At 72.5% G+C, this 55785-nt stretch carries 53 protein-coding genes, 1 other RNA gene and 1 pseudogene (2 of these 55 running past the window's edge); 24 read left to right on the top strand and 31 right to left on the bottom strand.

What is annotated here, in order from left to right; all coding sequences use genetic code 11:
* Together APR03_RS16950 and APR03_RS16945 are read right to left on the bottom strand one after the other, a co-directional pair.
* Window positions 1-1148: the 5' portion of an MFS transporter gene (locus tag APR03_RS16950; protein ID WP_253837463.1), read on the bottom strand. The gene continues 49 nt to the left of window position 1, outside the view; the window shows 1148 of its 1197 coding nt (coding positions 1-1148); it begins with the start codon at window positions 1146-1148; its stop codon lies beyond the left edge, outside the window.
* Between the two features lie 81 nt (window positions 1149-1229).
* Complete coding sequence (locus APR03_RS16945; protein WP_253837462.1) at window positions 1230-2057, bottom strand: YaaA family protein; 828 nt, start codon at window positions 2055-2057, stop codon at window positions 1230-1232.
* 175 nt (window positions 2058-2232) lie between these two features.
* Between APR03_RS16945 and rnpB the strand changes: the two genes are divergently transcribed.
* Window positions 2233-2630: RNase P RNA component class A (gene rnpB, locus APR03_RS16940), an RNA gene on the top strand.
* Window positions 2631-2863: 233 nt separating this feature from the next.
* On the opposite strand, the gene APR03_RS25300 is transcribed toward rnpB, so the two are convergent.
* Together APR03_RS25300 and APR03_RS16930 are read right to left on the bottom strand one after the other, a co-directional pair.
* Window positions 2864-4951 (bottom strand): cytochrome P450, encoded by a 2088-nt coding sequence (locus APR03_RS25300; RefSeq protein ID WP_253837461.1) that lies wholly within the window; start codon window positions 4949-4951, stop codon window positions 2864-2866.
* Window positions 4952-5545: 594 nt separating this feature from the next.
* The gene (locus APR03_RS16930; RefSeq protein ID WP_253837460.1) at window positions 5546-6778 is read right to left on the bottom strand and encodes a cytochrome P450 family protein; all 1233 of its coding nucleotides are present in this window, start codon (window positions 6776-6778) and stop codon (window positions 5546-5548) included.
* A gap of 798 nt (window positions 6779-7576) precedes the next feature.
* Between APR03_RS16930 and APR03_RS25505 the strand changes: the two genes are divergently transcribed.
* Window positions 7577-8521: a DUF7878 domain-containing protein gene (locus APR03_RS25505; protein ID WP_443703136.1), complete on the top strand. Its 945-nt coding sequence runs from the start codon at window positions 7577-7579 to the stop codon at window positions 8519-8521.
* A gap of 66 nt (window positions 8522-8587) precedes the next feature.
* Here the strand turns inward: APR03_RS25505 and APR03_RS16925 are convergent, their stop codons facing one another.
* The 6 genes from APR03_RS16925 to APR03_RS16900 form a co-directional block, all read right to left on the bottom strand.
* Window positions 8588-9469, bottom strand: coding sequence for a YwqG family protein (locus APR03_RS16925; protein ID WP_253837459.1), 882 nt, complete (start codon window positions 9467-9469; stop codon window positions 8588-8590).
* 261 nt (window positions 9470-9730) lie between these two features.
* On the bottom strand, window positions 9731-10669 hold the full coding sequence (locus tag APR03_RS16920) for a MerR family transcriptional regulator (RefSeq protein WP_253837457.1): 939 nt from the start codon (window positions 10667-10669) through the stop codon (window positions 9731-9733).
* A gap of 88 nt (window positions 10670-10757) precedes the next feature.
* A complete protein-coding gene (locus APR03_RS16915) occupies window positions 10758-11702 on the bottom strand; it encodes a phosphotransferase (RefSeq protein WP_253837455.1) in 945 nt (314 codons plus the stop codon).
* Window positions 11703-11782: 80 nt separating this feature from the next.
* The gene (locus APR03_RS16910) at window positions 11783-12046 is read right to left on the bottom strand and encodes a hypothetical protein (RefSeq protein ID WP_253837453.1); all 264 of its coding nucleotides are present in this window, start codon (window positions 12044-12046) and stop codon (window positions 11783-11785) included.
* A 142-nt stretch (window positions 12047-12188) separates the two neighbouring features.
* Window positions 12189-12752: a dihydrofolate reductase family protein gene (locus APR03_RS16905; RefSeq protein WP_253837451.1), complete on the bottom strand. Its 564-nt coding sequence runs from the start codon at window positions 12750-12752 to the stop codon at window positions 12189-12191.
* 83 nt (window positions 12753-12835) lie between these two features.
* On the bottom strand, window positions 12836-13480 hold the full coding sequence (locus APR03_RS16900) for a DUF6226 family protein (RefSeq protein WP_253837449.1): 645 nt from the start codon (window positions 13478-13480) through the stop codon (window positions 12836-12838).
* A gap of 82 nt (window positions 13481-13562) precedes the next feature.
* On the opposite strand from APR03_RS16900, the gene APR03_RS16895 reads away from it, so the two are divergent.
* Entirely contained in the window at window positions 13563-13853 is a 291-nt protein-coding gene (locus tag APR03_RS16895) for a hypothetical protein (RefSeq protein WP_253837447.1), read from the top strand.
* Between the two features lie 12 nt (window positions 13854-13865).
* Here APR03_RS16895 and APR03_RS16890 read toward each other — a convergent pair whose 3' ends face one another.
* Window positions 13866-14756, bottom strand: a complete 891-nt coding sequence (locus tag APR03_RS16890; protein ID WP_253837446.1) for an EamA family transporter — start codon at window positions 14754-14756, stop codon at window positions 13866-13868.
* On the bottom strand, window positions 14756-15640 hold the full coding sequence (locus APR03_RS16885; protein WP_253837445.1) for a MurR/RpiR family transcriptional regulator: 885 nt from the start codon (window positions 15638-15640) through the stop codon (window positions 14756-14758). The genes APR03_RS16890 and APR03_RS16885 overlap by 1 nt, the downstream gene beginning before the upstream one ends.
* A 24-nt stretch (window positions 15641-15664) precedes the next feature.
* Here APR03_RS16885 and APR03_RS16880 point away from each other — a divergent pair, with 24 nt between their 5' ends.
* The gene (locus tag APR03_RS16880; protein WP_253837444.1) at window positions 15665-16570 is read left to right on the top strand and encodes an oxidoreductase; all 906 of its coding nucleotides are present in this window, start codon (window positions 15665-15667) and stop codon (window positions 16568-16570) included.
* Here the strand turns inward: APR03_RS16880 and APR03_RS16875 are convergent.
* The gene (locus tag APR03_RS16875) at window positions 16567-16731 is read right to left on the bottom strand and encodes a winged helix-turn-helix transcriptional regulator (protein WP_253837443.1); all 165 of its coding nucleotides are present in this window, start codon (window positions 16729-16731) and stop codon (window positions 16567-16569) included. The two genes, APR03_RS16880 and APR03_RS16875, sit on opposite strands and share 4 nt — an antisense overlap.
* Before the next feature lie 126 nt (window positions 16732-16857).
* On the opposite strand from APR03_RS16875, the gene APR03_RS16870 reads away from it, so the two are divergent.
* Window positions 16858-17343, top strand: a complete 486-nt coding sequence (locus APR03_RS16870) for a hypothetical protein (RefSeq protein ID WP_253837442.1) — start codon at window positions 16858-16860, stop codon at window positions 17341-17343.
* A 55-nt stretch (window positions 17344-17398) separates the two neighbouring features.
* Here the strand turns inward: APR03_RS16870 and APR03_RS16865 are convergent, their stop codons facing one another.
* The gene (locus APR03_RS16865) at window positions 17399-18214 is read right to left on the bottom strand and encodes an SDR family oxidoreductase (RefSeq protein WP_253837441.1); all 816 of its coding nucleotides are present in this window, start codon (window positions 18212-18214) and stop codon (window positions 17399-17401) included.
* 107 nt (window positions 18215-18321) lie between these two features.
* Here APR03_RS16865 and APR03_RS16860 point away from each other — a divergent pair, with 107 nt between their 5' ends.
* Window positions 18322-19131: a helix-turn-helix transcriptional regulator gene (locus APR03_RS16860; RefSeq protein ID WP_253837439.1), complete on the top strand. Its 810-nt coding sequence runs from the start codon at window positions 18322-18324 to the stop codon at window positions 19129-19131.
* Between the two features lie 10 nt (window positions 19132-19141).
* On the opposite strand, the gene APR03_RS16855 is transcribed toward APR03_RS16860, so the two are convergent.
* A complete protein-coding gene (locus APR03_RS16855; protein ID WP_253837437.1) occupies window positions 19142-20632 on the bottom strand; it encodes an aldehyde dehydrogenase family protein in 1491 nt (496 codons plus the stop codon).
* Window positions 20633-20757: 125 nt separating this feature from the next.
* Here APR03_RS16855 and APR03_RS16850 point away from each other — a divergent pair, with 125 nt between their 5' ends.
* The 3 genes from APR03_RS16850 (at window position 20758) to APR03_RS16840 (ending at window position 22943) form a co-directional block, all read left to right on the top strand.
* Window positions 20758-21162, top strand: coding sequence for a pilus assembly protein CpaE (locus APR03_RS16850; protein WP_253837435.1), 405 nt, complete (start codon window positions 20758-20760; stop codon window positions 21160-21162).
* A 17-nt stretch (window positions 21163-21179) separates the two neighbouring features.
* The gene (locus APR03_RS16845; protein WP_253837433.1) at window positions 21180-22046 is read left to right on the top strand and encodes a PHP domain-containing protein; all 867 of its coding nucleotides are present in this window, start codon (window positions 21180-21182) and stop codon (window positions 22044-22046) included.
* 249 nt (window positions 22047-22295) lie between these two features.
* The gene (locus APR03_RS16840) at window positions 22296-22943 is read left to right on the top strand and encodes an Atu4866 domain-containing protein (protein WP_253837431.1); all 648 of its coding nucleotides are present in this window, start codon (window positions 22296-22298) and stop codon (window positions 22941-22943) included.
* Window positions 22944-22949: 6 nt separating this feature from the next.
* Here APR03_RS16840 and APR03_RS16835 read toward each other — a convergent pair whose 3' ends face one another.
* Window positions 22950-23522, bottom strand: coding sequence for a dihydrofolate reductase family protein (locus APR03_RS16835; protein ID WP_253837430.1), 573 nt, complete (start codon window positions 23520-23522; stop codon window positions 22950-22952).
* 103 nt (window positions 23523-23625) lie between these two features.
* A complete protein-coding gene (locus APR03_RS16830; protein ID WP_253837429.1) occupies window positions 23626-24393 on the bottom strand; it encodes a C40 family peptidase in 768 nt (255 codons plus the stop codon).
* A 181-nt stretch (window positions 24394-24574) separates the two neighbouring features.
* Between APR03_RS16830 and APR03_RS16825 the strand changes: the two genes are divergently transcribed.
* The gene (locus APR03_RS16825) at window positions 24575-25237 is read left to right on the top strand and encodes a histidine phosphatase family protein (protein WP_253837428.1); all 663 of its coding nucleotides are present in this window, start codon (window positions 24575-24577) and stop codon (window positions 25235-25237) included.
* A 19-nt stretch (window positions 25238-25256) separates the two neighbouring features.
* Here APR03_RS16825 and APR03_RS16820 read toward each other — a convergent pair whose 3' ends face one another.
* Window positions 25257-27371, bottom strand: coding sequence for a HelD family protein (locus tag APR03_RS16820; protein WP_253837427.1), 2115 nt, complete (start codon window positions 27369-27371; stop codon window positions 25257-25259).
* A gap of 190 nt (window positions 27372-27561) precedes the next feature.
* On the opposite strand from APR03_RS16820, the gene APR03_RS16815 reads away from it, so the two are divergent.
* The gene (locus APR03_RS16815) at window positions 27562-27918 is read left to right on the top strand and encodes a DUF3467 domain-containing protein (protein WP_119143876.1); all 357 of its coding nucleotides are present in this window, start codon (window positions 27562-27564) and stop codon (window positions 27916-27918) included.
* Window positions 27919-28237: 319 nt separating this feature from the next.
* On the top strand, window positions 28238-28555 hold the full coding sequence (locus APR03_RS16810; RefSeq protein ID WP_253837426.1) for an STAS domain-containing protein: 318 nt from the start codon (window positions 28238-28240) through the stop codon (window positions 28553-28555).
* A gap of 8 nt (window positions 28556-28563) precedes the next feature.
* Here the strand turns inward: APR03_RS16810 and ppgK are convergent, their stop codons facing one another.
* Window positions 28564-29310 (bottom strand): polyphosphate--glucose phosphotransferase, encoded by a 747-nt coding sequence (gene ppgK, locus APR03_RS16805; protein WP_253837425.1) that lies wholly within the window; start codon window positions 29308-29310, stop codon window positions 28564-28566.
* Window positions 29311-29324: 14 nt separating this feature from the next.
* Between ppgK and APR03_RS16800 the strand changes: the two genes are divergently transcribed.
* Complete coding sequence (locus APR03_RS16800; RefSeq protein WP_253837423.1) at window positions 29325-29513, top strand: SPOR domain-containing protein; 189 nt, start codon at window positions 29325-29327, stop codon at window positions 29511-29513.
* Here APR03_RS16800 and panB read toward each other — a convergent pair whose 3' ends face one another.
* Complete coding sequence (panB, locus tag APR03_RS16795; protein WP_253837421.1) at window positions 29514-30344, bottom strand: 3-methyl-2-oxobutanoate hydroxymethyltransferase; 831 nt, start codon at window positions 30342-30344, stop codon at window positions 29514-29516. It abuts the gene before it with no gap.
* A 105-nt stretch (window positions 30345-30449) separates the two neighbouring features.
* Between panB and APR03_RS16790 the strand changes: the two genes are divergently transcribed.
* Window positions 30450-31784 carry a glutamine synthetase family protein gene (locus APR03_RS16790; RefSeq protein ID WP_253837419.1) on the top strand — a complete coding sequence of 445 codons (1335 nt, stop codon included), beginning with the start codon at window positions 30450-30452 and terminating at the stop codon, window positions 31782-31784.
* A gap of 41 nt (window positions 31785-31825) precedes the next feature.
* The gene (locus tag APR03_RS16785; RefSeq protein WP_253837417.1) at window positions 31826-35188 is read left to right on the top strand and encodes a bifunctional [glutamine synthetase] adenylyltransferase/[glutamine synthetase]-adenylyl-L-tyrosine phosphorylase; all 3363 of its coding nucleotides are present in this window, start codon (window positions 31826-31828) and stop codon (window positions 35186-35188) included.
* Between the two features lie 16 nt (window positions 35189-35204).
* On the opposite strand, the gene APR03_RS16780 is transcribed toward APR03_RS16785, so the two are convergent.
* Entirely contained in the window at window positions 35205-35762 is a 558-nt protein-coding gene (locus tag APR03_RS16780) for an AAA family ATPase (RefSeq protein ID WP_253837415.1), read from the bottom strand.
* Between the two features lie 308 nt (window positions 35763-36070).
* On the opposite strand from APR03_RS16780, the pseudogene APR03_RS25500 reads away from it, so the two are divergent.
* Window positions 36071-36961, top strand: a pseudogene (locus APR03_RS25500) (GTP-binding protein); the annotation flags it as partial.
* Window positions 36950-37906, top strand: a complete 957-nt coding sequence (locus tag APR03_RS25495) for a hypothetical protein (RefSeq protein WP_443703138.1) — start codon at window positions 36950-36952, stop codon at window positions 37904-37906. The pseudogene APR03_RS25500 and the gene APR03_RS25495, both read left to right, overlap by 12 nt.
* Window positions 37907-38024: 118 nt before the next feature.
* Here the strand turns inward: APR03_RS25495 and APR03_RS16770 are convergent, their stop codons facing one another.
* Window positions 38025-38885 carry an endonuclease/exonuclease/phosphatase family protein gene (locus APR03_RS16770; RefSeq protein ID WP_253837411.1) on the bottom strand — a complete coding sequence of 287 codons (861 nt, stop codon included), beginning with the start codon at window positions 38883-38885 and terminating at the stop codon, window positions 38025-38027.
* Between the two features lie 110 nt (window positions 38886-38995).
* Here APR03_RS16770 and APR03_RS16765 point away from each other — a divergent pair, with 110 nt between their 5' ends.
* Window positions 38996-39427, top strand: coding sequence for an HIT family protein (locus tag APR03_RS16765; RefSeq protein ID WP_253837409.1), 432 nt, complete (start codon window positions 38996-38998; stop codon window positions 39425-39427).
* A gap of 304 nt (window positions 39428-39731) precedes the next feature.
* Here the strand turns inward: APR03_RS16765 and glnA are convergent, their stop codons facing one another.
* The 5 genes from glnA to APR03_RS16740 form a co-directional block, all read right to left on the bottom strand.
* Window positions 39732-41156, bottom strand: a complete 1425-nt coding sequence (gene glnA / locus APR03_RS16760; protein ID WP_253837407.1) for a type I glutamate--ammonia ligase — start codon at window positions 41154-41156, stop codon at window positions 39732-39734.
* A gap of 330 nt (window positions 41157-41486) precedes the next feature.
* Complete coding sequence (locus tag APR03_RS16755; RefSeq protein WP_253837405.1) at window positions 41487-42224, bottom strand: DUF4191 domain-containing protein; 738 nt, start codon at window positions 42222-42224, stop codon at window positions 41487-41489.
* Between the two features lie 42 nt (window positions 42225-42266).
* Complete coding sequence (gene lipA, locus APR03_RS16750) at window positions 42267-43268, bottom strand: lipoyl synthase (protein WP_253837404.1); 1002 nt, start codon at window positions 43266-43268, stop codon at window positions 42267-42269.
* Window positions 43269-43361: 93 nt separating this feature from the next.
* The gene (gene lipB / locus APR03_RS16745; RefSeq protein WP_253837402.1) at window positions 43362-44045 is read right to left on the bottom strand and encodes a lipoyl(octanoyl) transferase LipB; all 684 of its coding nucleotides are present in this window, start codon (window positions 44043-44045) and stop codon (window positions 43362-43364) included.
* Window positions 44046-44109: 64 nt separating this feature from the next.
* Entirely contained in the window at window positions 44110-44826 is a 717-nt protein-coding gene (locus APR03_RS16740) for an HNH endonuclease family protein (protein WP_253837400.1), read from the bottom strand.
* A gap of 191 nt (window positions 44827-45017) precedes the next feature.
* Between APR03_RS16740 and APR03_RS16735 the strand changes: the two genes are divergently transcribed.
* Together APR03_RS16735 and APR03_RS16730 are read left to right on the top strand one after the other, a co-directional pair.
* The gene (locus tag APR03_RS16735) at window positions 45018-46118 is read left to right on the top strand and encodes a Gfo/Idh/MocA family protein (protein ID WP_372494919.1); all 1101 of its coding nucleotides are present in this window, start codon (window positions 45018-45020) and stop codon (window positions 46116-46118) included.
* Between the two features lie 138 nt (window positions 46119-46256).
* Window positions 46257-47723 carry a serine/threonine-protein kinase gene (locus tag APR03_RS16730; RefSeq protein WP_253837396.1) on the top strand — a complete coding sequence of 489 codons (1467 nt, stop codon included), beginning with the start codon at window positions 46257-46259 and terminating at the stop codon, window positions 47721-47723.
* Here APR03_RS16730 and APR03_RS16725 read toward each other — a convergent pair.
* The 3 genes from APR03_RS16725 to lpdA all read right to left on the bottom strand — a co-directional run bounded on the left by APR03_RS16725 (window position 47707) and on the right by lpdA (window position 52074).
* Window positions 47707-48633 carry a TIGR01777 family oxidoreductase gene (locus APR03_RS16725; protein WP_253837394.1) on the bottom strand — a complete coding sequence of 309 codons (927 nt, stop codon included), beginning with the start codon at window positions 48631-48633 and terminating at the stop codon, window positions 47707-47709. The two genes, APR03_RS16730 and APR03_RS16725, sit on opposite strands and share 17 nt — an antisense overlap.
* Window positions 48634-48733: 100 nt before the next feature.
* Window positions 48734-50584 carry a 2-oxoglutarate dehydrogenase, E2 component, dihydrolipoamide succinyltransferase gene (gene sucB, locus APR03_RS16720; protein ID WP_253837392.1) on the bottom strand — a complete coding sequence of 617 codons (1851 nt, stop codon included), beginning with the start codon at window positions 50582-50584 and terminating at the stop codon, window positions 48734-48736.
* Between the two features lie 29 nt (window positions 50585-50613).
* On the bottom strand, window positions 50614-52074 hold the full coding sequence (gene lpdA / locus APR03_RS16715) for a dihydrolipoyl dehydrogenase (protein ID WP_253837595.1): 1461 nt from the start codon (window positions 52072-52074) through the stop codon (window positions 50614-50616).
* A 186-nt stretch (window positions 52075-52260) separates the two neighbouring features.
* On the opposite strand from lpdA, the gene APR03_RS16710 reads away from it, so the two are divergent.
* A complete protein-coding gene (locus tag APR03_RS16710; RefSeq protein WP_253837390.1) occupies window positions 52261-52617 on the top strand; it encodes an oxidoreductase in 357 nt (118 codons plus the stop codon).
* Here the strand turns inward: APR03_RS16710 and APR03_RS16705 are convergent, their stop codons facing one another.
* On the bottom strand, window positions 52618-54153 hold the full coding sequence (locus APR03_RS16705; RefSeq protein WP_253837388.1) for a leucyl aminopeptidase: 1536 nt from the start codon (window positions 54151-54153) through the stop codon (window positions 52618-52620). It lies immediately after the preceding gene.
* A 110-nt stretch (window positions 54154-54263) separates the two neighbouring features.
* On the opposite strand from APR03_RS16705, the gene APR03_RS16700 reads away from it, so the two are divergent.
* The 3 genes in view from APR03_RS16700 to APR03_RS16690 are tightly spaced (each overlapping or abutting the next) and all read left to right on the top strand, a layout consistent with a single transcriptional unit that may run on beyond the window.
* A complete protein-coding gene (locus APR03_RS16700) occupies window positions 54264-54623 on the top strand; it encodes a hypothetical protein (protein WP_253837386.1) in 360 nt (119 codons plus the stop codon).
* Window positions 54623-55078 (top strand): hypothetical protein, encoded by a 456-nt coding sequence (locus APR03_RS16695; RefSeq protein WP_253837385.1) that lies wholly within the window; start codon window positions 54623-54625, stop codon window positions 55076-55078. Before APR03_RS16700 ends, APR03_RS16695 begins: the two co-directional genes overlap by 1 nt.
* A protein-coding gene (locus APR03_RS16690; protein ID WP_253837384.1) for a quinone-dependent dihydroorotate dehydrogenase crosses the window boundary here: on the top strand, window positions 55075-55785 show its 5' portion. The gene runs 387 nt beyond the window's last position; the window shows 711 of its 1098 coding nt (coding positions 1-711); its start codon is at window positions 55075-55077; the stop codon falls past the right edge of the window. Before APR03_RS16695 ends, APR03_RS16690 begins: the two co-directional genes overlap by 4 nt.

Below are 55785 nucleotides of genomic sequence, written 5' to 3'. Positions count from 1 at the left end.
AGCGCGAGCACCAGGACGGCGGGCAGGGCGAAGCCGAGGCGTAGGTCGTCGGCGCCGACGAACCCGGTGAGTACCGCCCCGAGCAGCGCGCCGACGTAGTTGAACTGGTTGAACCGGGCGATCACGGCGTCGCACCGCGCGCGGACGGCGGCGGTGTCGGCGGGGTCGCCGGCACCGCCGCCGCCCGCAGCCGCCGCGATGCGTCCCGCCGCCGAGAAGCTGAGCGGTGCCACGAGGGCCACCGCCGCGCCGAGCACCGTGAAGCCGGCCACGGCCGCCTGCCACGTCGGCGCGAGCACCACCAGCGCCAGCGAGCCGCACGCGACCACCGCGCCGATCCGCAGCAGCACGACGGCGCCGAACCGGGTCACCAGGGCGCCGCCCGCCAGCCGGACCACGATCGAGGTCACGAGATACGGGAACGTCGCGAGCGCGACGAGGTTGCCGGGCGCGTCGAACGCCCGCGCCAGGTAGACCGGGCCCCAGGCCGACGCGGCGGTGTCGACCATGTAGAACACCACCAGCCCCAGGCCGACCAGCCAGATGGGCCGCCAGGGCACGGCCACGTCCGGCTCGGCGCCGGCCCGCGTACCGCCGTCCGGCACGACGCCGACCAGCGGGAGGAACGGCGCGAACGCCACCGCGAACGGGACCACGGCCACGAGCGCGCCGGTGGCGGGGGAGAGGTGGCCGGTCGCCAGCGCGGCGACGGCCGCGGTGATGCCGCCGGTGGTCCACCAGCCGTGCGACGACGGGAGGATGGGGCGGCCGTAGCGGTCCTCGAGGTCGACGGCCTGCATGTTCGAGGTGGCGTCGACGAGGCCGAGCCCGAGCCCGTAGACGGCCACGCCGCCCACGAAGAAGGCGAGCGCGGGCGCGAGCATCACGGTCGGCACGGCGACCACCATCAGGACGAACGCCACCCGGAGCAGCGCGCCGCTGCCCACGTGCCGCGCGGCGCGCTCGGCGACCAGCGAGCCCACGCCGGCGAGCAGCACCATCATGAGCAGGAGCAGCGACAGGGTCACCTCGTCCAGCCCCCAGCGCTCGAGGAAGCGCGGCAGTCGCGTGGTGAGGCTGATGAAGACGAATCCCTGCGCGAAGAACGCCGCGGCCACAGCGACGCGGGCGCCCGTCAGGCTTGTCATGAGGGCACATCCAACAGGGTGGTTGCCCGCGGCGCCAGAGGGCGGCGGGATTGTCACCCCGCCGACCGGTGCCGGCCGACCTCAGGCCAGCACGAGCTCCAGCGTGCGCGGGCCGCGCGGCCTGCCGTCCAGCAGGTTGGCCTCGATCAGGGTCTGGTCCTTGCCCGAGCCGATCTCGGTGAGCATCACCGACCCCACCAGCTCCTGTGCCGCCTTGAGCACGTCCTCGCTGGTGCGGGCCTCGTCCTGACGGCGCAGCAGGTGCCCGGCCAGCACGCCGCGCGTGTGCTTCGCGTTGTGCGACACCACCGTCCGCTTGCCGTCCGTCTCGCGCAGCACGCGCACCTCGACCCACTCCGCGGCGCCGTCACCCGTGGTCCGGGGCTTCCAGGCCGCCACATAGGTGGCGGACCGGCAGTCCACGACGACGTCGCCCGCGGCCCGCGCGTCGAGCACCTCGCCGAGGGCGGGCTTCCAGAACGAGGCGAGCCGGCCGACGTCGGGCAGGCTCACGCCCATGCCGAGCCGGTAGGCGGGGATGCGGTCGCCCGGGGCGACGACACCCCACAGCCCGGAGAAGGTGAGGACGCTCGCATGGGCGCGCCGGGCGGCGTCGTCGGGTAGGCCGGCCAGACCGGCGGCCGCGTACAGGACGCCCGTGTAGACCTCGGCGGCGGGCGCCGCGGGCGCCTCGAGCAGGGCCGTGTTCCGTGCGACCTCGTCGGCCAGGCCGGCGCCGACGCCGAGCACCGACGGCGCGTCCGGCCGCTCGCTGACCCGCGCCAGGTGGGCCAGCATCTCCTCGCGCCGCGCGTAGAGCTCCGGGTGGGCGAGGGCGGCCAGGTCGAGCGGGGCGGCGCCGTCGGGCGCGGGCGTCTTGCCCTCGGAGGGCGGAAGGAGCAGGAGCACCCGACAAGCCTAGGCGGCCCGCCAGGGTGCGCCGCGCCGCGCCGCCCCGCCGCCGCCGGCGGCACGGCCGTCGAACGTAGGAGTCGTCGGTGTCTGAGGGTGCATGAGCCGACTGTTCCTACGTTCGGCGCGGGCGTGCGGCGGGCGTCGGCTCGGGTACGCTTCCGTCTGCGGACGAGTCGGTCGGACGGTCGCGTCAGGCGCCTTCGGGTGTCTGCCGAGGAACGTCCGGGCTCCACAGGGCAAGGTGGTGGCCAACAGCCACCCGGGGTGACCCGCGGGACAGTGCCACAGAGAACAGACCGCCCTCGGCCCCGGCCGGGGGTAAGGGTGAAACGGTGGTGTAAGAGACCACCAGCGCTGCCGGTGACGGCAGCGGCTCGGTAAACCCCACCTGGAGCAAGGTCAGACAGGCTGTGCTTGAGGGCTGCCCGCCCGATTCTCCTCGCGAGAAGCACAGCCGGGTAGACCGCTCGAGCCCTGCGGCAACGCAGGGCCTAGATGGATGACCGTCGCCCGCGCGGGGGCAACCGCGCGCGGGAACAGAACCCGGCGTACAGACCGGCTCGTCCGCTCTTAAGGCCCTGACCTGCATCGGAGCATCAGCCGGAGGCTTCCAGGCGCGAGATCACGTTCGCATGTGCGCCATGGTCGCCTGGCCTGAAGGCCATGGTCATACCAGTAGGTGTCCACGGTCTCACTCCGCACCTCGCTCGGGCCGACAGGAGTGCTGACGATCGTCTCGGGCGCGCTTTGCGGGGCCAGCACTGGCGCTGGCCCCGCCGCCTTTCGTCGACGAGGAGTCGCTACCTCGCGTTGCCAAGGGTGATCCGGCGCCGCAGGGCCTGGGCCAGCGGTGCTTCCCACACGTCGGTGCCCTCCGTCGGATCGGGGCCGTCGTGCGGAAGCCGGGCCATCGTCTGCTTGGTGACGCGGATGGCCTCCCGGTCGCGCCGGGCGATCCGCCGGGCCAGGCGCTTAGCCTCGGCCCACACGTTCTCGGTCGGGACGACGGATTGCACGAGCCCGCCCTCCAGCGCCTCCTGGGCGTTGATGGCATCGCCGAGCAGCAGCATCGCGCGGGTCCAGCCGGAACCGATCTCGGCGACCAGGCGGTCCAGCACCTCGCTCGGACCCACCGGGATGCTGACGACCGTCTCGGGCGCGCGGAACCGTGCGTCCTCGGCGGCCACGCGCAGGTCGCTCGCGACCGCCAGCCCGAGCCCTGTTCCGGCGACGTTGCCGTGCAGCGCCGCGACCGTCACCGCCGGGCAGGTGCGCCAGGCGCGCAGCACCTCGTCGCTGAGCTCGACGAGCTTCCGGTAGCCGTCGGGGTCGTTGGTGGCGAGCTGGGCGAGCTCGTCCAGGTCGCCACCTATGCAGAAGTGGTGCCCTTCGGCGCGTAGCACGATGGCGGCGATGTCGTCGGGCAGCGTCGTGAGCACGTCGCCCAGGGCGGTCAGCGTCGCTCGGTCGAGCCGGTTGTGGCCGTCCGGCCGCGTGAGGGTCACCACCAGCACGGCGTCCTCGCGGTTGACCACGACGGGTCCGGCGGCGGACGCGCTCTCACCAGCGGCCACCGCCGCACCAGCACCCGCGGTCGCGGCTGGACGGGGTCGCCGCCGTACCGGCACCGAACGTGTTCCGCGGAAGGCGAGGGTCTCGTCGTAGCCCACTGGCCCGGCGAGCTCGAGATCGAACCGCTGCAGCACCTCGGGGAACAGCGTCGTCGCTTCCAGACGGGCCAGCGGTGCACCCAGGCAGTAGTGCATGCCCACACCGAAGGCGAGGTTGCGGCGAGGCGGGCGCGAGAGGTTTAGGTCGTGCGGCGAGTCGTAGGCGTCGGGGTCGTGGTTGGCCGCGGCGACCACGGCGTGCACGATCTGCCCGGCTGCCACCGGGATGCCGCCCGGCAGCTCCGTGTCCTGCGCTGCGTACCGGGTCATGAGCTGTACGGGCGACACGAAGCGGACCAGCTCCTCGACGGCGCCGTGCACGGCTTCCGGGTGCTCGAGCATCCACGTGGCCTGCTCGGGCCGGCGCAGGAGCTGCACCACGCCGTCGGACAGCAGGGACGTCGTCGTCTCGAGGCCCGCCTCGATCATGACGTTGAGCTGCGAGCCGGCCACCGCGCGCACCGCGGGGTCGGTCTCCGTGTCGAGCCACTCTCCCAGCGGGGAGTCCTCCGGGAGCCGGGGCCTGGGCTGGGCCACGAGCTGTTCCCAGTACGCGTTCCACAGCTTGCCCGCGCGGTCGGCCTGCGCCATCCGCGCCTTGCTCGGCGCGAGGTCGTGCACGTTCGAGAGCATGCGGCTCATCTCGCACAGCAGCGGGATGTCCTCGCGCGGCAGCCCGAGAACGATGCAGAGCACCGCCATGGGCAGCCGGTCGCCGACCAGGGCCCCGAAGTCCGCCTCGCCGTCGGCGCGCAGCACCGCATCGAACCGGTCGAGGTACTCGTGGACGGTCTGGACGATCTGCGGTGTGAGGTCAGCGACCGACCGCGGCGAGACGAACGAGCCAAGGCTGCGGCGCAGCCCGGCGTGCCCGGGCGGGTTGGTGCCGAGCGCGGAGTCGTGCAGGAACTTCAGGCCCGGGTGCCGCACCCACGTCGGCTGGCGCGCGGTGCGCCAGGCGGCGTCCACGGTGCGCCAGCCGGATCCGCTGAGCACCTCGTGGTTCGCGTCGTGCGAGGTGACCATCCAGGCTCCCCACGGCATGCGTACCGCCGGGCCCATGGCCCGCAGCTCGTCGTAGACGGCGTGGGGGTCGGCGCGCCCTTCGGGCGTGCTCAGGTGCCGGATCAGCGTGGTGACGCGGCGGCGGAACTCGCGGTCCGAACTGGCCGCGGCGGCGTCTGTCGTCTTCCGGGATCTACCGGTGTGGTCAGGCACTGGGGCTCCTTCTTCAGCCAAGACACCATCTCGTCTGCCGATGGACAACGTTAAACATAACGCGCATACCGGGCAGGACGGGCGGCTCTTGCGGGTCCCCGTGTGACCATTACGTAAACAAGTGACCATGAGGCAGGCATGTGACTATGTAGGTAGTCTTATGCGTCGTTGGCGCGTCCTGGCAGCCTCGGCAACCGCCTTCCAGGCCGACCCCGGTGTCGAGGACCCCTGTCGGTTCGTCACGAACGACACCGTCATTGCCGGCTCGGTCGGCGAAGAGGTGCGACGCCTCGGGAGGCCGCGGTGGACGAGGTCGAGCCCTGGGTGCGCACCGGGACGTTCCGTACGCCGGTGCCCCCGGAGACCCTCGCCATCACGGCCTGAGTCCCCAGCCGCTGGTGCTCGCCCCGAGCACCGCTAGATCGAGTCGCTACCGTCCTCGACGAGGCACGCTGGAACCTCGAGGTCATGCGGCACGATGCAGGTCCCGGCGGCGAACGCCGCACGGGCACGGCGCACGAAGACCTGCGTGAACGGCACGGCGCACGTCGATGCCGTCGGCCGCTCGATGCCGTCCGACGCTCCAGGGGCAGGTCAGACGCGGGCAGGTGTGCGGGCGGTCTGGCGCTCGGGAGTGAACGTCACCGGCAGCGTGGACGGGTAGCGCGACCACGGCGACGGCGCCCACTTCACCACCGGGTCGGTGAGCCTCAGGTCGAGCCGCTCCATGAGGCTCTCCACCGCGATCTTGACCACGAGCCGCCCGGGGCGCTTGGCGGGGCACGCGTGCGGCCCGACGCCGAAGGACAGGTGCGACCGGTTGCCCGCCTCGAAGAGGTCGTCGCTGGTGCGTACCCGCGGGTCGTTGTTCGCGGCGGCCACGCCCATCACTATCGCGTCACCGGCGCGGATCCGGGCGGTGCCGAGAGTGCAGTCGGTCACGGCGTACCGGGCGGGCAGGTTCGCCACGGGCGGCTCGTTCCACAGGGTCTCGTCGAGCGCGTCGTCCAGACCGCGGCGCACGCCGGTGACGCGGCCGGTGTACCGGGGGTCGGTGAGCATGCGGCGCAGCGTCGCGGCGATCCAGGTCACGAGCATCTCGTTCGCGGCGCAGATCGCCACCACCATCGAGTGCACGATCTCGGTGTCGTCCTCGAAGCTCGGGTGCTTGATGAAGCTGCTGGTCAGGTTCGGGCCTGGCTCCGCCCGGGTTGCGATGACGTGGTCCATCACGATCTGGTCCATCCGGACCAGGGCTGACACGGGATCGCCGCCGTGCCCGAAGATCTCGCTCGCGCAGCGCAACAGGTCGACGCCCTGCCGCTCGTCGAAGCCGAACATGCCCGACACCGCCAGGAACGACACCGCCGCCGCATACTCGCCCATCAGGTCCGCACTGCCCCTGGCGGCGAACGAGTCGATGAGCCGGGCGCAGACGACGCGCACGAGCGCTGCCGTCCGGACCTCGTCCATGTTGGCGAACGCCTCGTCCACCGGGAGCCGCAGCCGCCGGTGCTCCGCGCCGTCCGCGAAGTACAGGTTCCGCCGTCCGGTCGGAGACAGGATGGCGTGCAGGGTCGACTGCGGTGGTAGCTGCTCTCTCCAGTGCCGTGGGTTCCGGGCGAAGACGCTCTCCGTGCGCATCACCTCCATGACCTCGGCGTGCCCCAGCACGAGCCAGCCCGGTACGCCTGGCTCCAGGTCCACGGGGGCCACCGGCCCCCACTGGTCCTGCAGCTTGCGCAGTGCCGCAGTCATGTCCTCCGCACCGGTCAGGTCCACCAGCGCGACCCTGCCCCCGCTCCGCTGCGGTTCCAGGTCAGGCATGCCCCTCCACCCGTCGACATCCATCTAGATAATCCATCGAAATCTGGGGCGACCTGCGTAGACGCCCGATCAGGCGTTTCTATCACGGGCAGCAGAGAACACGAAACACGCGGCGTTCTTCCCCGCGGCGGCCAGGTCTGGTCTCACTCTGTGGTGACCTGCTGTCCGCTCCGGTAGAACGATCGCTATGAGCTGGTTGGCGAACGTGATGATCTCGGTCGGCGTGGACGACAACGAGAACGCGGAGGCGCTGAGCGAGTGGCGACGGACAGACGCCCCCGCCGGATCGAGTCCTGAGCGTGGCGGAGCGGGGTACCTGAGGTTGCTCACCAGTGCGGAGGACAGCCAATGGGGAGGGTGGAAGGCTCCCGAGTGCGAGGTGTGGGCGGGTGCCCTGAACCATGCTGATCTCGGTGCTCTCGGGCAGCGCTTCTTCGAGATGCCGTGGCGCGAGCCGAACGCTGCGCAACTGTTCGTGATGGACCAAGAAGAGGGCGCCCTGGCCGCTTGTCAGCGTCGTCCGAACCGGCCACGCCTTCGTCGTCGCCCGTTCGCGTCGAACCGGGTCCATGCGCCGCCTATGTGTGTGCGGGTGGCGTGCTCGCCGGGCTCGAGGTTCAGTACCTTGATCAGGGTGGCGTCGAGTTCGACGACGCGGTGGAGGTGGCCGATCCTTCCGGACGCCTGGTCCTCCGACCGGTGGTTCCGCACGGGTGCGCCGAACCTCCATCCACGCAGCGGTGTTTCCCCACGACGGCGACATCGCCTATGCCTTGACCGCCGTCGAGGCCAAGGTGCATGAGGATCTTCCGTTCATCTGGGCAGAACTCCTGCTCTACGTCGAGGCCGGCCTCCAGTTGCGCGAGGGGCGGCACGATCCTGTTCGAGGAACAGCGCTTCGAGGTCGCCGAGCTAGCTGTTGCCCTGACTCAGTGGGCGGGCGACGGCACCGAGCCGGATCACGACTTCGTGCACGATCCGTCGTCATACGAGGAGACGGGCGTCGTCCGTATCCTCCGGACCGACGACGGCTGGGCGGCCGGCTCGTGCTTCATCACGGGGACCACCGCGCCGCAACCGTGGCCGGCTGTCCGGGAGTCGATCGACACCTTCGTCGCGGACGCACACGAACTCGCGGCTAGATCCCTGCTCGAAGCCGGGTGGTCGATCATCGAGACGACGGCTGCCCTGCGCCGCGGGCTCGGCGCGCCACTGCGAGAAGCCAAACCCCTGGTTGTTCGGGTGAGTGGCCGCGCGCCCGAGGTTTACGCCTTCCAGGACGAGTCCCGGTCCGCCTTGAAGGCCCTCGCGGCGGACGATGACGCACTGGAGTTTCGCGAACAAGCCCCGACTGCCAGACAGCGCCATTCCTTCTCCCACCTGCTCCCACCTGCAGCGCAGGACGCCTTGTTGCCACGACGGCTTGCCTGCTCCCGCGCAGATCGCAGGCCCGTGCCAGTCCGCGGACAGTCCGCAAGAAGTCCGCACGAGCCCGTCGGACCCCAACACGGCCGTTGCTGCTCCCACCACACCGTGCCAGATGTCCGAACTGCGATCCACGAACTACTGCATCCGGGAATCGCCGGAATGGGCCGGCGGGATGACGTCGGCGCCCGCCATGGTGGAGGCCCTGCAAACTGCTTCGAGACCGCGCACCACCGCTGCCGACCTGCGCAGGCTAGTGCACGGCTGGGACAGCCGGATCGTCGGCGATGCCCATCGGGGCACGTCCTGGTGGCGTGATCCGTGGCTCTGGTACCGATGACGAGCGAGAACACAGGTGTTCTTACCGAGCAGGGGAGAAGCGTCTCAGCAGCACTGCATGACGAAGCGGATGTTGGTGAGATCGCCGCGGGCAAGGTCTTCGGGACGGGCGAGCCAGTACAGGGTTCCGGCGTCGCCCCACATGATGTCGTTGTCCGAGTCGACCTGGAACACCAGCACCCATTGGTCGGTCTCTGCGGCGATCGTGTGCTGATCGGGGCGGTGTGGGCCGGTCAGGCCGTTGTCCGCCGAGCGTCGGCGTCGAACCTCGTCGTGAGCGGCTTCGAGTTCGACGGGTCCTTGGACTGCGATGGCCCATCCGCCGACCTGGTGGCGAGGCGAGTCTCCACGCAGCCGCCCCATGGCGTCGATGAAATCTGCGCTGTTGACGGGATGGTCGAGCCACGCCAGGTAGTCCGCGTGGGCGTCCACGCCGAAAGTGCCTGGCAGGATGGGATGGAAGGAGTCCGGCGCGGTAAGCGTGGCCCGCCCGGCCAGTTCCCGCTCTGCATAGGTCTGGGTGCCCGCAGGTGCGGCGACGGGAAGCCCATCGGCGGATAGGTACAGGACGCGGTAGCTGTCCAGGTGGGCGGCGTCGGCGAAGCCGTAGACGCCTGGATCGTCCAGGACGAAGAACGCCAGCCGACCCGCCGCCGGTAGCGCGACACCAGGGTCATGGCCTGTGGCCGAGAGTGCCGCAAGATCAACCTCACCGACGAACGACAGCGGTCCGACACCGTCCCACACCGGCCAGGGCGTCCCAGCCGGCAGTCGCGGTTGCCCACCCAGGCGGGCGACCACGACTTCACCAGGATCAGCCTCGCCCAGCGCGACGGCCGGGCGAACCAGGTCGAGCCACGCCGCTGCGGACCGCGGATCGAGGTGCTCGTTCGCGATGGTGGCAGCTTGGGCCAGAAGTTCGGACATGTTGTACAACGTAACGGGACTCTCTGACGTTGCCGCGGCCCTACGGTGTGACGACTTGCTGACGATCCCGTGGGTACTCGCATCGGCGCCGTGCCAGAGAGAGCAGCCCGTATACATTCCGTACACACGAGCACCGTCTGAGCCCGTCGGGCACCGGAGTCACCAACGTTCTCGCGGTGCCCCACCAACCCGTCGGACACCGCGAGACGTACCGGCACGCCCTCCGGGAGAACCCGGCGTACAGAACGGCTCGTCCGCTCCTCACTCGCTCGACGGACGATCGCCAGGCACAGCGCCAGTCTGTTCGGCCTCCCAGTCGGCCTGTGCGAGCTCTGCAGCGAGCTCGATGCACCGCAGGCGGGCCGGCGAGTAGTCGTAGGGCATCTTTCCGGTGGCCTCGAACGCGCTCATCGCCTTGTGTTCCCCGTCGGAGCTTCGGCCGGCCTCGTCGGCACCCTCATCAGCGGTCACGGGGTGCAAGGCGTCCCAGGAGTCGAAGAGGGCCTCGTCCTCCTGAGCCAGACCAGATTCCTCGATGACGGCGTCGAGCGCCTTCTCGAAGGCGTGCCGTCGGGCAGCCACCTGGGCCACGCGGGGGTCATCGACAGCGACCGTGTCATCGAGCGACTCCTCGGCGGCATCGACCCGGTCGGACTCCTCCCGGAGATCCGGGTGGGTGGCCAGGGCGATGTAACGGGTGGCGTTGACGGCCGCACCGAGCGGACCGAAGATCCGCTCGATCACCAGCAGGTTGTCCAGGTCCGCCTGGCGCAGGGAACCGTCGGGCAGCCTCTTGAGGCGGCTGGTGACGAAGTCGGAGAGCAGGCCCATCCGGCTGCCCTCGGTGCGCATGCGCTGCACGGCGGTCCGCTGCCGCCGCAGCTCCGCTTCCTGGGCGGCGAGAGTGTCCTCCACCTGCTCCAGGATCCCCGCGATGTCACCGCCGCCGTCACCGGAGGCCGTGTCGGCGAAGGCGTCGCGGATGTCGTCCAGGGCGATCCCGGCGTCGGCCATCTTGCGGATCCACAGGAGCCGGATCATGTCGCCGTAGCCGTAGCGGCGCCGGTCGTCGCTTCCCCGCTCGGGCTCGGGCAGGAGGCCGATCTCGTGGTAGTGCCGGATCGCCCGCGGGGTGGTGCCGACGAAGGCCGCCGCGTCGCCGATCTTGACCTGGCGGGGCGGGATGAAGGACGAGTACATGTGCGGAGCCTTCCTCAGCGGGGTGGGTGATGAGTCCACGGGACCACATGCCGTTACGGAAGATGCAAGTCCAGACATCGCCCCACGACTAGCGATGCGCGTTCAGCTCGTCGAGAGCACGGTGGCCACGTTCGACCACCTCTCGGACCGCGTCGAGCCGCCCGTCGCGGACCGGTATCTCGAGCATGTGCAGAATGTGGGACGCGGCGAGCACCGTCGCCTTCTGTCGCCCGACGAGATCGATGATCTTCGCCCACAACTCCCTTCGGACGCCGTCCAGGAGCGGGTCCCGGAACGAGTACCAGACGAGCGCCGTGAGATCGATCGCTCGCGTGCCGCTGCCCGCGTTCCCGATGTCCACGACCGCCACCACCACTCCGTCGCGGACCAGGACGTTGCCGGGAGTCGCGAGGTCGGCATGGACCATGTCGGGCGCTGCTGGTGGTGCGGGGACGTCGGCGCACGCGAGCCGCAGGCGCTCGACCAGGACCGACACCTCGGGTGAGTACTCCGAGAGTCCAGCGATGGATCGCCGCAGCCGCGACTGCTCCGGCGTCTCGTTCGGGTCCTGTCCGGCGGCACCCGGTTCCTGACCGGTGGCGACCCGCCAGGCGTACGACCAGTGGTCGTACGGCTCGGAGGCCTGGCCGGCCTGGAGCTCGACGATCTCCATCAGCTGCCCGACGAGGGACGGCGTCAGCTCCGACGCCGGAGCCGCGTCGACGAAGTCCATCACCTGCCAGACATGGGTGGCAGTAGCCCCCACCCCCAACCACACCGGGGTGGGATAGCCGCGCCCCCGCATGTGCTCGACCACTCTCCGAGCGCGCAGCGTCTCGTCCAGGTGGCGAGGGTGCGCCCGAGGCGCCACCTTGAGCACTGCGTCCGCCCGGCCGGCCAGCTGGACGCGGACGGCACCCCCGTTGATGCCTCCGGGGAGGCGACCGAGGAGGGTGGCCTCTGCCCCGACCGTCCTGGCCACGTCGTCCAGGACGTTGGCCGGCGGTTCATCGGGATGGGTGCCCTGGTTCATCGGCACTCATCGGCACGCGGCAGCGACGGCGGGAGCAGGGCACATGCTCGACACCTTACGGGCGCTCGCGACCGACGGTCTTACGTGTCGCGCGCATCGACCCCGCGCTCCGCCCTCGGGCGGGTCGCGGTCAGACGAGTTCGCTCTAGGGCGATGTAGTCGCGACGCACAGCCGGCGGCAACGCGGCGAGACGGTCGAGCGTCTGCAGGTTGTGCTTGTGGTCGACGTGCTTCCGGACGACGTACGTGACGCACCGGAGGATGGCGACGACGACCGCGCCGATCGCGGCGACGGGCCAGAACTGTGCAACCGTCGTCACGACGGCGAAGCCTTCATCGGTCACGGTGACCTCACCCCTTCTTGCGCGCGCCAGTCCCACCCTCTGGGGCGGTCGCGTCAAGCTGGAGCGAGGTCTTCAGTGGTGTCATGGCACTACTTACCGCATCGCGAGCTCCCGCATGCCTCGAGCCCGAGGTGCCGGGCCCTCACCGCCGCGTCGCGTACCTGTTCAGCACCACCCCGGCGGGAAACGTCCGCGTCTCTACGAGGTCCAGGTTCACCCAGCCGTCGAGTCCTGCGAAGAACGGCGCACCGCCACCCAGCAGCACCGGGTGGGTGACGATCTCGTACTCGTCGACCAGACCGGCGCGCATCGCCGCAGCGGCGAGAGTCGCGCCACCGACCCGCATGGGGCCGCCGTCCTCGGCCTTGAGCCGGGCGATCTCCTCGATGGCGTCGCCGGTGAACAGGCGCGCGTTCCAGTCGACCGTGTCGAGGGTCGACGAGAAGACGACCTTCGGTGTGTCCCGCCAGTTCCGCGCGAAGGCGACCTGCGCCGGGGTGGCGTCCGGCTGCTGGTCGCCGGTCGGCCAGTGGGAGCTCATGGTCTCCCACAACCGACGCCCGTACAGCAGCAGGTCGATCGTCTGCTCTTCGTGGAGCCACCACTCGAACAGCTCGTCGCTCGGCGTGCTCCAGCCGAGGTCGCCACCCGGGGCGGCGACGTAGCCGTCCCGGGAAAGATTCATGCCGTAGACCAGCGTGCGCATGGGCTCCGCACCTCCTTCGATCAGGCCCCGGAAAAGTCAGGCCGTCTGGCGCACCGACCGGTGCGGGGGAGCGAATTCATCGGTCACAGCCACCGCGCGTTCACCAGCGCGTTGACGCCCTCGGGCAGCGCCACGGACTCGCCCGCGAACAGTCGGCCGCCCCAGTCCAGCACCTGGTCCAGCTCGGGCAGCCCCGGTGCGCCCGAGACGCCGCCGCCGTCCGGCGTCCAGGTGCCCCGCCAGCCGTCACCCTGCAGCACGACGAGCCCGTTCAGTACGTCGGCGACGGTGTCGTCGAACGCCTCGACCAGGTTCGCCGAACCGTAGTCGCACGCGTCGCAGCCGCAGTCGGGGACCCGCTCGATCTCTACCTCGGGCCGGTCCACGCTGACGTGGACGGCCGGGACGTCGTCGAAGTCCTGCACCGCGCGCTCCAGGACGAGGAGCGGAAGCGTCCCGGGCGTCCGCGATGTCAGGCGGGTCCCGCCGCTGAACCCGGTGCCGAGCGACGCGCCCACAGCAGGCTCCGCGTTGATCCCGGGCAGCGACCCGAGCACCTCCACCCAGGCCTGCGCACGGAGAGCAACCATGGCGTATCTCTCCGGGTGCGTCATCCGCGAGTACTCCTCCTCGGACGGCTCCCGGTCCGCATGCGGATCCGGCCATGAGGCCGGGTCGGACCGCGCGTACACGGCATCGACGCGCGCGGCCAGGGTCGAGAGGTCCATCTCGAGATGATAGGAGCACGTTCTCGCGGGCACGCCGGCTTTTCCTGGGCCTCTCGGGGCTGCGAGATGGCACCCTTCACCCATGACCAACGAGTCGAGCACCGCCGCACACACCACAGTCGCACAGCGCGAGGCACGTTCCTCGGCGAACCCCCTGGCACTCGGGCTGGGCCTGCTCCTCGGCGGTGCGGCCGCCTTGGTGCTCGGCTCCGTGCTGGTGCCCCACGCCGGGTTCGCGGTGTTCTTCGCGCTCGCGTTCGTCGGGATCGTGATGATGGTCATCGGTGCGGTCCAGCTCGTCGTCGGCGTCCACCGGTTCGCGGACAACGTCGACCGCGTGGCACGGGCGCTGATCGACGCACGGCGTGACTGACCGGCGAGCACCTCACACCCCGATCGCCACGATCCCCACCAGCACCACCACCGCCCCGACGACCCGCCGCGCGAGATCCCCCTCGCCCAAGAACCGCCACGCCAGCAGCGAGCCGATCACGATCGACGCCTCCCGCAGTGGCGCGACGAGGGCCACCGGCGCAGTCTGCAGTGCGGTGAGCACGAGCACGTACGCCAGTGGCGACAGCACTGCGACGACGAGGATCGGTACCCGGTCCAGCCGGACCGCCGCGACCAGCTCGCCCCGCGCTCGCGACAGCCCCCGTCCTCGCGGCAGCGCCCGCACCAGACCCGGCGCCAGGATCAGGCTCTGCGCCAGCAGCGTGCCCGTGTAGTAGCTGATCGGCGCCAGACCGAGGCGCCCGATCGCGTAGGCGTCCCAGAGCGTGTAGGCGGCGATCGTCGCCCCGGTCGCCGCGCCCCAGAGCACGCCGCGCAGCGGGTGCGGGCCGCGGTTCCGGGTGGGGTTCCCGGTGACGACGACGATGCCGGCGACGACGGCGAGCGCCCCCGCGAGCGCGAGCCACGAGGGGCGCTCGGCGAGCACCAGCACCGCCACGACCATCGTCAGCAGGGGGCCGGTGCCGCGCGCGACGGGGTAGACCACGCCGAGCTCCGCGCGGTCGTAGCCGGTCTGGAGGGTGAGCGAGTACGCGGCGTGCAGCACGGCCGAGACGACCGACGCCCCTGCGAGCTGTCCGGTGAGCGGTTGGGCGCCGGTGGCGGTGGCGACGACGGCGAGCGGGAGGCAGAGCAGCGCCGACACGCTGGTGTAGGCGCCGACGAACAGGAGCGTGCTGCCGCGCTTGTACGTCGAGGCCAGGTTCCAGGCGGCGTGGGCGATCGCGGCGACGAGCACGATCGCGACGGTGCCGAGCGGCATCAGGTGATGTCGGGCAGGTCGATGCCCGCGCGCTCGGCTCGGCGCACGCGGTCGGGGTCGCGCAGCGCGAGCGTCGCGGCCAGGACGTCGACGACGACGAGGTGGGCCAGGCGGCTGCCCGCGGCCGCCATCTGCGTGGTCAGGGGAGCGCCGCCGACGACGAGCGCGACGTCGGCGAGCCGGGCCAGCGGGGTGTCGTGCTGGTTGGTGATCGCGACGACCGTCGCGCCGGCGGTCGAGGCGGCGTCGGCCACGGCGAGGGAGGTCGTCGTCCGGCCCGTGGAGCTGACCACCAGCACGGCGTCGCCGTCCCGGAGGAGGCGGGTGGCGATCATGACCGACTCGTGGTCGGGGATGCCCACGGCCGGCACCCCCAGCGCGCGCAGCCGGAACACCGCGTCGGCGGCCACCGTGCCCGACTGCCCGGCGCCGAACGCGATCACCTGCCCCGCCGACCGCAGCACCGCCACGGCTTCCTCGGCGGCTGCCGGGTCGAGGGCGCCGCCGAGCGCCGTGAGCGACTCCGTACCCGTGCGGATCGAGGTCTCCACGACGGCGGCCGCCGGGTCGCCGCCGCTGAGGGTCGGCGGCGGGGCGAAGAACTCCGCCGTGCCGCGGGCGCGGGCGATCTCCAGCTTGAGCTCCGCGAACCCCGCGAACCCGACGGCCCGCGCGGCGCGCACCACGCTCGGCGCGGAGACCCCGGCCCGGGCCGCGACCTGCGCTGTCGTGCTCGTGCCGACGAACAGCGGGTCCGACAGCAGCAGCGCCACCACCTTGGCCTCGCTCGCCGCCAGGCCGGCGGTGCGCGCCTGGACCGTGCCGAGCCAGCGCCGCAGCGGGTCGTCGCCCTCCGGAACGGCATTACCTGTTGAAGAACCCATGTGTAACAGCGTAACGTCACAGCGGTGACATCCGAGAAGCCAGACGTCGCGGTCGTCGGCCCCGGCGCCATCGGCACCACCGTCGCGGCTGCCCTGCACGAGGCCGGCCGCACGCCCCGCCTCTACGGCCGCACACCCCGGGAGCGTGTGGAGCTCCGGGTCGGACCGCCGGGCGCCGACGAGCGCGTCGAGGTCCCCGGCCCCGTGCTGACGGACCCGGACGCCGTCGCGGGCGTCGTCGACCTGGTGTTCCTCGCGGTCAAGGCCACCCAGGTGGACGACGCCGCACCCTGGCTGGCCGCCCTCTGCGGTCCGGGCACCGTGGTCTGCGTGCTGCAGAACGGCGTCGAGCAGGCGGCGACCGTCGGTCCGCACGTGCCGCGCGGCGCCGTCGTCCCCGCGGTCGTCTGGTTCCCCGCCTGGACCCAGGACGACGGCGTCGTGCACGCGCCCGGCGAGGTCCGCCTGACGCTGCCCGACGTACCGGCGGCCGGGCCGGTCGTCGACGCCCTGCGCGGTACCCGGTGCGACGTCGACGTGTCCCCAGACTTCGTCACCGCAGCCTGGCGCAAGCTCCTGCAGAACGCCGTCGCCGGGCTCATGGCCCTCACCGGGCGCCGCTCGGCCGTCTTCACCCGCCCCGACGTCGCGGACCTGGCGCTCGCGTACCTGGGGGAGGGACTGGCCGTCGCGCGCGCCGAGGGGGCGCGGCTGGACGACGACGTCCCCGGGCGGATCCTCGCGCTCTTCCAGCGGCCTCCCGGTGACCAGGGCACGTCCATCCTCACCGACCGGGACGCGGGCCGCCCGCTGGAGTGGGCCGTCCGCAACGGCGTCGTCTCCCGGCGTGGCCGCGCGCACGGCATCCCGACGCCCGTCAGCGACCTGGTCGTCACCCTCCTGGCCGCGACGAGCGACGGCCCCGGCTAACCCACCATCTCGCCGCAGCTCAGCGCCGACCCCGGAACCGCTCCACCGGTCCGCTCCAGGTGGGCCTCACCCCACACGCGCACGCCCTCGACGACGGGCAGCACCGTCTTGCCGTACGGGGTGAGGCGGTAGATCACGGGGGCGGGCACCGGCCCGGTCACCAGCCGCTCGACGAGATGGCCGCGAACGCAGCGGCCATGGGGCAGCCGGGCAGCGGGTTGGTGCGAGAGGGGTTACCTGAAGGTGCCTTCTTGTCCATGGAAGTGCTCCTCTCGACAGTGGGACCTATGACGATCCCAACCCGAGACAGCTGGGAGATCGGGACCTGGCGCTCCAGCGTCCGGGTGCTGGCCGACCCGCTCTCCGACACCCCGGACGAGTGGCTCCGGTTCAGCGGCACCACCACCGTGAAGCCGCTCTCGGAGGGGCGGGCCAACGTCGTCGAGCTCGACGTCTCCGGCGAGGCCGGCACCCTCGAGGCGCTCAACCTGCGGCTGTACGAACCGCAGGCGGACCGGTGGAGCCTCACGTTCGTCAACGTGCGCGACGGGCTGCTGACACCGTCGGTCCACGGCGGCTTCCACGACAGCCTCCACCGCAGGGTCGGCGTGTTCTACGGCGACGACGTGCTCGGCGACCGGCCGATCAAGGTCCGGTTCCTCGTCACCCGCGTCAGCCGCGACGAGGCGCGGTTCGAGCAGGCGTTCTCGGCCGACGGCGGCGCGACGTGGGAGACCAACTGGGTGGTGGTGGACCGCCGGGTCCGGCGCTGAACGGGCACGCGGCCCCCGAGTCCGAGAACCCGGGGGCCGCGTCGCGTCGTCCTGGTCAGATGATCTGCTCGGTGGGCAGGATCGTGATCTCGGTGAGGTTGACGTGCCGGGGCACGGCCGCGAGGAACGCGACCGTCTCGGCGACGTCGGCCGACCGGAGCACGTCGATCTGCGCGATCAGGTCGGCCATGAGCCTGGTGGCCGCGGGGTCGGTCACGTGGTCCGGCAGCTCGGTGTCGACCATGCCGGGCTCGATGGTCGCGACGCGCACCTTCTTCCGGCCGAGCTCGGTGCGCAGCAGCCTGGACAGCTGCGCGACGTAGGCTTTGGTGGCCGAGTACACCTGGAACCCCTCGAGGATCCGCACGGCCGCGATCGAGGACGTGGTGACCAGGTCGGCCGGACGGCCTGCCTCCGCGGCGGCGACGAGAGGTCGGACGAACGCCTGCACGGTGTTCATGACGCCGCCGACGTTCGTGCTCAGCTGCGTGTCCCAGTCGTCCACGGCGAGGTCGGTGATCCCCGCGATGAGCTGCACCCCCGCGTTGGCGAAGACCAGGTCCACCTGGCCCAGCTCCCGCTCGACGCGCTCGGCGGCGGCCAGGACGGCGGACCGGTCGGCCACGTCGGTCGGGACGGCCAGTGCGGTACCGCCGATGTCCCGGATGCGGTCCTCCAGGTCGTCGAGCCGGTCGCCGCGCCGGGCCAGGAGCGCGACGGAGGCACCGAGCTGGGCGAACCGGAACGCCGTCGCCTCCCCGATGCCGCTGGAGGCTCCGGTGACGACCGCGACGCGTCCGGCGAGCGGCGTCCCGGTGAGGAGCTGGGCGGTGGTGGTGTTCTTGTGCATGGTGTCGTGCGTGGTGTTCATGGCTCCCACACTCACCTCGGACCGCGGGGAGAGGGAGGCCGCGGGACGGCCCCCCTCGACGGAACAGCCACCGTGCCACCGCCGTGCCGGCTCCTAGACTCCGAGGTGTGGACGGTCGAGAGCTGGGTGACTTCCTGCGGACCCGCCGGGCGCGGCTGCAACCGCAGGACCTCGGGCTGCCGGCCGGCGACCACCGGCGGGTGCCGGGCCTGCGCCGCGAGGAGGTCGCGACCGACGCCGGCCTGAGCATCGACTTCTACCGGCGTATGGAACAGGGCCGGGAACCCCACCCGTCCGAGCGGGTGCTGGCCGCCCTGACCCGGACCCTCCGGCTCGACGTCCACGAGCAGCGCCACCTCTACGCCCTGGCCGGAGTGGCCTGGCGGCTGCACGACGAGGCGTCTCTCAGCGCCGTACCGGGCGAGCTGCTCACGCTGCTCGACTCGTGGCGCGAGGCGGGAGCCATGGTGCTGGACCCGGTGCTCGACGTGCTCGCGATGAACGAGAAGGCCCAGGAGCTGTTCTCCGGTTTCGCCGAGACGGCCAACCTGCTGGAGATGGTGTTCCTCGACCCGGAGGGCCGGCGTTTCTTCGTCGACTGGGCGGCGTCCGCCGAGGCCACCGTGGCGAACCTGCGGGCCAGCGCGGACTTCGCGACCACGCCGGCCCGCCAGGTGGAGCTGCTCGACCAGCTGCGTGCCGGGAGCCCGGAGTTCCCGGCCCTCTGGGCCAGGCACGACGTGCGCCCCAAGACGCACGAGACCAAGCTGCTGCGCCATCACTCCCGCGGGCTGGTGACCGCGGACTTCCACGCCTTCGACGTGGCGAGCGTCCCGGGCTATCTCCTGTTCGTCTACCACGAGCGACCGGCCGAGCGACCGGCCGAACGGCCGGCCGAGCGACCGGCCGCCTCGTGAGAGCCGGTCCTCAGAGCGCGATGCGCACCGACTTCGACTGGGTGTAGGCGTCGAGCACCTCGAGCCCGCCCTCACGCCCGAGGCCGGACTGCTTGTAGCCGCCGAACGGGAGCTGGCCCGTGCTCATCTCGCCCCAGGTGTTGACCCAGACCGTGCCCGCCTCGATCCGCGCCGAGACGCGGTGCGCCGTGGCGAGGTCCGACGTCCACACGGACGCCGCCAGCCCGTAGTCGGTGTCGTTGGCCTGCGCGACCGCGTCGTCCACGTCGGTGAACGTCGTCAGCACGCCGACCGGCCCGAAGATCTCCTCGCGCACCACGCGCATGCCGGGGGTCACCTGGTCGATCAGGGTGGGGCTGTAGAAGTACCCGCGGTCGCCGTGGCGCTCCCCGCCGGTCAGGATGCGGGCGCCCTCCGCCCGGGCGCTGTCGACGTACCCGCTCACGCGCTCGAGCTGCGCCCGGGTCGACAGAGCGCCGACGACCGTGCCGGGCGCGAACGGGTCGCCCGGTGCGAAGACCTCGGCCATGGCGGAGGTCAGCAGCGCGACGAACTCGTCGCGCACGCTCTCCTCGACCAGGACGCGGGAGGTCGCGACGCACGCCTGGCCGGCGTTGCCGCAGAACCCGGCGGCGACCCCGAACGCGGCCCGTGCGAGGTCGGCGTCGGCGAAGACGAGCGCCGGTGACTTGCCGCCGAGCTCCAGCGTGACGCGCGTGAGCGAGTCGGTGGCGACCTTCTGCACGTGCTTGCCGGTGGCCGTCGACCCGGTGAAGGCGATCTTGGCGACGTCCGGGTGGGCGACGAGCGCCTCGCCGGCCTCCGACCCGAGGCCGGTCACGACGTTGACGACGCCCGCCGGGAGGTCCGTCTCCGCGAGCAGCTCCGCGAGCCGCAGGGTGCTCAGCGACGCCGTCTCGGCCGGCTTGAGCACCACGGCGTTGCCCGCTGCGAGCGCGGGGGCGAGCTTGCCGGGCAGCTGTCCCATGGGGCCGTTCCAGCCCCAGATGATGCCGACGACGCCGAGCGGTTCGCGTCGCGTGTAGCCGAGGCGGTCCTCGCCGAGGGGCACCGTGGTGCCGAAGAGCTTCGTGGGCCAGCCCGCGTAGTAGCGGAAGATCTCGCTCGCCTCGGCCAGCATCTCGCCGGTCAGGCGGCGCGGCGCGCCCATGGTGACCGAGTCGATGGCGGCGAGCTCGTCCGCGTGGGCCTCGATCACGTCGGCGATCTGGTGCAGGACGCGCCCCCGGGCGTCCCCGCTGAGCCCGGCCCAGGCCGGGTCGGTGAACGCGCGGCGTGCGGCGCGCACGGCGGCGTCGACGTCGGGGGCCGCGCCGCGGGGGATGCGGGCCAGGTCGTCGCCGGTGGCGGGGTCGGTGTGGGGCAGCGTCTCGCCGGACAGAGCGGGGACGCGCTTGCCGTCGATGTGCATGAGGTGCAGGTCGGCGCGCACGAAGGCGGGGATCTGCCGGCGGGCCTCGGCGGTGTCGGTGTCGGTCATGACGGTCCTTTCGTCGGGTGGCCTCCGCCGTCCGAACAAGCGGAGAACCTATCCGTAACGCTAATGGATAGGTTCTCCGGTTGCAACACCGAGTGGCCGTGCCGGTCATGTCGGACAATGGCTGGATGATCTCCACAGAGCTCGCCGCCCGGCTCCGGGACGCGGGCCTGGTCTGGACGCCGGTCGACGGCGACCAGTTCCAGGTCCGGGCGCCCGAGCTGGTGAGCGACGTCTTCACCGTCAGCACCATGACCATCGAGCCGCGCGTCTACCCCACCGGAACCATCCTCGGTTTCAACGGCACCACCGAGTGGGCGCTGGACTCCGTGGCGATCGAGGACGCGCTGTGGCTCCCACGTGAGGACCAGCTGCGCGCCCTGCTGCGGTCCACGTTCCGGGCGCTGCGCCGCACCGGCGACACCTACGAGGTCGAGGTCGACCTGCTCGGCGAGACCCAGGTCGTCAGCGACCCGGAGCCCGCCGAGGCCTACGGCCGCGCGCTGCTCGCGCTCATGGAGCTCAGCCGCTGAGGCGGCGGCGCACCGCTATGACACTGCCCGCCGACAGCCACGTGCACAGCGAGTGGTCCTGGGACACCGGCGGCCCGCACTCGCAGGCCGCCGGGCGCATGCGCGCCACGTGCGCCCGCGCGGTGCGGATCGGGCTGCCGGCGCTGTACTTCACCGAGCACCTCGACGTGCCCGGCTGGTGGCGGGCCGCAGCCGACGACCTCATGCCGCACCAGCGGCACCTGGTCGACGACGAGACCGGCCTGGTGGTCCACGACCCGCTGGACGTGACCGGCTACCTCGACGCCGTCGACCGGGTGCGGCACGAGTTCCCCGGGCTGTTCATCGGCACGGGCGTCGAGTTCGGACAGCCCCACCTGCTCGCCGAGCCCACGGCGCGGATCCTCGACCCAGGCCTCTTCGGTGACGAGATCGACCGCGTCCTCGGCTCGCTGCACACCCTCGACCTCGGCGGCGGTCCCGCCGAGCCGGCGACGCTGTACCGGGAGCACGACCCCGCCGTCGTCCTGGAGCGCTACCTCGACGAGGTGCCGGCCATGGTGCGCGGGTCGGACGCGTTCGAGGTGTTCACCCACATCGACTACCCGGTGCGCGCCTGGCCCGCCGAGGAGCACGGACCGTTCGACCCTCGCCGGTTCGAGGAGCCGTTCCGCGTGGCCCTGCGGTCGATCGCCGAGGGTGGGCGGGCCCTGGAGATGAACACGCGCCGCCTCTGGTCCTGGCTCCCGCAGTGGTGGGCGCAGGAGGGCGGCCGGACGGTCAGCATCGGCAGCGACGCGCACACACCCGGTGCGCTCGCGGCGCACTTCCCCGAGGCGGCCGCGATGCTGGAGCACTTCGGCTTCCGCCCGGGACGGGCACCCCAGGACCTCTGGGTGCGCTGAGGTCGAGGCCCGGCGCCGCCAGATCGGTCCCTTCCCCGTCGCCCGCGCGTGGGTTCGGTCGGTCGCCTCGAGATCGGTCGCCCGAACGACCGATCTCGGTGCACACGACCGATCTCGCGGAACCGGTCTGGGTAAAGGACCGAGCTCGCCGCCCGGACGGGCCTGCCGGGGTGCGGTGCACACAGGAGCAGTGCACACAGGAGCAGCGCGCCCTCGTGCCCGGGCGCGCCCGGCGGCAGAGTGGAGCACATGCCCGCACCCGTACCCGCACCGTCCCGGATCACCGTCACCGGCGCCCTGGTGCACCGCACACCCACGCGCACGACGCGCGCCGACCTGGTCACCGAGGGCCCGCTGATCGCCGCCCCGCCGTCCGACGACGGCGCCGGGCCCGGCGAGCGCCTGACGATCGACGGCAGCGGCGCCTCCGTCGTGCCGCTCCTGGTCGAGTCGGTGTTCGCGGCGCCCAGCCCGCCGGCCCGGGACGCCTTCGACCTGACGCCGGGCCGTCCGGCGACGTTCGCGGTCGTCGACGGCACGGTCGGCCCGGACCGCATCACCCGCATGCTCGTGGTCGACCCGGCCGGGCTGCGCGCCGTCGTCGTCGACGGGCGGGTGGTGGTGCGCGACGGCGCGGCCGTCCGGGACCGGGGCGTCGACGACCCGGCCGACCCACGGCTCGGTGCCTGGAGAGACGCGCGGCGGGACATGACCCAGTACCTCACGCCCGACGGCCGCTACAGCGAGACCCGCGGCGGCCGCCGCGACGCCTGGACCGGCAGCTTCTGGCTCGACGGCGACCGGATCACCTACCTCGACGACACGGGGTTCTGGGCGTTCGGCCAGTACCACGACGGCGTCCTGCACCACGCGGGCTTCGTCCTGAGCAGGGGCTGACGCCGCTCAGCCGTGCAGCGTGGGCCGGTAGACCAGCTCCTGGATGTCGTGGTCGAGGGTGCGCCGCTCGAGCAGCTCGAGGTCGAAGTCCTCGGCGCCGCGGAAGATCGGGTCGCCGCCGCTCCTGCCGGTGACCACCGGGAAGAGCGTCACCTGCACGCGGTCCACGAGGCCGGCGGCCAGCAGTGCCCGGTTCAGCGACAGGCTGCCGTGCGAGCGCAGCGGCACCGGCGACTCGTCCTTGAGGCGGCGGACGACGTCCACGCCGTCGCCCCGCGCGACCGTCGCGTTCCGGTCGAGGGGCTCCTCCAGGGTGCTCGACACCACCGTGGCAGGCAGGTCCAGCATCCGCGTGACCCAGGGGTCGCCCACGGCGGGGTCGGTCACCGTGGCCAGCATCTGGCCGAACATGCGGAAGGTGGTGGCGCCGAAGACCATCCGCTGCTCCGGCTCGTACAGTGCGAGGCGGTGCTCGAGCAGCTCCGGGCCCTGCTTGCCCCAGTAGCCGGTCCAGTCGCCGGAGGCGCTGCCGAAGCCGTCGAGGCTCATGAAGACGTCGAACGTGTACGTGGCGGTCATGTCCCACTCCGGGTCGCGTCGGGATGCGGTCGGAGGGGCAGACCTCGGGGGCGCCCGAAACTGATCGGTGCGCCCCCGGGGAGGATCAGGAGATGGCGGTCGGTCAGGCCACGCGGATGAACGTCGGCGAGGACTGCCAGATGCTCGTGTACCGCACGCTCTTGCCGGGGACCGGGGCCTCGATCTGCATGCCGTCGCCCGCATAGATCGCGATGTGGCCCGGCGTCCAGATCAGGTCGCCCGGCAGGGCGTCGGCCCAGGACACCGGCGTCCCGGCGTAGCGCTGCGAGGAGGACGTGCGCGGCAGGTCGATCCCGACCTGCGCGAAGACGTACGAGGTGAACCCGGAGCAGTCGAAGCCGGCGGGCGTCGTGCCGCCCCACACGTAGGGGACGCCGAGGTAGCGCATCGCGACCGAGACCACGGAGGCGCGCCGCTGCGCGGCCTCCTCCTCGGCCCGCTGGGCGGCCTGCTCGGCCTGGAACTCCGCGTTCTCGGCGGCGGAGACCACGGAGACCGCGGTCTTCTCGACCTTCAGCTCCGCGGTCGGCGCGACGGCGACGACGTTCGCCGCGGCGACCGCCTCCCGGGCCTGGGCCGTGAGCGCGTCGAGGTCCGTCGAGTTCAGCGTGCCCTGCATGGCCTTGCCGCTCAGCGCGGTGCCGAGCTCGGTGGCGGGGGCCGCCTGCGCGGGCGGGGCGATGAGGGAGAGCAGCACCCCGGAACCTGCCGCGGCGATCACCGCACCGCGGCTCGCGACGGCCGCGGTCTGGCCGGTGCCGGCCTTGAGGACGGGCAGGGCAGGGCGGCGGGCCGCCCGGTGGCGGCCGCGGGCGCGCACGGCCGTCGACGGGGAGGACTGGGGATCCATGAAGGCGGAGACCTTTCAGATCGGCGGGGGACAACCGGCGGGACGTGTCTGGCTGGGCCACGTCCGGCGCATAGCGCCCAAGAGTAACGGAACGGACACGATGCGGGAACCACCCCCCACGAAGTCGTCGCCGCGTGCGTCGACGGCCCTGCCGGTGGGGCCGTCGGGAAGAATGTCCCGCATGCGACTCCTGCTGCTGCGCCACGGACAGACACCCTCGAACGTGCGCGGTCTCCTCGACACCGCGAGCCCCGGACCCGGCCTGACGGCGCTCGGCGAGCGGCAGGCGGCCGCCGTCCCGGACGCCCTCCGCGACCGCGCGGTCGACGCGATCGCCGTCTCCTCGCTGGTCCGCACCGCGCTGACGGCGGCCCCGCTGGTCCGGGCGCGCGGCATCGAGCCCGTGACGCTGACGGGCCTGCGGGAGATCGAGGCGGGAGACCTCGAGATGGCGGCGACCCACGAGTCGCACGTGCGCTACCTCGAGACCGTGTTCGGGTGGGCCCGGGGCGACGTGGACCGCCCGATGCCGGGCGGCCCCGACGGCCGGGCCTTCCTCGCGCGCTACGACGAGGCCGTGGCGGCGATCGCGGCGAGCGGCGCGGACAGCGCCGTCGTGGTCTCGCACGGCGCCGCGATCCGCACCTGGGTCGCGGCCCGAGCGGACGGCGTGGACATCGACCACGCGGAGCAGACGGCCCTGGCCAACACGGGGCTGGTCGAGGTCGAGGGCGATCCCGCCGGCGGCTGGCGCCTCGTGGACTGGTCCGCCGCGCCCGTCGGCGGCCCGGCCGTGGACGCGCTCCTCGCCGACGACCCCACGGGCGAGCCGGTCGACGACTGACCCGCGACGCGCCCGGCGCTCAGTCCGTCCGGCCCAGCTCCGGCGGCAGATCGCCGTCGTGCCGCACCACCAGGGACGTGACCGCCCGGGTGAGGCACACGTACAGCCGGCGCAGGCCGGTGGCGCGGTCCGGCTCCGCGGCGACGATCCCGGCCGGGTCGTGCAGCACCACGTGGTCGAACTCGAGGCCCTTGGCCAGCGAGGCGGGCACCAGCTCCAGGTGCGCGTCGAACTCGGTGCGCGGCTCCTCGTCCGGCTGGTCGCCCGGCTGATCGTCCGGCTGATCGATCGGCTGGTCGCCCGGCCCGTCCGTCTCGCCGACGACGGCGAACGTCAGCCCCGCCCCCGCGAGCACCGTGCGGACCTCGGCCACGGCGGCGTCGGGCACGATCAGGCCGACGGAGCCCTCGCGGCGCACGACGTCGGGCAGCACGTCCGCCAGCGGCGCCTCGGTGAGCACGAGCTGACCACGGGCGCGCCGCACGGCGGTCGGGGGCTCGAGGCCGGGCGCGATGCGGGGCAGCAGGCGGGCGGCGAGCTCGATCACGTCGGCGGGCACACGGAAGCCGGCGGTGAGCTGCTCCACGTGGCCGTCCGGCTTGGCGAGGTGGCCGAGCACGTCCGCCCAGTCGTCCGCCGCCCACGGCGTCGTCGCCTGCGCGAGGTCGCCCAGCACGGTGAGCGACCCGGTCGCGGCCCGGCGGCCGAGCGCGCGCAGCATCATGGCGGACAGGTCCTGCGCCTCGTCGACGACGATGTGCGCCACCGACTCCGCGCGGTCCAGGAGGTCGGCCACCTCGTCGAGCAGCACCAGGTCCGCCGTCGTCCAGCGCGCGGCGCCGGGGGAGCGGGGCGGGCGGTCCCAGGCCAGCAGGCGCTGCTCGGCGTCGGACAGGACGCCCGCCGCGCACTCCGCGAGGAAGCCGGGTTCCGACAGCAGCCGGAACAGGAGCCGGCGCGGCTCGACCGCCGGCCACACGGCCGCCGCGTAGTCGCGCACCGGCTTGGTGCGGGCCAGCGCGTCCCACGCCGTGTCGTCGAGGGCGTCGCCCGACTCCTCGATCTGCACCAGCACCCGGTGCGCGAGCGCGTGGCGCAGCTGGGCCGCGCCCAGCGCGTAGCGCACGTCGCGGGCCCTGACCTGCTCCACGGCCTCGCGCGCCTCGTAGGCGGGCACGCGCCAGCGGCGCGAGCCGCGCGGCAGCACGAGCGTGTCCTGCGGCATGCGCACGTGCGACCAGACGGCCGCGCGCAGCACCTCGGCCATGCGGCCGTCGCCCTTGAGCGTGGCGACGTCGGCCGGCTCGGTCGCCCGGACCGGCGCGTGCGTGCCGACGACCTCCTCGATCGTGGCCTGCCGGGCGTGGATCTCGCCGAGCGCCGGCAGCACGTCGCGGATGTACCGCAGGAAGCTCTTGTTCGGCCCGACGACGAGCACGCCGCGCCGCGTGAGCTGCTCCCGGTGCGCGTACAGGAGGTAGGCCGCGCGGTGCAGCCCCACGGCCGTCTTGCCCGTGCCCGGCGCACCCTGCACCACGAGGGTGCGCTCGAGCGGCATGCGCACGATGACGTCCTGCTCGGGCTGGATGGTGGCGACGATGTCGCGCATGGGACCCGTGCGGGGGCGCTCGATCTCGGCCTCGAGGATCTCCGAGCGGGCCGGGGCGCCGGGGCCCGCCGCGTCGCCGTCCGCGCTCCCGAGGGGTTCGTCCTCGAACCCCGTGAGGTGCCCGCGCGCGAAGCCGTACCGGCGCCGGGCCGTGATACCCATCGGCTCCTTGGGCGTCGCGCGGTAGAACGGGGTGCTCACCGGGGCACGCCAGTCGACCACCATCGGCTCGCCGTCGGGGTCCGAGACGTGGCGGCGGCCGATGTGGAACGTCTCGGTGCCGTCGCTGCTGCCGCCGCCCTCGGACCTCGCCGTGATGCGCCCGAAGAAGAGCGGGATCTCCGGGTCGTCGGTGAGCTGCTCCATGCGGCGGGCGAGCGTCGCCTCCAGCACGTCCGCGCTCACCCGGTCCCCGGCGTACCGGCCGTCGAGCGCGGCCACCCGCTCGCGCATCCGGCCGAGCTGCGCGCGCGCCTCGGTGAGGAACTCGCGTTCCCGGGTGAGCTCGGGCACGTCGGCAGGCATGGGTGTCCTCCAGGAGGCAGGCGGGGTGGGAGACGCGCGAGTCTAGTGCGCGGCCCGGCCGCCGGTCGCGATGTTTTCCCGTGACCGAGCGGCACCCGCGAGACATATGTCCCCAGAGTCCGTTTCCACTGTCGCGGCCACCGGCCCCACGGTACGGTCGGGGAACCGCCCGGCCAATCGAGGAGCCCCAGTGTCGTCCGACGAGCTGCCCCAGGAGTTCCAGATCGACGTCCCCGACGAGATGGAGACCGGTGTCCCCGCCGACTTCGCCTCGGTGTGGCACACGCCGACCTCGTTCATCCTGGACTTCATCGCCGTGAAGCAGCCCCCGAGCCCGGTGTCGGACCCGGAGTCGGGCGAGGTCACCTCGATCACCGTGCCGGGTCGGGTGGTCTCCCGCGTACGAATTCCTCCGCAGCAGGTGTTCGAGCTCGCGAAGGCCCTCACCATGCAGCTCGACGCATGGGAGAAGGAAAGCGCGCCGACCGTCCGAAATCCCAGAGCCGCGGAGGGTCCTGACGGCCCGAATCGTTCCTCCGGGAATTGAATCCGGTGAATCTTTTTCTTGAACGAATGTCCAACTCGGCGCCTATATGTCCGATGTGCCCGGTGGAATTGTTCCGGTTTGGATGGAGAAACTCCAAGTTATACCAGTCCTGAGGGGGAAATGTAACCCTCCTCGACTGTTCCACTTGCGATCTTCACGGATGTAGGCTTCCCGTGATCGCGACGAAGGCGTTGCAATCTCCCAGAGTTGCCCGGGGGGTCGGGCGACCCGTTCCGGCGGCCGTGTCGGGGAGCAATGAACAGGGGCGATGCAGGTGAGCAACACGGAATTCGATAACAGGGGGCGCACGGGCGGGATCATGTTCGAAGAACAGTCCCGCGCGAGCGTCGTGAGCATGTGGGGAGAGATCGACGTCTCCCTGCGCGGTGAGTCGAGTGCTGCGATCGCCAACGCCATCGAGAGGGCGAAGGCGGTCGTGATCGACACGTCACGTGTCACGTTCATGGACTCGACCGGCGTGGCGTTCCTCATGCAGATGTACACGTACGGCACGCGGGAGGGCCTCACGGTCAGCCTGCCGGAGCCGCCTCCGGTGGTCCGGAGCGTCATCGAGATGCTCGGTGTCGACGTGCTGTTCGCGCAGCAGGCGCACCCGGCAGCGGCACGGGAGGCCTGACCGGGGGCTCAGCGACCCGCGGCCAGCGCTGCCGCGCCCACGATCCCCGCTGCGTTCCGGAGCTGCGCCGGGACGATCGGCGCGCGTAGGTGCAGGCTCGGCAGGTACTTCTCGTGGTGCTTGCTGACCCCGCCGCCCACGACGATGAGGTCGGGGGAGAGCAGGTCCTCGACGACGCCGAAGTAGCGCTGCAGCCGCTCCGCCCAGCGCTCCCACGACAGGCCCTCGCGCTCGCGCGCCGAGTCGGCCGCGCGCGACTCGGCGTCGTGCCCGTCGATCTCCAGGTGTCCCAGCTCGGTGTTCGGCACCAGCACGCCGTCGACCACCAGCGCCGAGCCGATCCCGGTGCCGAGGGTGGCCACCAGCACGACGCCCTCGGCGTTGCGTGCGGCGCCGTAGCGCACCTCACCGATGCCGGCGGCGTCGGCATCGTTGACCGCGACCACGTGGCGGCCGGTCGCGCGGTGCACCAGGGCGGGCAGGTCCACGCCCGTCCACGACTGGTCCAGGTTGGCCATGGAGCGCACCACCCCGTGCTGCATCGGCGCGGGGAACGCGACCCCGATCGGCACGTCGTCGGGCAGGTGGTAGGTGTCGACGAGCTCGGCGAGCACGGCGGCCACCGCCTGGGGGGTGGAGGGCTGCGGGGTGGGGATCCGGGTCCGCTTGTCCGCGTACTCACCCGTCGCCAGGTCGACGGGTGCCCCCTTGATCCCCGAACCACCGATGTCGATGCCGAAGGCCAGGTCGCTCATGTCAGGATCGTCTCATGAGCGACGACGCACAGTACTGGTACAACACCGAGACCGGTCAGGTCGAGGAGGGGCGGCGCTCCTCCTGGACCCACCTGATGGGCCCGTACGGCACCCGGGCCGAGGCGGAGCGGGCGCTGGAGAGCGCCCGGGCCCGCACCGAGTCGTGGGACGGCGAGGACGAGGAGTGGCGCGGCAAGAAGTAGCTACTTGTCGAAGGAGTGCTCCGCGTCCGGGAAGGACGAGTCCTTGACCTCCGCGACGTAGTCCTCGGCCGCGCCCTGCAGCACGGCGCCGAGCTCGGCGTACCGCCGGGCGAACCGCGGCGACCAGGACGTCATGCCCGCCATGTCGGTCCAGACGAGCACCTGGCCGTCGCAGTGCGGCCCGGCACCGATGCCGATGGTCGGGATGCCCACGATCTCGGTGATCCGCGCCGCGACGTCGGTGGGCACCATCTCCAGGACGACGGCGACGGCGCCGGCGTCCTCGACGGCCTGCGCGTCGGTGGCCAGCCGCTCGACGGCGTCGTCGCCCCGGCCCTGCACGCGCGGGCCGCCCAGCAAGTTCTCCGACTGCGGTGTGTACCCCAGGTGCGCGACGACGGGGATGCCCGCGTCGGTCAGCGCCCGGATCTGGGCCGCCGACCGCACGCCGCCCTCGAGCTTCACGCCGTCCGCACCCGTCTCCTTGAAGACGCGCACCGCGGTCTCCAGGGCCTGCTGCGGCCCCACCTCGTACGACCCGAACGGCAGGTCGACCACCACGAAGGCGCGCTTCGTGGCGCGGGCGACCGCGCGCGCCGCCGGGATCATCTCGTCGACCGTGACGGGGATGGTCGAGGCGTGGCCGTGCATCACGTTGCCGATGGAGTCGCCCACCAGCAGCAGGTCCATGCCGGCCGCGTCGAAGATCGCGGCGGTGACGGCGTCGTACGCCGTAAGCATCGCGAGCTTCTCGCCGCGGGCCTTCGCCTCCGCCAGGTGGTGCACACGAACCCTCTTGGGGCCCGGCGTGGGTGACGTGTGGGCGGACATGGTCCTCCTGTGGTGTCTGGTGGCCTCTGTGCCGACCGAAAGCCTACGACCGGTCGTCCACGGGCGGTACACGCGCCTGTAACAGGTTTAGTGCAAGATGGGCCCATGGACAGGCAGCAGGAGTTCGTGCTCCGCACGGTCGAGGAGCGCGACATCCGCTTCATCCGGCTCTGGTTCACCGACGTGCTGGGTGTGCTGAAGTCGGTAGCCGTGGCCCCCGCGGAGCTCGAGTCGGCCTTCAGCGAGGGCATCGGGTTCGACGGCAGCGCCATCGAGGGGCTCACCCGGGTGTTCGAGGCGGACATGGTCGCCAAGCCGGACCCCACGACCTTCCAGGTGCTGCCGTGGCGTGGCGAACGTCACGGCACGGGCCGCATGTTCTGCGACATCCTGACGCCCGACGGCGAGCCGTCGCTCGCGGACTCGCGCAACGTGCTCAAGCGCACCCTGGCCAAGGCCAGCGACCGCGGGTTCACGTTCTACACGCACCCCGAGGTCGAGTTCTACCTGTTCAACCAGCTCACCAAGGCCGACCCGAAGCTCGAGCCGGTGGACCAGGGCGGGTACTTCGACCACCTGGCCCGCGGGTCCACACACGACTTCCGGCGCGCCGCGATCACGATGCTCGAGTCGATGGGCATCTCGGTCGAGTTCTCCCACCACGAGGCGGGCCCCGGGCAGAACGAGATCGACCTGCGCTACGCCGACGCCCTGACCACCGCGGACAACCTCATGACGTTCCGCACCGTGGTCAAGGAGGTCGCGCTCGAGCAGGGCGTGTTCGCCTCCTTCATGCCCAAGCCGCTGGCCGACCAGCCCGGCTCCGGCATGCACACGCACGTCTCGCTGTTCGAGGACGACCGCAACGCGTTCTACGAGCCCGGCGCGCAGTTCGAGCTGTCCAAGACGGCGCGCCAGTTCATCGCCGGCCTGATGGTGCACGCGGGCGAGATCACCGCCGTCACCAACCAGTACGTCAACAGCTACAAGCGGCTCTGGGGCGGGCAGGAGGCCCCGAGCTACGTGAGCTGGGGCCACAACAACCGCTCCGCGCTCGTGCGCGTGCCGATGTACAAGCCCGGCAAGGGCAACTCCGCGCGCATCGAGTACCGCGCGCTGGACTCGGCCGCCAACCCGTACCTCGCGTTCGCCGTGATCCTCGCCGCCGGCCTCAAGGGCATCGAGGAGGGCTACGACCTCCTGGACCACACCGAGGACGACGTCTGGGAGCTCACGCCCGCCGAGCGCCGCGCCCTGGGCATCGCACCGCTGCCCCGCGACCTCGACGAGGCCATCCACTTCATGGAGCGGTCCGAGCTCGTGGCCGAGACCCTCGGCGAGCACGTCTTCGACTACTTCCTGCGCAACAAGCGCGAGGAGTGGGAGGCGTACAGCGCCCAGGTCACGCCCTTCGAGCTCAAGCGGTTCCTCCAGCTCTGACAGGGGTGCTGCACCTCCCGTCCCCGTCGTAGGGTCGGGGGGTGCAGAGCCGCCGCCCCGAGACCCTCACGACCCACCTGATCCGGGCCGGGTTCGCCGACCTCACGCGGTCCGCCACGCTGTGGCAGGACCCCGACCTGGTCGCCGTCCTGGACCGCCGGGACCGCACCGGCGCCGCCCCCGGGGGCGGGCCCGACCGCGGCGCGGTGGCGCTCGACCCCGCCGGCGCGGCCCTGCTCCGCGCGCTCGCCGCGGCCGCCGACCCCGACCTCGCGCTGCTCCAGCTCGTCCGCCTCGCCGCGGCCGCGCCCGACCGGCTCCGCGCCCTGCTCACCGCGCCCGACGACCGGACCGAACCCCGCGACCCCGAGACGGGCGGCGGCCCCGACGAGCCGGCAGGAGTCGGCGCACCCGCCCGCCCCGCCGCACGCGACCGGCTCGTGCGCGTGCTCGGCGCCTCGTCGGCCCTCGGCGACGAGCTCGTGCGGCACCCGGCGCTGCTCGGCGTCCTCGCCGACCCCGCCCCGGGCACCGGGATACCGCCCCGCGACGTGCGCGCCGAGCTGCTGCGCGCCGTCGACGCCGATCCCGACAGCCCCGCGCCCGTGGCCGGGACCCACCCCGGGACCCACCCGGTCGGTGCGGGCGAGGCCGCGGCGGCCGACACCTCGCCGTCGTACACGGACCGCCTGCGGCGCGCCTACCGGGCGCGCCTGCTGCGCATCGCCGCCACCGACGTCACCGCGCCCGACCCCACCGCCGTCCTGCCCGCCGTGGCCGCGGCGCTCGCGGACCTGGCCGCCGCCGCCCTGGAGGGAGCCCTCGCCGTGGCGCGCTCGGAGGAGGAAGACCACGGCGCCGGCGTGCGCCTGGCCGTGCTCGGCATGGGCAAGACCGGCGGCCGGGAGCTCAACTACATCTCCGACGTGGACGTGATCTACGTGGCCGAGCCGGCCACGCTGCCCGACGGCTCGGCCGCCTGCGAGGAGGACGACGCGCTGCGCGTCGCCGCGCGACTGGCGGGCCGGCTCGCGCAGGTCTGCTCGGGCGCGTCCGCGGAACCCGCGCTGTGGCAGGTCGACGCGGCGCTGCGGCCCGAGGGCAAGCAGGGCCCGCTCGTGCGCACGCTCGCCAGCCACCTCGCCTACTACGAGCGGTGGGCGGTGACGTGGGAGTTCCAGGCGCTGCTCAAGGCGCGTCCCGTGGCGGGCGACCTGGAGCTCGGGGAGGCGTACTGCGCCGCCGTCGGCCCGCTCGTGTGGCAGGCCGTGGAACGGCCCAACTTCGTCGAGGACGCGCGCGCGATGCGCAAGCGCGTCGAGGACAACGTCCCCGTGGCCGAGGCCGACCGTCAGATCAAGCTCGGCAAGGGCGGCCTGCGGGACGTCGAGTTCACCGTGCAGCTGCTGCAGCTCGTGCACGGCCGGGCCGACGAGGACATCCGCTCGCGCACGACGCTCGACGCGCTCGCGGCGCTGTCCCGGGGCGGGTACGTGGGCCGGGAGCACGCGCGCCGGATGGAGGAGTGCTACCGGTTCCTCCGGGCGCTGGAGCACCGGATCCAGCTCTTCCGCCTGCGCCGCACCCACCTCATGCCGACGGCGGAGGCCGACCTGCGCCGCCTCGCGCGCGGGCTGGGTCAGGGCGGCGCGGACGACCTGGTCAAGACGTGGCGCACGGTCCGCCGCGAGGTCCGCGACCTGCACGAGGCCGTCTACTACCGCCCGCTGCTGCCCGCCACGGCGCTGCTGTCCACGGGCGAGGCGTCGCTCGCGCCGCGGGCGGCGGTGGCCCGGTTCGCGGCGATCGGCTACCGCGACCCCGAGGGCGCGATGCGCCACGTGCAGGCGCTGACCGACGGCGTCTCGCGGCGCGCCGCCATCCAGCGGCAGCTCCTGCCCGTGCTGCTGGGCTGGTTCGCCGACGGCGCCGACCCGGACGAGGGGCTGCTGGCGTTCCGCAAGCTGTCGGACACGCTCGGGTCCACGCACTGGTACCTGCGCCTGCTGCGGGACTCGGCGGAGGCGGCGTCCCGGCTGGCCCAGGTGCTGTCGTCGTCGCGCTACCTCGCGGACGCGATCGGGCGCTCCCCGGAGTCGGTGCGCTGGCTCGCGCAGACGGAGTCGCTCGCGCCGCGGGGCGTGCGCCGGCTCGCGTCCGAGGCGGACGCGCTGCTCGGGCGCGCCCAGGAAGTGGAGGCCGCGACGGTCGCGCTGCGCGCGCTGCGGCGGCGCGAGCTCGCCCGCACGGGCGTGGCCGAGCTGCTCGGCGAGGTCGGACCGGTCGAGGCGGCGAAGGCCATCTCGGACGCCGCCGACGTGGTGCTGGCGGGCGGCCTGCGGATCGCGGAGCACGAGGCGCGCGCGGCACGGCAGATCGCGCGCGGCGACGAGCCCGCGCGGCTCCTCATCGTGGCGATGGGCCGGCTGGGCGGGCAGGAGCTGGGGTACGGGTCGGACGCCGACGTCATGTTCGTCTACGAGGCGGTCGACGGCGCCCCTGACAAGGAGGCCAACGACTACGCCCTGACCGTGGCGAAGAACCTGCGCCGCATCCTGTCCGCCGTGGGGCCGGAGCCGGGCCTGCCCGTCGACGCCGACCTACGGCCCGAGGGTCGCAACGGGCCGCTCGTGCGCTCCTTCGACTCGTACGTCGAGTACTACGGGCGCTGGTCCTCGCCGTGGGAGGCGCAGGCGCTGCTGCGGGCGCGCGCCCTGTCGGGCACGCTGAGCGTGGTCGCGGCGGGCGGCCCGGAGGAGGGCGCGGTCGCGGCGTCGCTGTCGGACGGCGGGGCACCGTCCGGGTCGCCGGGCCTGCCGGACGGTGCGGGCGAGCTGGACCTCGGGCCCGGCGCCGAGGGCGGCCGGTCGCTGGGTGCACGGTTCACGGCGCTGATCGACCCGCTGCGCTACCCGGACGGCGGGCCCGGCGACGCCGTCCTGCGCGAGGTGCGGCGCATCAAGGCGCGCGTCGAGTCGGAGCGGCTGCCGCGCGGCGCCGACCCCGCACGGCACCTGAAGCTGGGGCGCGGCGGCGTGTCGGACGTCGAGTGGACCGTCCAGCTGCTCCAGCTCCAGCACGCGTTCGAGGTGCCGGCGCTGCGCACCACCGGCACCGTCGCGGCGCTGGAGGCGGCCCGCGACGCGGACCTGCTGTCCGCCGACGACGCCGAGGTGCTGCTGGAGGCCTGGCGGCTGGCGTCGCGGCTGCGGTCGGCGATCGTGCTCTGGTCGGGGCGCACCACGGGCGCCGGCGTCGACATGCTGCCGCACGACAGTCACGCCCTGACCGGCATCGCGCGGCTGCTGGGCGACGTCGGCACCGGGCCGGAGCTGGAGGAGCTGTACCTGCGCGTGGCCCGCCGCGCCCGCACGGTCATGGAGCGGGTCTTCTACGGCGCGTGACCGGCCTTCGCACGGGTCAGACGAGCAGGGCCGTGCGGGTCGCGATCTCGCGGGCGACCTCGTCCGGGGTCAGCGCCGTCGTGTCGATCACCTCGGTACGGCCGGCGAGCCACGACAGGGCCGCGCGGTAGTCCGGCGCGCGGTGCCGGCGCCAGCCCACGCCGCCGTCGTCGGCCTGGATCTGCGTGAGCGTGGCGAGGGTCAGGGTGTCCGTCGCGATGCGGCGCTCGTGCTCCTCGGGGGTGCAGTCGAGCGTGAACGCCCGCACCTCGATGCCGGCCTCCGCCAGGCCTGCGGTGATCTCGTCCCAGTAGCGCTCGACCACCACGGTCTGCGGCGCCACGATCGTGCGGCCCGTGTAGCGGTCGAGCGACACCAGGGACGCCACGACCAGCTCGCGCCAGGGCCGCCAGTCCTGGAAGTCGCGCACGGTCTCGACGGCGGCGAGCGTCGGCGTGATCGACTCGCCCACCTTCTCCGGGTCGAACACGAGCGCCTCCGGCAGGAGGGCGTCGAGCGCGGCCGCCGTGGTGGTCTTGCCGCCGCCGAAGGGTCCGTTCAGCCAGATGATCATGCGGGCACGGTAGCGGCCGGGTGGGTGGGGGACGTGGGGCTGCTCAGCGTGTCCTGTGCGCGTGTACCGGCCGCCGGAGGGCCCGCGCGTCCCCCCCGATCCCCTTCGAGACCGGGGTTTCTTCGCTTTGAGCGGGTCGAGAGCGAAGCAACCTCGGTGTGAAAGGGGAGGGCGGCGGGGCACGCGGAAAAACCCTTGAGCCGGCCGAGCCCTCTGGAGCATCGTGAACGCCACCCGAGAGATTGGAATCCCGATGACAGCTGCCACGCCCCGTGCCCTGACCCACCTGACCACGGACGTGACAGCTCTTGTCGTACCTCAACCTCGGGATCGTCGCCCATGTCGACGCCGGTAAGACCAGCCTGACCGAACGCCTGCTGCACCACGCGGGCGTGATCGACCACCTCGGCTCCGTCGACGGCGGCGACACCCTCACCGACTCGCTCGCGCTGGAGCGCGAGCGCGGGATCACCATCCGCGCGTCTGTGGCGTCCTTCCCCGCAGGAGACGTCACCGTCAACGTGCTGGACACCCCCGGACACCCCGACTTCATCGCGGAGGTGGACCGCAGCCTCGCCGTGCTCGACGGCGCGGTGCTCGTGCTGTCCGCCGTCGAGGGCGTGCAGGCGCAGACCCTCGTGCTGATGCGCGCGCTGCAGCGGTTGCGGCTGCCCGTGGTGGTGTTCGTCAACAAGATCGACCGGCGCGGCGCGCGGCCCCAGGCCGTGGTCGACGCCGTCGCCCGCCGCCTCAGCCCGGACGTGCTGCCCGTGCAGCGGGTGCTCGACGCGGGGACGCCGTCCGCCCGGGTGGAGGCGCTGCCCGACGACGGCGTGCGCGCATGGCTCGCCGCGGAGTCCCGGCACGGGGCGGCGCACCCGGTGCTGTTCGGGTCGGCGGTGACGGGCGTCGGGGTGCCGGAGCTGGCGGCGGCGCTGGGGGAGTTCCTGCCGGTCGGCGCGGGGATGTCGAACGGCTCGCCCGACGCGCCGTCCGGCGTCGTCTTCGCGATCGACCGCGAGGACGGGCGCAAGCGGGCCTTCGTCCGGATGCGGTCGGGCGCGGTGCGGGTCCGCGACCGCATCGACCTCGGGCACGGCCGTGCCGAGCGGGTCACCGGGCTGCGGGTCGCCCACCGGGGCGCGCTCGAGCCGCGGTCGACGGCGCGGCCCGGCCAGATCGCCGTCGTGCAGGGGCTGGCGACGGCGCGGGTCGGTGACGTCGTCGGGACGCCGCTGCCCGGGGACGAGCGGGCGAGCCAGTTCCCACCGCCGTCGTACGAGACGGTGGTCGACTCGGCACCCGGCGAGCGCACCCGGCTGTACGCCGCGCTGTCCGAGCTCGCGGAGCAGGACCCCCTGATCCGGGTGCGGCGGCGCGACGAGGTGATCACCGTGTCGCTCTACGGCGAGGTGCAGCGCGAGGTGCTGGCCGCGATCCTGCAGCGGGAGCACGGCGTCGAGGCCCGGTTCGGCGAGGTGCGGACGGCGCGGACCGAACGGCTGACCGGCGTCGGGCACGCGCTGGAGGTCAAGAAGCAGGGCGACAACGAGTTCCTGGCGACGATCGGCCTGCGGGTCGAGCCCGTGCCGCCGGGGTCTGGTGTGACGTTCGAGCTCGAGTGCGAGCGCGGCTCGATGCCGCCGGCGTTCTTCGACGCGACGGAGGACACGGTGCGCCGCGAGCTGGCCCGCGGACCGCTCCGGTACCCGGTACCGGACGCCCGCGTGGTCATGACCCACTCCGGGTACGCGCCGCGGCAGAGCCACATGCACCAGAAGTTCAACAAGGCGATGTCCAGCACGGGCGCGGACTTCCGCGGCCTCGCGCCGCGCGTGCTCGCCACCGCGCTGCGGCGCGCCGGCACGGTCGTGTGCGAACCCGTGCACCGGTTCGTGATCGAGCTGCCGGACGACGCCGTCGGCACGGTGGCGTCGCTCGTCGGGCGGCTGGGCGGCGTGCCGTCCGGCTCGCGGCTCACGACGTCGGGCATCGCGGTGCTGGACGGCGAGATCCCGGCCGGCACCGTGGCCGCGCTGCAGCGCGAGCTGCCGGGGCTGACCCGGGGCGAGGGGATGTGCCGCACGGAGCACGACCGGTTCGAGCCGGTGCGGGAGGTGGCGCGGGACGCGGCGCGCGCGTGACCGGCGTCGTCCCGCCCCCTCCGCCCTTTTCCCCTTCTCCCCTTCGAGACCGAGGTTGCTTCGCTGTGCGACGCCTCAAAGAGAAGCAACCTCGGGTTGAAAGCGGGATGGACGGACATCATGTGGCGGGGGAGGCGACACGGCCTTCGACCTGATTCGGCGGTGCCACGAGGTCGGCAACCACCCCGTAGTGGTCGCTTGCCCACACACCGTCGACAGGTGCGTCCAGCACCAGGTGGCAGTCTGCCACCCGCAGCGTCGGTCCGTGCAGGCCGCTACGCACCAGGATGTGGTCGATCTGGCGCGAGACAGCCGTTCCCAGCTCCCCGTCCCGTACGAGAGGGTTGGCCAGGTCGAACGTGATGCCGGGAGCTCCGGGGTGGGCGTACTCCCAGGCGTCCTGGTAGCAGACGCTCACGTCCTGGACGACGCTCCGGCCCCGCCAGAACCGCATGCTCGCCGAGTCCGGCGCGGCGTCGAAGTCACCCAGCACGACGGCATGGGCTTCGTCCCGGCCGACGAGGTGATCTTCCAGGAAGCCCGCGACGAGCAGGGCCTGCCGTTCGCGCTCGAGCTCGAACGGAAGCGGCCAGCTCGGCTTGTGGTGCGTGACGACCATCTTCCCCAGCGGGGTGTCCAGCTCGATCAGAAGTGCGGCGCACCAGGGAAGGGTCGACCGGGCACGCTCGGTGAGGCGCAGGTCGAGCTCTGCCACGACGCGGTGTGGCCATCGGGTCGCCACGGTGCCTGCGACACCGTCGTGGGAATGGTGGGAGAAGTGTGCGAAGTGGTACTCCGGACCGGTCAGCTCGGCGAGGACGTCAGGTGCATCCACGGGGACCTCCTGCAGCGCGACGACGTCGGCGTCGAGTTCGCGCAGCGTCCGGCCAAGCAGCCGACGACGCCGTTCCCAGTCGGGATTGCCGGGACCGAACACGTTCATCGTGAGGATGCGGACCGTGGCCGGTTTGTGTTCCATCCGAGCATCGTCGACCGTCCGCAGAGCACTCGCGACCGTGCAGCCACGAAGGATGCGGCCTGGCTTGGATCATCCCTGAAGCAGCAGAGCGGAGCCGGTACTGTCTGCCCATGCCGTCACCACAGGACTGCATCTTCTGCCAGATCGTCGCGGGCGCCGCGCCGAGCACGATCGTCCACGAGGACGATCGGACGCTCGCCTTCATGAACATCGCCCCGGCCGCGCCCGGGCATCTGCTGGTGATCCCGAAGGCACACGCGACGGACCTGCTCGACGTGCCGTCGGACGACCTCGCGGCGTCGGCCCGGACGGCGCAGCGCATGGCGCGGCGCGTCGTGGGGGTGCTCGGCGCCGACGGCGTGAACCTCGTCCACGCCACGCGGCCGGTGGCGGGGCAGACGGTGTTCCACGTGCACCTGCACGTGCTGCCGCGGTACCTGGACGACACGATCCAGGGCATGTGGACGCCGACGCCGGGCGACCCTAATGTGATCCGGTCGGTGGGCAAGCGCCTGCGCGACGCTGTGGAACGAGCGGGCTAGGAGCCGTCGAGCGGCTGGACCCCGAACCCTGAGCAATCGACAGGTGGGGCGCCCATCATCGGTCCTCAGCCTCGCTGCTCACCTTCGAGACCGAGGTTGCTTCGCTTTGCGCGCCCTCAAAGCGAAGCAACCTCGGTCTCGAAAGGGATCGGCGGGGGCCGACGGCGGCGAGCACCTGGCCAGCGTCGACCGCGACCCCCGGGACGACGCGGAACGGCGGCCGACGCCGCACCACGTCGCGAGACGAAAGTGCAGGTCAGCCGCCGTTTCGGCACATCTCAGCAGGCCACGGGGGGACCGGCTGTCAGATGTCGTAGTACATCTCGAACTCGTGCGGGTGCGGCCGCAGGCGGATCGGGTCGATCTCGTTCTCGCGCTTGTACGCGATCCAGGTCTCGATCAGGTCCTCGGTGAACACGTCACCGGCGGTGAGGTACTCGTGGTCGGCCTCGAGGGCGTTGAGCACGCCGTCGAGCGACGTCGGCACCTGGGCGATCTGCGCGTGCTCCTCCGGGGGCAGCTCGTACAGGTCCTTGTCGACCGGGGCCGGCGGCTCGATGCGGTTCTTGATGCCGTCCAGGCCGGCCATCAGCATCGCGGAGAACGCCAGGTACGGGTTCGACGACGGGTCGGGCGCGCGGAACTCGATGCGCTTGGCCTTCGGCGAGGTACCCGTGATCGGGATGCGGATCGACGCCGAGCGGTTACGGGCCGAGTAGACCAGGTTCACGGGGGCCTCGAAGCCCGGCACCAGGCGGTGGTAGGAGTTCACCGACGGGTTCGTGAAGGCCAGCAGCGACGGGGCGTGCTTGAGCAGGCCGCCGATGTACCAGCGGGCGAGGTCGGACAGGCCGCCGTAGCCCTTCTCGTCGTAGAACAGCGGCTCGCCGTTCTTCCAGAGCGACTGGTGCGAGTGCATGCCCGAGCCGTTGTCACCGAAGATCGGCTTCGGCATGAACGTGGCCGACTTGCCGGCCTCGAACGCGACGTTCTTGATGACGTACTTGAACTTCATCAGGTCGTCGGCGGCGTGCAGCAGGGTGTTGAACTTGTAGTTGATCTCCTGCTGGCCGGCGGTGCCCACCTCGTGGTGCGCACGCTCGACGGAGAGGCCGACCTGGCCGAGGATCTTGACCATGTCGTCGCGCAGGTCCGCGAAGCGGTCGCTCGGCGAGGTGGGGAAGTAGCCGCCCTTGTAGCGGGTCTTGTACCCGAGGTTGCCACCCTCCTCCGCGCGGCCGGTGTTCCACGCGGCCTCGACGGAGTCGATGGAGTAGAAGCTCTCGTTCGACGCGGTCTTGAAGCGCACGTCGTCGAAGATGTAGAACTCGGCCTCGGGGCCGAAGAAGACGGTGTCGGCGATGCCGGTCGACCGCAGGTACGCCTCGGCCTTGGCGGCGATGTTGCGCGGGTCGCGAGCGTAGGCGTCACCCGTGAACGGGTCCACGATCGAGAAGTTCACGATCAGGGTCTTCGCCTTGCGGAACGGGTCGATGAACGCCGTCGTGACGTCCGGCACGAGCTTCATGTCGGACTCGTGGATCGCCTGGAAACCGCGGATCGACGAGCCGTCGAACATGAGGCCCTCGCTGAAGGCGTCCTCGTCGAACTGCTCGACCGGGATGTTGAAGTGCTGCGTGACGCCCGGCAGGTCGATAAACCGGACGTCGACGAACTCCACCCCCTCGTTGCGGGTGAAGGCGATCGCCTCCTCGGCGTTCTTGAACATCTGCGCTCCTTGCTCGCTCGATAAGTCCAGGGGGAGTCCGTCGGACCGCGCGCCGGACGAGCCGGGAACGATCGCTCGCGGATCGCCACGAACTTATGGGCAGGTGGTTTCTCTCGGGTTACTGATTGTTGCGGATATGTTTCTCCGGCCTCTCGGCCGTGTAACCGCGGACGGATGTGCAGGTGAAGGCTCCGGCGGCGATCTCAGAGTGCCAGAACTCACAAGGCCCGGCCCGGCGGCGTCCGTCCACCGGACGGCACGCGAGAGGGGCGCCCTCCCGAAGGAGAGCGCCCCTCTCGTCGTGCGGTCGCCGGACGGCGACGCCGCGGGTCAGCGACCGCGCATGCCCTTGCGGTCGGGGCGGGCGCGCGTGGGGTCGATGCCCTTCGGGATCGGCAGCTTCACCCCACCGATGGCCTTGAGGCGCTTGCTGACCTCGGAGACCTCGGCCCGGGTGAGGGTCGACTTGAGGCGGGTGACGGAGCGCGCCACCTTGGTGAGCGGCACCTGCCCCTCGGCGTCGCCGCACTGGATCACGGTCACGGGCACGTTGGACAGGATGCGGGTGACCTTCTTGCGCTCCTGGTCCAGGAGCCGCCCCACGCGGTGCGGCGGGCCCTCGGAGACGAGCACCACGCCGGCCCGGCCCACGCCACGGAAGACGAAGTCCTGGTTGCGGGCGTCGACCGCGACGGGCTCGTCCTCGAAGGTCCAGCCGCCGCGCACCGTGCCGAGGGCCGCGCGTGCGGCCCCCGGCTGCCCGGCGATCTGCGTGTACGCGGCCTTCTCGGCGCTGCGCGACAGGATGAACATCGCCGCGAGCACCGCGAACGGCACACCGATGACCAGCGCGTAGATCCAGGGACCCGTCAGCACGCCGATGAGCAGCGCCACCGCCACGACACCGATGAACGCGGCGAGCATCCACCAGGTGACGAGCGGGTTCTGCTTGCGGGTCATCTGGTAGACGTCCCACAGCTGGTGATACCAGCGGCGCTTCTTGGGCTTCTTCTGCTGGGCGGCGGGCGCGTCGTTGCGCGCGTCGCCGCCGGACGAGGTTCTGGCCATGGTCGTCAATTCTAGTGTGCCGAGACCGCTTCGGTTGCCGGATCAGCGAGCCAGCAGGCTCGCCGCCTCCTGACGGGAGGTCGTGGGCTGGGCGAGGTGCGAGAGCGCCTCCGGGATGGCCCGGCCGTGCTTCGTCATCGCCTGGCCCCACAGCCGGCCCGCGCGGTACGACGAACGCACCAGCGGCCCCGCCATGACGCCGAGGAAGCCGATCTCCTCCGCGGCCTCGGACAGCTCCACGAACTCCTCGGGCCGCACCCAGCGGTCCACCGGGTGGTGGCGCAGGGACGGGCGCAGGTACTGCGTGATCGTGATGATGTCGCAACCGGCGTCGTGCAGGTCCTGCAGCGCCTGCTTGACCTCGTCGATCGTCTCGCCCATGCCGAGGATGAGGTTGGACTTGGTGACGAGGCCGGCGTCGCGCGCCCGGGTGATGACCGAGAGCGACCGCTCGTAGGTGAACGCAGGGCGGATCTGCTTGAAGATGCGCGGCACGGTCTCCACGTTGTGCGCGAGCACCTCGGGGCGCGACTCGTTGACGGCGTCGAGCAGCTCGGGGATCGCGTTGAAGTCCGGGATCAGGAGCTCGACGCCGGTACCGGGGTTCAGCGCGTGGATCTGGCGCACGGTCTCGGCGTAGAGCCAGGCGCCGCCGTCGGCCAGGTCGTCGCGGGCCACGCCCGTGACGGTCGAGTACTTCAGGCCCATGGTCCGCACGGACTCGGCGACGCGGCGCGGCTCGTCCTTGTCGAAGTCGGCCGGCTTGCCCGTGTCGATCTGGCAGAAGTCGCAGCGGCGCGTGCACTGGTCGCCGCCGATGAGGAAGGTGGCCTCGCGGTCCTCCCAGCACTCGAAGATGTTGGGACAGCCGGCCTCCTCGCAGACCGTGTGCAGGCCCTCACCCTTGACGAGCGATTTCATGTCGCGGTACTCGGGGCCCATCACCGCCCGGGTCTTGATCCACTCGGGCTTCTTCTCGATGGGTGTGGCCGCGTTGCGCGCCTCGATGCGCAACATGCGTCGGCCTTCAGGTGCGATGGTCACGCAGATTCCCTTCCCAGGTCAGCGGGTTCGCCCAGCCTATGCCTCGGGTGCCCGACGGCGAACGGTGGTCCTCCGGGCGGGCAGTGGCGTTCGTCACGCGGGGGCGGGGACCGCCTCCGCGGTGCGGGCCAGCAGCGGCGCGAGCCGGTCGGCCAGGGCGGCCTCGAGCAGCGGGCGCACCTCGTCGACGGTCACGCGGCGCCCGAGCTCGGCGGTCAGCGAGGTGACGTCGGCGTCCTCCGCGGGGATGCCGCACGGCACGATCCGGTCGAAGGCGGTGAGGTCGGCGTCGCAGTTCAGGGCCAGCCCGTGCATCGTGACGCCCTTGGCCACCCGCGCCCCGATGGCGCAGACCTTGCGCTCGAGCCGCGGGTCGGGCGCGTCCGCGGGGTCGGCGGCGACCCACACGCCCGAGCGCCCCTCGACGCGCATGGTCTCGAGGCCCAGCGTGGCGCAGACGTCCATGACGGCCTGCTCCAGCGTGCGGACGTACTCGACGACGTCGAACGGCTTGGCCAGCCTGATGATCGGGTAGGCCACGATCTGGCCCGGCCCGTGCCACGTGATCTTGCCGCCGCGGTCCACCTTGACGACCTCGGTGCCGTCGGTGGGGTACTCGGCCCGGTTCGTGCGCGCGCCCGCGGTGTAGACGGACACGTGCTCCAGGAAGAAGACGGTGTCGCCCAGGTTCTCCGTGCGGACCGACTCGTGCGTGCGGCGCTGCAGGTCCCAGCCCGCGTGGTACTCGACGTGCCCGGTGAGGTGTCGCATGTCCATGGCCGCAAGCGTAGACCCGCCCCCCGCCGCGGGCCGGGGAGCGGGTCGCGGGGGCGGGCCGGGGTCAGGACGCCGGGACGGGCTCCGACGGGCAGGTCGCCAGGACGTCGGTCATGGCGTCGCGCTCGGCGGGCGTGACCCACAGCTCGTACTTGACCTTGACCGCGATCTGCCGTGCCACGTACTCGCAGCGGTAGGCCTGGTTGTCGGGCAGCCACTCGGAGGCGTCCTTCGCGCCCTTGCCCATGTTGGCGGGGCCGTCCGAGGCGACGAGGTTGAGCGGGTCGTTGGCGATCTGGACGCGCTTGGCCTTGTCCCAGTCCGCCGCGCCGGTGATCCACGCGTTCTTCAGCGCCACGACGTGGTCGATCTGCACGTCGCCCGAGTTCTCGCCGCGCTCGAACGCGATGGTCTCGCCGGTGTACGGGTCGTCCAGCGTGCCGGACGCGACCTGGCAGGTGTCGCCGGAGGAGAACTCGATGTCCTCCAGGTCACGCTGCAGCATGTCGTTGCGCGTGTCGCACCCGTTCTTGTCGACGTCCTGCCATGCTGTACCGAAGTCGGACTCGCGGTCGTAACCGGCGTCGGTGGCGGCTTCCTGCACGGTCAGCGACTCCAGCGTCGCGAGCGCCGTACCCTCGGCGCCCTCGGCGGGTGCGACGTCCTCGCCCAGGGACTTGACGACGAAGTTCCCGGCGAGCACGAGCGCGGCGACGACGACGAGCACGAGCTGCAGGGTCCTGCGCTTCTGGCTGGGCTTCTTCTTGGCTGTGGCGGACACGAGCCCCTCATTCTGTCGGCCGGTGCGTCCGGACATATGGCCGGACAAAGACTGAGAAAGTATGAAACGCACTGCTTGCGCAAGTGTGCCAGAGTTGTGTTACGCCAGTTCACGCGCTGACCAGTACGCTCGTCTCCCCGCGCCGGTTCGCGACCTCGCGTCCCGGGGCCGCGCGGGGCACCATGGGGCCCATGGCACTTCGGATCGGGATCGTCGGCTACGGAGGTGCGGGCAGGCAGATCCACGCCCGCCTGGTGCGAGCGGCGGGGATGACGGTGACCGCCGTCGTCGCCCGGGACCCGGGGCGACGGGTCCAGGCCGCCGGCGACTGGCCCGGTGCCCGCCTGTTCAACGACCTGCCGGGCATGCTCGGCGAGCCCGGGCTCTACGACCTGGTGGTCGTCGCCAGCCCGTCCGCCCTGCACGCCGAGCACGCCGCCGCGGTCTCCCTGGCGGGCAAGCCCTTCGTGCTGGACAAGCCGATCGGGACCACGGCGGCCGAGGCGCGGCGGGTGGTCGAGGCCGCGTCGGCCGCGGGCACGCCGTTCACGGTGTTCCACAACCGGCGCTGGGACCCGGAGCAGCTCACCCTCTCCGCGCTGCTGCGCCGCGGCGACCTCGGCACCGTCCACACCTTCGAGCGGCACTGGGAGCGGTGGCGGCCCAAGCCGCAGCAGCGCTGGAAGGAGAACGACGTCGTGGGCGGCGGCCTCCTGCTCGACCTCGGCCCGCACCTGGTCGACTCGGCGACGCAGCTCTTCGGCCCGGTCGTGGCGGTCTACGCCGAGACCCGCGCCCTGTCCACGCCCACCGAGGACGACGTCTTCCTCGTGCTGCACCACGCGGCCCCCGGAACCGAGCAGGGCAACCGCCTCGGGGCCGTCCCGGGGCGGGCCACCGGCGCCGACGTCCTGTTCGGCGCCGAGCCGCCCGCCAAGGGAGTGGTGTCGCGGCTCTGGGCTGGCTCCCTCGTGGGTGCCCCCGGCCCGCGCACCCGGGTGCTCGGCGACGGCGGCGCCTACCTCGTGAACTCGTTCGAGGGCGACGCCTCACCCTTCGACGTGCTCGACGCCGACCAGCCCGACGGGACCCACGGCTGGCTCGTCCGCGGGCGGGAGCGCACACCGGTGCCCCGCCCGCGCGGCGGCCACGAGGACTTCTACACCGCGGTCGCGCAGTGGCTGGCGGACGAGGCCGAGGTGCCCGTCGACCCGGCGGACGCCGTCCGCACCGCGGAGGTCCTGGACGCGGCGCGGCTGTCCGCCCGGGAGGGCCGGCTCATCGACGTGTGAGCCGGCCTGTGAGCCGTTCGCATACCGCACGGCCCCGTGCCAGGTCAAGGCATCCGGTCAGTTCACTCACACGGGAGCCGATTCGGCAAATCCTGGGGATAAAGGGCGCGGCCCGGGTCACGGAGTTCTCATGATCCGGTGCACTACATCGAATCAGCGGAACTGGTCCGCGTAGCCGTCCCCACGGACGCCGCGGCGCGCGCCCACCTGGTGCGCCGCCTCGACACCCTCGCGACACTGGACCACCCCCACCTGGTGCCGCTCATCGCCATCTCGCCGAACGGTCCGGACAACCTGGACGTACGCCTCTCGCGCACGGGTGCCGTCGACCTGCCCACCGCGGTCGGCTCGCGGGGTCCCCTGACGCCCGCCGAGGGCGCCGGTGTCACCGTCGCGATCGCCCAGGCGCTGGCCGCCCTGCACGGCGTGGGCCTCGTCCACGGTGGCGTGCGGCCCACCGACGTGCTGCTGCGCTCGGACGGCACGGCGATGCTGCGTCCCCGCGTCACGCTCCCGGAGCACAGCGACGACCCCGTCGACGTGACCTCGCTCGCGACGCTCATCGAGTCGGTGCTCGGCTTCCCCGGTCCGAGCCTGCACTCGAAGGCCGACGAGGCGCTGCGGGCCGTGCTGGCCCGCGCCCGGGCCGAGGACCCGCGCGACCGGCCCGAGCCGGGCACGCTCGCGACGCTCGCGCACGACGCGGTGACACCGGAGCCCGTCCGGCTGCCGGACGGTTCCGCCCTGGTGTCGGCCGCGATCAGCGGGCCGGTGCCGCTCGCGGGCCACGTGCCGCTCGGCGCGCACACGCCGTCGGCCTGGCGCTCCGCGGCCCGCACGCTGACGGGGTCGTTCGCGGCCGTCGACGGCCGGGCGTGGGCGGCCAAGGCACGCCGCCGGGCGACGATGCCGCTGACGGGCCCGGCGGGCGCGCAGGCCGTGGGCAACCGGGCGCAGGCGCGGACGACACCGGTCACCCTCGTCGCCACGGGCATGATCGCGGCGGGTGTCGTCGCGGGCATCACCGCGGGGGTCATGGCCCTGCCCCACATGTTCGGTGCGGACGAGCCGGCCGTCGCGGCCGCGTCGCCCGAGGCCGTCGCGTCGCCCCGCTGGGGCAGCGGCATCAGCCCGGTGGCCAACGCCAAGGACCCGGCGGGTGCCGCGGTCGCGCTCACCGAGCGGCGCCTGGCGCTGCTGGCGGGCGCGGTGTCGGACATCAGGACCGTCAACCTGGAGGGTTCGCCGGCCTACGCGGCCGACCAGAAGATCATCGACGAGCTGAAGCACTCCGGCGCGCAGGTGGTCGGTGCCTCGGCCGAGGTCGTGTCGACCGAGGTCGTGACCGTGGGACCTGGTGCCGCGTCGGCGCTCCAGGACGTCGAGCCCGCGTCGCTGACCCGCACGTCGGAGGACTCCGCGACCCCGGAGGCGTCGGACGGGAAGAAGCAGCCCGTGCAGGCGGTCGTCCGCATCGAGTACACGATCACCTCGCACCTGCAGATCTCGAGCGACGGCGAGACCACGGTCCCGGCGTCCGACGAGGTCGCCGACCTCGTCCTCGTCTGGACCACGGGCGGCTGGCGCGTCAGCGAGGTGCGCTGACACCCTCCACGACCCAGCGAGCCGCGTCCTGGGGCGTCCGGTGCGTCCAGACGAAGCCCGTGCGGGTGAGCGCGGCGGGCAGCACCCGCTGGGAGGCGACGAGGTCGCCGGCGAGCTCGCCGACGGCGACCCGCAGCGCGACCCGGGGCACGGCGAGCCCCGCGGGCCGGTGCAGCGCCTGGGCGAGCGCGCGCGTGACGGCCCGGTTGGTGGTGGGCTCCGGGCCGACGGCGTTCACCGGCCCGCGCAGGTCCGTCCCGATGACGTGACGGATCGCCGCGACCTCGTCGGCGAGCGTGATCCAGCTCCACCACTGGCGGCCGCTGCCGAGCGGCCCGCCGAGGCCCAGGCGCAGGAGGGGCAGCAGCCTTCCGAGGGCTCCGCCCGACGGCGCGAGCACGAGGCCGGTGCGCAGCCAGACCACGCGCGCCCCGGCCTCCGCCGCCGGTGACGTGGCGTTCTCCCACGCCTCGACGAGCCCGGCGAGGAAGTCGTCGCCCCGGCCGGAGGCCTCGGTGAGCACCTCGTCGCCGCGGTCGCCGTACGCCCCGATCGCGGAGCCGTTGACCAGCACGGGCCGGGCGTCCAGCCGGGCGACGGTGCGGGCCAGGAGGCTCGTCGTCGTGGTGCGGGAGCCGACGAGCGTCTGCTTGTAGGCGCGGGTCCACCGGTGGTCGCCGATCCCGGCGCCGGCCAGGTTCACGACGGCGTCGGCACCCTCCAGCGCGGCGGGGTCGAGCTCGCCCGTCCGCGGGTCCCACGCCAGGTCCCGGACGCGGGCGTCGTCGTCGCCCGCGGGCCGTTCCGCGCCGCGGCGCACCAGCCGGCGCACGGTGTCCCCGCGGGCGACGAGGTCCGCGACGAGCGCGGAGCCGATGAGACCGTGCGATCCGGCGACCACGACATCCATGCGGCGAATCTAGCGCGGCGGGCGCGGGTGCGGCGTCGGCGAGAACGACCACGGCCGGCCCCGAACCCGGGACCGGCCGTGGTGGCGTGCTACCTGCTGGTCAGAGACCGACCTCGGCCTCGAACGCGCCCTCCTCGATGCGGTTCTTGATCGCGGTGAGGAAGCGCGCGGCGTCCGCGCCGTCGACCAGGCGGTGGTCGTAGGACAGGAAGATGTACGCCATCGAGCGCACCGCGATGCTCTCGTTGCCGTCCTGGTCCGTCACGACGACCGGTCGCTTGGTGATGGTGCCGGTGCCGAGGATCGCGGCGTGGCCCAGCGGCACGATCGGGGTGTCGATGAGCGACCCGCCCGAGCCCGTGTTCGTGATGTTGAACGTGCCGCCCGACAGCTCGTCCGGCGTGACCTTGTTGGCCCGCGTGCGGGCGCCGAGGTCCTGGATCTGGCGGGCGATGCCCGCCAGGTTGAGGTCGCCGGCGTTCTTGATGACCGGGACCACCAGGCCGCGCTCGGTGTCGACGGCGATACCGACGTTCTCCGAGCCGTGGTAGGTGATCTCGCCCTTCTCGGTGTCGATCGTGGCGTTGATCTTCGGGTACGCCTTGAGCGCCTCGACGGCGGCCTGCGTGAAGAACGGCAGGAACGTCAGCTTGGCGCCCTCGCGCGCGGCGAACGACTCCTTGGCCTTGGCCCGGAGCTTCGCGACACGGGTGACGTCGACCTCCATGACCGTGGTCAGCTGGGCCTGCGACTGCACCGCCTCGAGCATGCGCTCGGCCACGATCTTGCGCAGGCGCGACATCTTCTCGGTGGTGCCGCGCAGCGGCGACACCTCGAGCTTGGTCGGGGCGGCGGGGGCCGACGACGCAGCGGGTGCGGCGGCGGCTGCCGGGGCCGGGGCGGCCTTGGCCTCGGCGGCGGCGAGCACGTCCTCCTTGCGGATGCGGCCACCGACGCCGGTGCCCTTGACCTCGGCGACGTCGACACCCTTCTCCGCGGCGAGCTTGCGCACGAGCGGGGTGAGGTACGAGCCGATGGTGCGGCCGCCGGTCGAGGCGGGCGCCTCCGCGGCGGGGGCGGGGGCAGGGGCCGGGGCAGCGGGCGCGGCGGGGGCCGGTGCCGGGGCGGCGGGCGCGGGAGCCGGCGTCTCGGCGGCCGGAGCCTCCGGTGCGGGAGCGGCGGCCTCCGCGGGCTCGGGGGAGTCCGCGGCAGGGTCCGGAGCGGCGGCGGCCGGCTCGGCGGCAGCAGGCGTGGCGGGGGCCGCGGCGGCCGGCTCCGCGGCAGGGGCCGCAGCACCGGAGCCGACGAGCGCCAGCACCGCGCCGACCTCGACCGTCTCGTCCTCCTGCACCAGGATCTTCTGGAGCGTGCCCGCGACGGGCGACGGGATCTCGGTGTCGACCTTGTCGGTCGAGACCTCGAGCAGCGGCTCGTCGACGGCGACCTCGTCACCGACCTCCTTGAGCCAGCGGGTCACGGTGCCCTCGGTGACCGACTCGCCCAGCGCGGGCAGCGGCACCTCGGTGGCGTCACCACCGGCGTCGCCCCCTGCGGCGGGCGCGGCGGGCTCCTCGGCGGGCGCGGGCGCCTCGGCCGGGGCGGCGGGTGCCTCCTCGGCGGCAGGCTCCTCGGCGGGCTTCTGCTCGGCCGGGGCCTCGGCGGGCTCCTGGCCGGACTCCTGGGCGGGCGCCGCCGGGGCGTCGCCCGAGCCGGAGCCGTCGCCGATGACGGCGAGGGTGGCGCCGACCTCCACGGTGTCGTCCTCCTGGACGAGGATCTGCTCGAGCACGCCGGCGACCGGCGAGGGGATCTCGGTGTCGACCTTGTCGGTCGACACCTCGAGCAGCGGCTCGTCGACGGCGACCTCGTCGCCGACAGCCTTGAGCCAGCGGGTGACAGTGCCCTCGGTGACGGATTCGCCGAGGGCCGGCAGCTGCACGTTCTCAGACATGACCTACAGGGTCTCCTTTGTCGTTATGGTCAGTTGTGGGCGTGCAGAGGCTTGCCGGCCAGTGCCATGTGTGCCTCTCCGAGTGCCTCGTTCTGGGTGGGGTGTGCGTGGACGAGCGAGGCGACGTCCTCGGGGAACGCCTCCCAGCCCACGATGAGCTGGCCCTCGCCGATCAGCTCGCCCACGCGCGAGCCGATCAGGTGCATGCCGACCACGGGACCGTCCTTGCGGCGCACCAGCTTGGCGAAGCCCTGGGTGCCCAGGATCTTGCTCTTGCCGTTGCCCGCGAGGTTGTACTCGACGGTCTCCACCTGGTCGGGGCCGTACAGCTCGGCGGCCCGGGCCTCGGTGACGCCCACGGACGCGACCTCCGGCTCGCAGTACGTGACGCGCGGGATGGCGGCCTCGTCGATCGGCGCGGGGGCCAGGCCCGCGATCTGCTCGGCGACGAAGATGCCCTGCGCGAACCCGCGGTGGGCCAGCTGCAGGCCCGGCACGATGTCGCCGACGGCCCAGACCTGCCCGCCGGCGGGCGTCGTGACGCCCGTGCGCAGCAGCTCGTCGGTCAGCACGAAGCCGCGGTCCAGGCGCACGCCGGCCGCCTCGTACCCGAGGTCGGCGGTGCGCGGGCCGCGTCCGACGGCGACGAGCAGGAGCTCGGCGTCGAACGTGGTGCCCGACTCCAGCTCGACCTTCACGCCGTCGTCGGACTGCTTGACCTGGGCGAACCGGTCGCCCAGAGAGAACTTGACGCCGCGCTTGCGGAACGCGCGCTCCAGCGCCTTCGACAGGGCGACGTCCTCGTTCGGCACGAGGTGGGGCAGCGCCTCGACGATCTGCACGTCGGCGCCGAAGGACTTCCAGACGCTCGCGAACTCCACGCCGATCACGCCGCCGCCCAGGACCACCACCGACGTCGGCACGGTGTCGAGCGTGAGCGCGTCGTCGGACGTGATGACGCGGCCGCCGAGCTCGAGGCCGGGCAGCGAGCGGGCGTAGGAGCCGGTGGCGAGCACCACGTGGGTGCCGGTGAGGCGCGTCGTCGCGCCGTCGTCGCCGGTGACCTCGACGGTGCCCGGCTCCACGAGCGTGCCGTGCCCGTGCGCCACGGTGATCTTCCGGGAGGAGATCAGCCCCTGCAGGCCCTTGTAGAGGCCGGCCACGACCGAGTCCTTGTACGCGAGCACGCCGGGCATGTCGATGCCGTCCAGCGAGGTGCGCACCCCGAACTGGGAGCCGTGCGCGGCGGCGTCGGCGACCTCGGCCGCGTGCAGCAGAGCCTTGGTAGGCACGCAGCCGACGTGCAGGCACGTGCCGCCGAGCTTGTCCTTCTCGACCAGGGCGACGCTCAGCCCCAGCTGAGCGGCGCGCAGCGCGGTGGCGTAGCCACCGCTGCCCCCTCCGAGCACGACGACGTCGAACGTTCCCGGGTTGTCAGGCGTAGGCACTGGGTGGCTCCTCGTTGACGACGGTGGCGGTGCGCTGACCATGTGCAGGATCGTGAGCACCGCATGCCATCTTGACACCTCGGCGGGCGTGGCCCCAATCGTGGACGAGGCCCTGCGGGTGTGACCGTGGCGACATTCTGTGAAGGGATGCGGGCTTTCCCTGGATCTGCGTGTGGATCTGCGTGGACTTGCCTGGGCCGGTGCTGATCTCGCTAGTACTCTCGTTCCATGCCTCGCCAGTCCCGCAGCTCGCTCGCGCGATTCTTCCAGCGGCGCACGTCGTCCGGCAGCGGATCGCGTCCCGGTGGCGGCGGCGACGCGCGCCGTCAGACGATGGCGCACCTCGGTGAGTTCATCGGGTCGCGCGTGGGCGTCGAGGCCTACGTGGAGCCGCCGACCACCGACATCCCCAGCACGATCCTGCTCGTGGCGAGCACGGGGGAGTGGACGCGCCGCCGGGTGCCCGACGAGCGCACCGCGTTCGACCTGGCGAACCAGCTGGGGGTGCCGGTGTACAACGTCCGGTTCACCGGCTACCCCCAGCGGATGCGCGACTGGAACAGCGCGCAGCGGCGCGCGAAGTAGCTACTTCGCGCGACCCTCGAGGAACGTCAGCAGGGTGCGGACGCCCACGCCCGTACCGCCGCCCGGCGTGTAGTCGTGCGCGCCGCCCTCGTTGAACGCCGGGCCCGCGATGTCCAGGTGGGCCCACGGGTGGTCGCCCACGAAGGTCTGCAGGAACAGCCCGGCGTTGAGCATGCCGCCCCAGCGCGGGCCGGAGTTGGCGACGTCGGCCACCTTGGACTTGATGTTGGACTTCAGCTCCTCCGGCAGCGGCATGGGCCAGAACAGCTCGCCGGCGGCGTCGGCCGCGGCCTTGACCTCGTCGCGCACCTCGTCGGTGCCCATGACGGCGGACGTGCGGCTGCCGAGCGCGACCATCTGCGCGCCGGTGAGGGTCGCGATGTCCAGCACCACGTCGTGGCCGTCCTCGACGGCGGACACGAGCCCGTCGGCCATGACGATGCGGCCCTCGGCGTCGGTGTTCAGCACCTCGACGGTCTTGCCGCCGTAGATCGTGATGACGTCCGCGGGGCGCTGCGCGTTGCCGCCCGGCATGTTCTCGGCGAGGCAGAGGTAGCCCGTGACGGCGACCGGCAGGCCCAGCTTCGCGGCGGCGACCACGGTGGACAGCACCGCGGCGGCACCGGCCATGTCGGACTTCATCGCGTCCATGCCGGCGGCGGGCTTGATCGAGATGCCGCCCGAGTCGAACGTGATGCCCTTGCCGACGAGCGCGACCTTCGCGTTCGGCCTTGCCGGCGTGTAGGCGACCTTGACGAGGCGCGGCCCGCGCGACGACCCCTGGCCCACGGCGGTGAGGCCGCCGTAGCCGCCCGAGGCGAGCTGCTTGTCGTCCAGCACGGTCACCTTGACCTGCTTGACGTCCTTGGCCGCGGCCTTGGCGGCGTCCGCGAACGTGGCGGGGTACAGCTCGTTGGGCGCGGTGTTGACCAGGTCGCGGGCCGCGTGCACGGCGGCCGCGAGGATCTCGGCGCGCTCGGCGGCGAGCTTCGCCTTGGCGTTCTTGTGCAGCGGCGTGAGGATCTCGAGCGCGGCGACGGGGTCCTTGCCGTTCTTCCCGTTCCTCGCGCCCTTCGCGGCGTCCTTGGTGTCCTTGGTCCCCGTGGCCGCGCTGCGGTACCGGTTGAACGCGTACGCGCCGAGCAGCGCGCCCTCCGTGACGGCGATGATCTCGTCGTCGTCCGAGGCGGGCAGCGCGATCGCCGCGGACGAGAGGCCCGCCAGCTCACGGGTCGCGGCGCCGGCGGCGCGGCGCAGCGTCTCCGTGGCGAAGGTGCCGTCCTCGGCACGCTCGCCCAGGCCGGTGAGCACCAGCACCTCGGCGGCGAGCTGCGGACCCGCGGGGATCTTGCGCACCTCGTCGCGCGCCCCGGTCACGCCGAGCTGGGGCGCGAGCGTCTCGAGCTGCGTGAGCAGGTCGGTGGGGAGCTGGTCGGACACGACGGCTACGCCGTCCGACGTCTGGGCGGTCGCAACCACGAGCGCTTCGGCCTTCACGGCGGTGGGATTCTTGCTGGAGAGGGTCACGTCGGTCACGAGGCCGATGGTATCCCTCGGCACCGACACGCCCTCGGGCGGCCACGGAGGCGCAGGTCACGTCCCGTCCGATTGCCGGTCCGCCGGGACCGCCCGGTAGTCTGCGGGTCGTGATCCTTGCCCTCCTGCTCCTCGTGATCGCGCTGTGCGTGGTCCTGGCCGGGTGGGCCGGCTGGTTCGTGGCCCGCGACCGCGCGGTGATCCTGAACCAGCTCTGGGGCGGCGCCGTCATCGAGGGCCTCGTCCTGGTGCAGGGCGTCGTGGCGGTCGTGCAGGGCGCCACCGGCGCCGGCGCGGGCGACCCCCTGCTGTTCTGGGGCTACTACGCCACCACCCTGGTGATCCTCCCGGTCGCGGCCGCGTGGGCCTTCGCCGAACGGACCCGGTGGAGCTCGGTGGTGCTGCTGGTGGCGTCGCTGACGGTGGCCTTCCTGGAGTGGCGCATGTGGCAGATCTGGACTGGAGCGTGATGAATCAGACCACCGGACCGGACCGGGCGACCGGCCGCCGGACGGGGCGGGGCTTCGGCCGCGTCCTGGTGACCGTCTACGGCGTCCTGGCGTTCGCCGCGATCGGCCGCTCGTCCTACGAGCTCGTCGTGAAGTTCCACGAGGCGCCGGTCGCGTACTCGCTGTCGACGCTCGCCGCCGTCGTCTACGTCGTGGCGACGTTCGCCCTCGCGATCGGCACCCCGGTGTGGCGCACCGTCGCCTGGGTGACGGTCGGGATCGAGGCGGTCGGCGTGGTGACCGTGGGGGCGCTGTCGCTCGCCGACCCCGGGGTGTTCGGCGAGTCGACCGTGTGGTCCGGGTTCGGCCAGGGCTACGGTTACGTGCCGCTCGTGCTGCCCTTCGTCGGGCTGTGGTGGCTGTGGCGTACGAAGCACAGCACGTCCGCGAGGACGTCCGAGGAGAGGACCGCATGAACCGGCCGTACTCGCTGTTGTTCAACGGCGTCTTCCGCCACATGGACCCGGAGCGGGCGCACGAGCTCGCCTTCTCGCTCATCGAGCGGGTCGGGAAGGTGCCGGTGCTGCGCGACGTGGTGCAGGGCGCCGTCGCCCCCTACCTGGGGCAGCGTGCCGGTGGCCCGGGCAGCGTCCGGGTCTTCGGCCGGGTGGTGCCCGCGCCGTTCGGCCTGGCCGGCGGGTTCGACAAGAACGCCCGCGCGGTGCGCGGCCTGACGATGCTCGGCTTCGGGTTCGTCGAGATCGGCACCGTGACCGCGCACCCGCAGCCCGGCAACGAGAAGCCGCGCATGTGGCGCGAGCTCGACGTGCGCGGCGTGCGCAACCGGATGGGCTTCAACAACGAGGGCGCGGCGGCCGCCGCGGAGCGCCTGCGGGCCCTGCGGAGCACGGCGGCGGGACGCGCGATCGTGGTGGGCGCGAACATCGGCAAGACCAAGGTCACCCCGGCGCAGGACGCCGCGGCCGACTACGCGACGTCGGCCCGCCTCCTGGCGCCCTGGGCGGACTACCTCGTGGTGAACGTGTCCTCCCCGAACACGCCCGGCCTGCGCGACCTGCAGGCGACCGAGTCGCTGCGGCCCATCCTGCAGGCCGTACGGGCCGCGGCCGACGAGGCGACGGGCTCGGGTCCGGACGAGGGGACCGGCGAGCGCCGCGTACCC

The organism is Promicromonospora thailandica (assembly GCF_024171955.1).
GTDB lineage: Bacteria > Actinomycetota > Actinomycetes > Actinomycetales > Cellulomonadaceae > Promicromonospora > Promicromonospora thailandica.
The sequence above is the reverse complement of the archived record's forward strand: the minus strand, read 5'-3'. Positions and strand labels throughout refer to the sequence as shown.

Coding starts and splice junctions, on each gene's coding strand:
- APR03_RS16930 (WP_253837460.1), bottom strand. CDS start 6,778: ATGCCTGACCTGGAACCGCAGCGGAGCGGGGGCAGGGTCGCGCTGGTG.
- APR03_RS25505 (WP_443703136.1), top strand. CDS start 7,577: ATGAGGATCTTCCGTTCATCTGGGCAGAACTCCTGCTCTACGTCGAGG.
- APR03_RS16925 (WP_253837459.1), bottom strand. CDS start 9,469: ATGTCCGAACTTCTGGCCCAAGCTGCCACCATCGCGAACGAGCACCTC.
- APR03_RS16920 (WP_253837457.1), bottom strand. CDS start 10,669: ATGTACTCGTCCTTCATCCCGCCCCGCCAGGTCAAGATCGGCGACGCG.
- APR03_RS16915 (WP_253837455.1), bottom strand. CDS start 11,702: ATGAACCAGGGCACCCATCCCGATGAACCGCCGGCCAACGTCCTGGAC.
- APR03_RS16905 (WP_253837451.1), bottom strand. CDS start 12,752: ATGCGCACGCTGGTCTACGGCATGAATCTTTCCCGGGACGGCTACGTC.
- APR03_RS16900 (WP_253837449.1), bottom strand. CDS start 13,480: ATGGACCTCTCGACCCTGGCCGCGCGCGTCGATGCCGTGTACGCGCGG.
- APR03_RS16895 (WP_253837447.1), top strand. CDS start 13,563: ATGACCAACGAGTCGAGCACCGCCGCACACACCACAGTCGCACAGCGC.
- APR03_RS16890 (WP_253837446.1), bottom strand. CDS start 14,756: ATGCCGCTCGGCACCGTCGCGATCGTGCTCGTCGCCGCGATCGCCCAC.
- APR03_RS16885 (WP_253837445.1), bottom strand. CDS start 15,640: ATGGGTTCTTCAACAGGTAATGCCGTTCCGGAGGGCGACGACCCGCTG.
- APR03_RS16870 (WP_253837442.1), top strand. CDS start 16,858: ATGACGATCCCAACCCGAGACAGCTGGGAGATCGGGACCTGGCGCTCC.
- APR03_RS16865 (WP_253837441.1), bottom strand. CDS start 18,214: ATGAACACCACGCACGACACCATGCACAAGAACACCACCACCGCCCAG.
- APR03_RS16855 (WP_253837437.1), bottom strand. CDS start 20,632: ATGACCGACACCGACACCGCCGAGGCCCGCCGGCAGATCCCCGCCTTC.
- APR03_RS16850 (WP_253837435.1), top strand. CDS start 20,758: ATGATCTCCACAGAGCTCGCCGCCCGGCTCCGGGACGCGGGCCTGGTC.
- APR03_RS16845 (WP_253837433.1), top strand. CDS start 21,180: ATGACACTGCCCGCCGACAGCCACGTGCACAGCGAGTGGTCCTGGGAC.
- APR03_RS16840 (WP_253837431.1), top strand. CDS start 22,296: ATGCCCGCACCCGTACCCGCACCGTCCCGGATCACCGTCACCGGCGCC.
- APR03_RS16835 (WP_253837430.1), bottom strand. CDS start 23,522: ATGACCGCCACGTACACGTTCGACGTCTTCATGAGCCTCGACGGCTTC.
- APR03_RS16830 (WP_253837429.1), bottom strand. CDS start 24,393: ATGGATCCCCAGTCCTCCCCGTCGACGGCCGTGCGCGCCCGCGGCCGC.
- APR03_RS16825 (WP_253837428.1), top strand. CDS start 24,575: ATGCGACTCCTGCTGCTGCGCCACGGACAGACACCCTCGAACGTGCGC.
- APR03_RS16820 (WP_253837427.1), bottom strand. CDS start 27,371: ATGCCTGCCGACGTGCCCGAGCTCACCCGGGAACGCGAGTTCCTCACC.
- APR03_RS16810 (WP_253837426.1), top strand. CDS start 28,238: ATGTTCGAAGAACAGTCCCGCGCGAGCGTCGTGAGCATGTGGGGAGAG.
- ppgK (WP_253837425.1), bottom strand. CDS start 29,310: ATGAGCGACCTGGCCTTCGGCATCGACATCGGTGGTTCGGGGATCAAG.
- APR03_RS16800 (WP_253837423.1), top strand. CDS start 29,325: ATGAGCGACGACGCACAGTACTGGTACAACACCGAGACCGGTCAGGTC.
- panB (WP_253837421.1), bottom strand. CDS start 30,344: ATGTCCGCCCACACGTCACCCACGCCGGGCCCCAAGAGGGTTCGTGTG.
- APR03_RS16790 (WP_253837419.1), top strand. CDS start 30,450: ATGGACAGGCAGCAGGAGTTCGTGCTCCGCACGGTCGAGGAGCGCGAC.
- APR03_RS16780 (WP_253837415.1), bottom strand. CDS start 35,762: ATGATCATCTGGCTGAACGGACCCTTCGGCGGCGGCAAGACCACCACG.
- APR03_RS16770 (WP_253837411.1), bottom strand. CDS start 38,885: ATGGAACACAAACCGGCCACGGTCCGCATCCTCACGATGAACGTGTTC.
- APR03_RS16765 (WP_253837409.1), top strand. CDS start 38,996: ATGCCGTCACCACAGGACTGCATCTTCTGCCAGATCGTCGCGGGCGCC.
- glnA (WP_253837407.1), bottom strand. CDS start 41,156: ATGTTCAAGAACGCCGAGGAGGCGATCGCCTTCACCCGCAACGAGGGG.
- APR03_RS16755 (WP_253837405.1), bottom strand. CDS start 42,224: ATGGCCAGAACCTCGTCCGGCGGCGACGCGCGCAACGACGCGCCCGCC.
- lipB (WP_253837402.1), bottom strand. CDS start 44,045: ATGGACATGCGACACCTCACCGGGCACGTCGAGTACCACGCGGGCTGG.
- APR03_RS16735 (WP_372494919.1), top strand. CDS start 45,018: ATGGCACTTCGGATCGGGATCGTCGGCTACGGAGGTGCGGGCAGGCAG.
- APR03_RS16725 (WP_253837394.1), bottom strand. CDS start 48,633: ATGGATGTCGTGGTCGCCGGATCGCACGGTCTCATCGGCTCCGCGCTC.
- sucB (WP_253837392.1), bottom strand. CDS start 50,584: ATGTCTGAGAACGTGCAGCTGCCGGCCCTCGGCGAATCCGTCACCGAG.
- lpdA (WP_253837595.1), bottom strand. CDS start 52,074: ATGGTCAGCGCACCGCCACCGTCGTCAACGAGGAGCCACCCAGTGCCT.
- APR03_RS16710 (WP_253837390.1), top strand. CDS start 52,261: ATGCCTCGCCAGTCCCGCAGCTCGCTCGCGCGATTCTTCCAGCGGCGC.
- APR03_RS16695 (WP_253837385.1), top strand. CDS start 54,623: ATGAATCAGACCACCGGACCGGACCGGGCGACCGGCCGCCGGACGGGG.